Genomic DNA, 56278 nt, shown 5'->3' with positions numbered 1-56278 from the left:
TCGCTTCGTTTCGCAAGGACACCGTGCCGGCGCGAGGCGCCGGCCGCAAAGCTACGCTTAAGCATATGCCGTCGGCGCACCTGAGCATGGTCAAGAGATGCTTTGCGAAGCCGGGTCGTCCGAGACGACATCTCGTTCATGCCTTGGCCTCGCCGCGCTGCCGAGATCGCTGGAGGTCCTGCCGACCTGTACCGACCGGGCGGTTGCCGTCTTGCGCGCGGCCCGATTTGATTTACTCTTACGTCAAGGGAAGCGTTCGTTGGAGGAGGCGGGCGCCGGACCCTTTGCGACATCGGGAGGAACGAACATGACGAAGCGCATTGCCGCGATGGCAGCCGCGGTCGCCTGCATGGCGGCGGGGCCGGCTCTGGCCGATCCCATCGAGGGGTCGTGGAAGATGCCGTCGGGCCATTCGGCCACTATCGCGGCCTGCGGCGACGCCTTCTGCCTCACCTATACGAGCGGTCCGAACAAGGGGAAGACCTTCGGGCGGCTCGCGCCGGAGGGGCGCGGCTATGCCGGTACGGTGACCGACTACACCAAGGGCGGCAAGCAGTATAAGGGCAAGGGCAGCCTGGAGGGGAACACGCTCTCCGTCTCCGGCTGCGTGCTGGGCGGCCTGATCTGCCGTTCGCAGGCGCTGACGCGGCTCTGAGGGCGCTCCCTCCATGAACCGACCCTTCGGGTCGGTTCATGGGATGCTGGATGGCGTTCCAGCGCCGCGCGGGCTGGCGCCGCGCGGCGCAGGCCGAGAAAGATCATTCCAGACGCACGGCGGTGTACGACGTGGCGGAGCCTGTCGGGAACGGCCCTGCCCCCGCCGCAATGTCGGGCGATGGCGGATCGCCCGCCGCGCAAGGATCCGTCCCGCTCATGCTTCGCTCCGTTCGCCTCGCCGCCCTTCTCTCCGCGCTCGCGAGCGCCGTGCCGGCCGTCGCCGCCGAACCGGTGCTCGGCCTGTGGAAGGCGGAGAACGGCGAAACCGTCTCGGTGCGCCCCTGCGCGGCGGGCTTCTGCGGGCGCATCGAGAGCGGACCCTACAAGGGCAGCGCCATCGGCACGGTGGCGGCGCCCGGGCCCGACTACAAGGGCAAGATCAACGATCCGCGCAGCGGCAAGGTCTATACCGGCTCGATGCTGGTGACGGGCGACCGGCTCGACCTCAAGGGCTGCCTCATGGAGGTCTTCTGCAAGACGGTGCAGACCTGGAAGCGCGCCAGACCCTGACCTTCGCGCGGGCGACGCGTCGCTCGCTCAGGCTTCGATGCGGCAGCAGTCCCGGCCGTCGGACTTGGCCGCGTAGAGCGCGCGGTCGGCGCGCGCGTAGACCGTCTGCAGCGTGTCGTCCGGGCGCAGGCTCGCCAGCCCCGCGGAGCAGGTCACCGGCCCCGCGATCCCGGCCGCCAGGGGCCGCGCCTCGCGGATCGTCGCCAGCACCCGCTCCACGACGACGCAGGCCTGCGCCAGCGTCAGTTCCGGCATCACCAGCATGAACTCCTCGCCGCCGATACGCCCGAACCCGTCGCGCAGGCGGATCACCGAGCGCACGGCGCGGGCGAAGGCGATCAGGATCGCGTCGCCGCCCAGATGCCCGTGCCGGTCGTTGATGCGCTTGAAGAAGTCGATGTCGAGGATGCAGACGCAGCCCTGCTGCGTGCGCGAGGCCGTCTGGCCCTCGATGAGGGCTCCCAGCAGGGACATGACATGGCGCCGGTTCGAGACGCCCGTCAGTTCGTCCGTCTGCGAGGCCCTGAGGAACAGGTCGCGGTCGAGCCGGAGGTCGATGTCGGACGTCTGGAGCGCGGTGATCTCGGTGGCGACGAAGAGCATCCAACTGTCCGGCAGCACCGACTCCACGATCCACAGGCGGCGCCCGTCGGTGAGGTCGCTCTCGAAGGCCCGGGAGGCCATCTTGCCGCGCCGCGAGACGACCGAGGCGAGCCAGCCTTCGAGATCGTCCGACTGGATCCGAGACCCGCGCCCGGCCGCGTGGTTGCGCCGCATGATCTCGTCCCAGGTCGGCTCCTCGCCCGCTTCGACGAAGAACGTCTCGCGGAAGGCCGGATTGGCATAGCGCAGCCTGTCCTGCGGATCGTAGCAGGCGACGAGCGCCTGCGTGCCGTCCAGCAGAGGAAGAAGACGGGATGCGATGTCCGACATCGGGCTCCGTGAAGGCTCGGCCTTACCGGCCTTCGGCTCTATAGCCGCCTGCTTAATTCGGCGATAAGTGCGGGTGACATTCCCTGTTAAGAAAGAGAGCGGCGCTGCGCGATCGCGAAGTCGGCACGGTCCGCAACCAAGCTCCGGTGAGAGGGCTTCTTCTTTCCTCGTCTCGAAGAGAGAGCCGTGAAGCTGAAGATCATGGGTCCCTCCGTCGCTCTGGCGGCATTCTCCGTCACGGCGGCGATGGCCGCGGAGCCGATCGTCGGACAATGGCGCGCCCCGGGCGGCGGCATCGTTGAGATCTCCGCCTGCGGCGACAGCTATTGCGCGACGGTCGCCTCGGAGCGCCACAAGGGCAAGGCGGCCGGACGGACGAGCGGGACCGGCGAGAGCTACGGCGGCACGGTGACCGGCCTGCGCGACGAGCGCACCCACCAGGGACGCGCGGTCATCGAGGGATCGACCCTGAAGCTCGCGGGCTGCGCGCTGAAGATCTTCTGCAAGAGCCAGGTCCGGACGCGCGTCTGACCGGCCCACGACCATCCGGCGCCGCCTGACGCCGGATGGTCTCGAAGCGTCGCGTCAGTCCTTGGCGCGCTGGCCGAAGAGCACTTTCTGCGCGTCCTTGTCGTCGGCAAGGTTCGAGCGCCGGTCCTCTCCGAGCGCCATGCCGGCAAGGACGGCGGGCCGTGCCATGACCGTCTCGAACCAGCGCTTGAGATGCGGGAAGTCCTCGATCTCCTGACCCTGGTTCCTGTACGGCTTGATCCAGCCGACGCAGGCCATGTCGGCGATGGAATAGTCCGGCCCCGCGAGATAGGCGTTCTCGGCGAGGCGCTTGTTCATCACCCCGTAGAGGCGGTTCACCTCGTTGGTGTAGCGCTCGATGCCGTAGGGCACCTTTTCCGGCGCGTAGTTGCGGAAGTGGTGGGCCTGGCCGGCCATCGGGCCGAGCCCGCCCATCTGCCAGAACAGCCACTCGTCCACGGCGACGCGGGCGCGCTCCTCGGCGGGATAGAAGGCCCCGGACTTGCGCCCGAGATATTGCAGGATCGCGCCGGACTCGAAGACCGAGATCGGCTCGCCGCCCGGCCCTTGCGGATCGACGATCGCCGGCATGCGGTTGTTCGGGGAGATCTTGAGGAAATCCGGCTTGAACTGATCTCCTGCGCCGATGTTGACGTAGGTGACCTCGTAAGGCAGCTTGAGTTCCTCAAGCATGATCGAGACCTTCCAGCCGTTGGGCGTCGGCCAATAGTAGAGCTGGATCGGCTGGGTCTGTGTCGCCATGGAAGCTCCGTTCGCTCGTTTCGCGTTCGTTCCGGAAGCGAAAGGGTAGTGCGCAGGAGGCGGGCGACAAAGGCCTGCGCATCGAACGGGCTGTTCACGGTCCGGCCGGGAGCCGCCCCGCGGCCTGTCAGCCTGCGTTCAGCATCGCCGCGGCAGGATGGGCGCGAGAGACGAGAGGAGGAATGCCATGACGTCGAAATGGGCCAAGATCTCCATGCTCGTCGCCGGCTTCGGATTCTGCGTCGGCCTCCTCGCCACCGGCCTCGGCGAGCGGCCGGGCGGCGCCTTCGTGGCGGCGGACGGCAGAGGCTGCGACTATACGGCCGGCATCGTCTGCCCGATCGCGCGCGAACCCGGCCGTTTCTGACGATTGTGGTCCGTCCCCGTCTTCTCGCTGCCACCGGCCGCGATTAAAGAGGATCATGACCAAGCCCTTCCAGACCCTCTCCGAGCCGCTTTATCTGACGCCGCCGGCCCCCGAGCCGCGCTATTTCACCGACCCCGCGGAGGCGGTGGCCGCGATCACGGCCCTCTACGAGCGGTCCGTCGGCTTTCTCGGCAGGAGCTTCGAGACCGTGCTCGAAAGCGCCGATGCCACCCGTCGATACCGCGCCTTCTACCCGGAGGTCTCGATCGCGACCGCGAGCCACGCGCGCATCGATTCCCGCCTCGCCTTCGGCCACGTGCCCCGCCCCGGCCGCTATGCCGCGACGATCACCCGGCCGGACCTCTTCTCGCGCTACCTGACCGAGCAGATCGGCCATCTCGTGCGCAATCACGGCCAGCCCGTGCTGGTGGCCGAGTCCCGCACGCCGATCCCGCTGCATTTCGCCTTTCCCGAAGGCTCCTATGTCGACGGCTCGGCGGCCGAGCGGCTCGGCTGCCCCTTGCGCGACATCTTCGACGTGCCCGACCTCGAGGCGACGGACGACCGGATCGTCAACGGCAACTTCACGCCCAAGGCCGACGAGGCCATGCCGCTCGCCCCGTTCACGGCGCAGCGGGTGGACTATTCGCTCCACCGCCTGTCGCACTATTCGGCGACGAGCCCGCAGCACTTCCAGAACTTCGTCCTCTTCACGAACTACCAGTTCTACATCGACGAGTTCTGCATGCTGGCGCGCGAACTCATGGCCGAGGGCGGCGGGGGCTATACCGGCTTCGTGGAGCCGGGCAACGTGGTGACGCGGCCCGGCGAGCGGGCGGCCGAGAGCGGCATGGCGCCGCTGCGACTGCCGCAGATGCCGGCCTACCACCTCAAGCGCGAGGACGGGCACGGCATCACCATGATCAATATCGGCGTCGGCCCCTCCAACGCCAAGACGATCACCGACCATGTCGCGGTGCTGCGGCCCCATGCCTGGCTCATGCTCGGCCATTGCGCGGGCCTGCGCAACACGCAGGAACTCGGCGACTACGTGCTCGCCCACGCCTATGTGCGCGAGGACCACGTGCTCGACGCGGACCTGCCGATCTGGGTTCCCATCCCCGCGCTCGCCGAGGTCCAGGTGGCGCTGGAGCAGGCGGTGGCCGAGATCACCGGCCTGTCCGGCTACGACCTCAAGAAGATCATGCGCACCGGCACGGTGGCCACGATCGACAACCGCAACTGGGAATTGCGCGACCAGACCGAGCCGGCGCAGCGCCTGTCGCAGTCGCGCGCCATCGCGCTCGACATGGAATCGGCGACGATCGCGGCCAACGGCTTCCGCTTCCGCGTGCCCTACGGCACGCTCCTGTGCGTCTCCGACAAGCCGCTGCACGGCGAGCTGAAACTGCCGGGCATGGCGACGGACTTCTACAAGCGGCAGGTGGCGCAGCATCTGCGCATCGGCATCCGCGCGCTGCAGCTGCTGCAGGAGATCCCGAGCGAGCGCATGCATTCGCGCAAGCTGCGCTCCTTCTTCGAGACGGCGTTCCAATAGTCCGATGACCGCAAGGACACGTGCGCCGTCCCGGCGGGGGCCGGCCTTCGGGACGCTCCTCGGCGCGCTCGTCGCCCTGGCGCTCCTCGCGCTCGCCTCGGCGATCCTGGCCGGCTTCTTCGGCCGCGCGGTCTGGGCCTTCGATTCCCTCAGCCATTTCCGGGCGCAGCTGAGCGTCCTGGCGCTCGGCGCGGGCCTGCTCGTGCTCCTTCCGGGGTTCCGGGTCCGGCCGCTCGATGCCGCACGGCTTCCCGCCGCCGCGGCGCTCATCGCCGGCGCGGCGGGGCTCTATACGGTGCTGCCCTTCTACGTCGCCGCGGCGGATGCCGGCGCGCCACCCCTGGAGCGGCCGGTCTACACGCTCCTGCAGATGAACCTTCGCTACGATGCGGCGGACAAGACCCCGGCCCTTTCGCGCATCGCGCAGCTTCGCCCGGACGTCGTGACGGCGCAGGAGGTGACGCCGGACTGGCGCGAGCGGCTGGAGACGCTGATCTCGGCCTATCCCTATCAATATTACTGCGGGACGGCGCCGCAGCCCTACTCGGTCGGCGGCACCGCGATCCTCTCGCGGCGGCCCTTCGCCGACGAGACGGGCCTGTGCCAGGCCGACGACGGCTTCGCGATGCGGCGCATCGACTTCAACGGCGTCGTCGCCTCCATCGTCTCCGAACACCTGCAATGGCCCTGGCCGCATCCGCACTGGTACCAGATCGGGGCGCTGCAAAGCGTGCTGGCGGCCCTGCCGAGCCCGGTTCTGATCGGCGGCGACTTCAACGCCGCGCCCTGGAGCGGGGCGGTCGGCACCTATGCGGAGGCGGTCGGCACGCGTCCCGTGGGCGGCCTCGGCCCGACCTGGCTGCATCGGACCCTGCCGGCCGCGCTGGTCGGCCCGCTCGGCCTGCCGATCGACAACATCCTCGCCTCGCCGCAGATCGGCATCGTCAGCGCTGCCACCGGCGAGGCGACCGCCTCGGACCATCTCCCGGTCGTGGTGCGCTTCGTGCTGCCGGAGCGGCGGGCGAGCCCGCCCGCCGTCGACGTGGTGGCGCGCTGACGGCGCCCGTTCACATCGTCTGGTAGACCGGCCCCTCGCCGCCCTGCGGGGGCTGCCAGTCGATGTTCTGGTTCGGATCCTTGATGTCGCAGGTCTTGCAGTGCACGCAGTTCTGCGCGTTGATGACGTAGCGGTCCGAGCCGTCGCCGTCCTTCACCCATTCGTAGACGCCGGCCGGGCAGTAACGCTGCGAGGGGCCGCCATAGACGCCGAGTTCGGACGCGTGCTGCAGCGCCGGGTCCCGCACCACGAGATGCACCGGCTGGTCCTCCTCGTGATTGGTGTTCGACAGATAGACCGAGGAGACCTTGTCGAAGGTCAGCGTGCCGTCGGGCCGGGGATAGGCGATCGGCTTGTGCTCGGCGGCGGGATCCAGACTCGCATGGTCGGGCTTGCCGTGACCGAGCGTGCCGAAGAGCGAGCGACCGAAGAGCTGGTTGGTCCACATATCGATGCCGCCGAGCGCGATGCCGAGCATCGTGCCGTATTTCGACCAGAGCGGCTTCACGTTGCGCACGGGCTTGAGGTCGCGCCCGATGGGGCTCTCGCGCCACGCCGCTTCGTAGGCGGCGAGCTCGTCATGCGCGCGTCCGGCCCCGATCGCCTCGACGGCGGCTTCCGCCGCCAGCATGCCGGACGTCATCGCGTTGTGCGCGCCCTTGATGCGCGGCACGTTGACGAAGCCGGCCGAGCAGCCGATCAGCGCGCCGCCGGGGAAGACGAGCTTGGGCACCGACTGGTAGCCGCCCTCGGTGATGGCGCGCGCGCCGTAGGCGAGGCGCTTGCCCCCTTCCAGAAGCGCGGCGATGTCGGGATGGGTCTTGAAGCGCTGGAACTCCTCGAAGGGCGAGAGATAGGGGTTCTTGTAGTTCAGGTGCACGACGAAGCCGACGAAGACCTGGTTGCCTCCGAGATGATAGAGGAAGGAGCCGCCGCCGGTGCGCGCGTCGAGCGGCCAGCCGAAGGAATGCTGGACGCGGCCGGGCACGGACTTCTCGGGCGCGATCTCCCACAGCTCCTTGAGGCCGAGACCGAACTTCTGCGGCTCGCGCCCCGCCTGTAGGCCGAACCTGGCCATCAGCTGCTTGGCGAGCGAGCCGCGCACGCCCTCGCCGACGAGGACGTATTTGCCCATCAGCGCCATGCCCCGCTGATGCGCCGGCCCGGGCTCGCCGCTGCGCGTGATGCCCATGTCGCCGGTGGCGACGCCGACCACCGCGCCCGCCTCGTCGAAGAGGAGTTCGGCGGCGGCAAAGCCCGGATAGATCTCGACGCCCAGCGCCTCGGCCTTCTCGGCGAGCCATTTGCAGACGAGGCCGAGCGAGACGACGAAGTTGCCGTGATTGTTCATCAGCCTGGGCATCAGCGCGTTCGGCAGGCGCAGCGAGCCCTGCGGCCCGTAGAAATAGAAGCGGTCGTCGGTCACGGGCGTGCGGATCGGCGTCTCCTCCTGCCGCCACTCCGGCAGGAGCCGGTCGAGCGCCGACGGATCGAGGACGTTGCCCGACAGGATGTGCGCCCCGACCTCGCCGCCCTTCTCCAGGACGACGACCGAGAGGTCGGGATCGAGCTGCTTCAGGCGAATCGCGGCGGCGAGGCCGGCCGGGCCGGCGCCCACGATCACCACGTCGAATTCCATCGCCTCGCGCTCGGGAAGAAGCTCGCTCATCGCTTGGATCGGTCCTTCATGTCGTGGGAAAGCCCGGCCGCGTCCGGGCCGTCGGCGGGGGCTGGGGTCGGCGCCTTGTCTCGACCGGTTCTAAGCAGCTTCCCCCGCAGTTTCAAACCGGACGCCCTCGCGCCTTGCGTCGCGCCCGTCGCCGCGCGCCCGCGAATGCGCTAGAACCGGCGCATGACCGCCCGCCCCCTGTCCGCTGCCGACACCGAGGCCGCCCTCGCCCTCCTCGCCTGGTGGAGCGAGGCCGGGCTCGGCACGATCGTGCAGGAGACGGCGCGCGACAGGCTCGCCGAGACCCGCGCCGAGATCGAGGCACGCCGCGCGCGCCGCGGCGAGGCCGAGACCGCGCGCGAGCCGATGACGGCGCGGCCGGCGCCGCAGCCGCGCGCCGAGCGCCCGGCCGCCGAGCCGCAGCGCGAGAGCGCCGCCCCGCGCGTCGCGGTGCCCGGGGACCTCGCCGTCGCGGACGCGCGGGCGCGGGCGGCGAGCGCGCAAACGCTGGATGAGCTGCGCGCGGCGCTGGAAGCCTTCGACGGCTGCAACCTGCGCATCTCGGCGCGCTCGACCGTCTTCGGCGACGGACCGGACGCGGCGCGCATCATGATCGTCGGCGAGGCGCCCGGCCGCGAGGAAGACCAGGCCGGCATGCCCTTCGTCGGGCGCTCCGGCCGCCTGCTGGACCGGATGCTGGCGGCGATCGGCGTGGACCGGAGCGCGGTGCGCGTGACGAACACGGTCCCCTGGCGTCCGCCCGGCAACCGGCCGCCGACCCCGGCCGAGACGCAGGCCTGCCTGCCCTTCCTCCAGCGCCATATCGAGCTGGTGCGCCCGCAGATCCTCCTGTGCCTCGGCTCGCCCGCGGTGAAGGCCCTGCTCGGCTCGGACGAGGGCATCCTGCGGCTTCGCGGACGCTGGCAGACCTATGCCTTCGACGTCACCTGCGAGGCCTCGGTGGCGGTCATGCCGATGCTGCACCCCGCCTATCTCCTGCGCCAGCCGGCCCAGAAGCGGCTGGCCTGGCGCGACCTGATGGCGGTGAAGGCAAGGCTCGACGAGACGGCGACGGCGGACTGAGCCCGGATCGCCGGACCGGCCGACGGGCCCGGCCGCCATCGCCGTTCTTCTATTTCGGGTTGTCTTCGGTCGAGGCCCGCCGGCTCACAGGCCGAGCCATGCCAGCTTGCCCTGCCATTTCGGGGTCGCGGTGAACGTGCCGCCGTAGCTGTATCGGCAGTCGACCTTGAAGACGCTGTCGTCGCAACTGTTCTTCTCCCGCCCGTTATCCGCGACGAAGCGGATGTCGTAGTCCGGGTTCGCCGCGCGATACGTCTCGAGATAGGGCTGCGCCGCCGCTTCCGCCCCGTGTCCGGGGCCGAAGCCCGACTGCATGTCGGGCAGCTCGCCCAGTGGCGGCGGCGAGCAGAGGCGAAATTGCCGGCAGAGATCCTGGAGGTCGCGCGGCAGCGTCCGCCCCTGGCCGACCCCCGTCGCCACGAGAACGACGCAGGAGACCGCGACGAAGAGCCAGGCATAGAGCTTGCGCCCCGGCGAGCCACCGGGCAGGCGTGACGGGGGTTCGAATCCGGCGGCCATGACATTTCTCTCCTTGGGAAGTTACAACCATGGAGTGTAAATGCTCTTCGCCGCAAGGTGAAGTCGGAACGGCGCGGGCGCGGTGAATTTGCGTCTCCGTTCGGTATCGCCGCGAGCCCGGATGCTCTAGGGCTGGCGCGATCCTGCCCTCGCGATCCCGCCGCGCTGCCCGAAGTCCGTCCGATGCTGCTGCCGATCGTTCCCCTCCTGACCTCGACCTTCTTCCTGATGGCGGGAGCCGGGCTGATGGGCATTCTCCTGCCCGTGCGCGGCACGATCGAGGGTTGGTCGAGCTATCAGGTCGGCCTTTTCGGCACGGGCTACGCGCTCGCCTTCACGCTCGGCTGCCTCGTCGTGCCGCGCATCGTGCGCCAGGTCGGGCATATCCGCACCTTCTCCTGCCTGTCGTCGCTCTTGGCGACGAGCATCCTCCTGTGCGGTCTTCTGGTCGATCCCATCGCCTGGGTCGCCTTCCGGGCGCTGGCGGGCTTCGCGCTGGCGGGCAGCTACATGGTGATCGAGAGCTGGCTGAACGAGCGCGTGACCAACGAGACGCGCGGCACGATCTTCTCGCTCTACATGACGGTGACCATGGCGGCGATGATGGGCGGGCAGTACCTCATGCCGCTCGCCGACCCCGCGCTGCCGGCGCCCTTCATGCTCTGCGCGGCCTTCTTCGCGCTCGCCGTCATCCCGACCGCCATCTCCTCGGCGCAGAGCCCGAGGCCCCTCACGAGCGTGACGCTCGACCTGAAATCGATCTTCCGCAACTCGCCGGCCGCCGCCATCGGCGTCCTCTGCGCGGGGGTCCTGTCGAGTTCCTGGGGCAACATGGCGCCGGTCTTCGCGCAGAAAGTGGGGCTCTCGACGACCCAGACCGCGACGCTGGCGGTCGCCGCCATGGCCGGCGGGGTCGCCTTCCAGATGCCGCTCGGGCGCCTTTCGGACCGTCTGGACCGGCGCAGCGTGATGGTGATCGCCGGGCTCGTCGGCGTGCTCGCCGCCGCCGTCGCCGCGCTCCTGATGCCGCGCGCGGCGGCCGTGCTCTTCGCCCTCGCCTTCGTCCTCGGCGGAATCATCTATCCCGCCTATTCGCTCGCCGTCGCCCATGCCAACGACTTCGCCGGGAAGGAGAACTTCGTCCAGACCTCGAGCGGACTCCTCATCCTCTACGGCTTCGGCACGATGATCGGCCCGGTCTACGCGGCGGCCATGATGGAGAGTTTCGGCCCGCACGCCCTGTTCGAGGCCCTCGGCTCGGCCATGGCGGTCTATGCCGCCTACGCGCTCTGGCGCACCTTCCGGCGCGAGGCGAAGCCCGCCTCCGAACGGCCGGACTTCCGCACCAGCCCGATCGCCCGCGTGAACACGCCCCAGACCTTCGAGCTCGACCCGCGCGCGGCGGGCGAGGGCGAGGACGGTGCGAAGGCTCAGCCGGCCATCGGGTAGACGCCGGGTCCGACGGGCAGGTTCAGGAAATAGAAGATCGCGACCAGCACCTGCCAGACGACGAAGAAGGACAGGGCATAGGGCAGCATCGCCGCCATCAGCGTGCCGAGGCCCGCCTCCGGCACGTAGCGTTTCAGGAAGCCGAGCGCGACGTAGAGATAGGGATTGGTCGGCGAGAGGATGTTGAAGGAGGAATCGGCGACGCGATAGGGCACCTGGATGAAGCCGGGATCGTAGCCGAGCTGCATCATCAAGGGCACGAAGACCGGCGCCTCCAGCGCCCACTTGGCCGAACCGGAGGTGATGAGGAACTCGAGCAGCGCGCTGAGGCAGGAATAGGCCAGAAGCAGGCCGAAGCCGGTGAAGTCGATCGCGATGAGACCCTCCGCGCCGTTGATCGCGAGCCACGTGCCGAGCCGCGACCAGGAGAAGAAGGCGATGAACTGCGCGGCGGCGAAGACGAGGACGATGTAGGGCGCAAGGTCGGCGATCGACTGCGTCATCTTCTGCGCGACGTCGCTCGAGGAGCGGATGGCGCCCGTCGTGATGCCGTAGGCCAGACCCACGGTGACGAAATAGAGGAAGATCACGACGACGATGGAGGAGAGGAACGGCGAGGGCACGAGCCCGCCCTCCGCGTTGCGCAGCGGCGAGCCGGGCCAGAAGAGCGCAGCGAGCACCAGCGCCAGGAAGGCGAGGCTGGCGAGGCCGGCATTGCGCAGCCCCCGCGAGGCGTTCGGCGCCTCCTCGATCGTCTCGATGGCGCCCGACGGCTGCCAGCGCCCGAGGCGGGGCTCGATCACCCGGTCGGTGACGACGGCGCCGACGACGGTGAGGACCAGCGTCGAGACGATGTTGAAATACCAGTTGGCGACCGGGGTGACGCTGGCCTCCGGATCGATGATCTTCGCCGCTTCCGTTGTGAGCCCGGCATAGAGGACGTCGGTTCCCACGACGAGGATGTTGGCGGTGAAGCCCGCACCCGCGCAGGCGAAGCCCGCCACGAAGCCGGCGACGGGATGGCGGCCGATCTCGGAGAAGACGAGGGCGGCGAGCGGCGGCAGGAGGATCATCGCCGCGTCCGAGGCGATGCTCATGTTGATCGCGACGAAGCAGGTGGTGAGCGTGGCGAGCCTCGCCGGTGCCGAGACCATCAGGCGGCGGGCGCAGACCGCGAGGAGCCCGACGCGCTCGGCAAGGCCGATGCCGAGCATGATGGCGAGGACGAGCCCGAGCGGAGCGAAGCCGACGAAATTGTCGATCATCGAATCCAGCATGTAGACGAGCCCCTCGCCGCTCGCGAGGCTGCGCACGGCGAGGATCTCGCCGGTCGTGGGATGGGCGACGCTGGCGCCGAAACTGGCCACGATCGCCGACAGGACGATGACGACGACCGCCAGCACCACGAAGATGACGAACGGGTCCGGCAGCGCGTTGCCGAGGCGCTCGACGCGCGCGTAGAACCGGTCCGAGCGCGTCGGCGTGCCCGAGGAGGCTGCGTTCGTCTCGAGCACCATGGGCCTCTCCTCCTGCGGGTTGCGGGCGTGCGGCGGGGTCAGGCGGCCATGACGGCGATCGGCGGCTCGGTGCCGTCCGGCAGCGGGCTGGCATAGCCCTCGGGGCCGACGCGGCGGGCGAGATCGGCCTTGGCGCGGGCGACGAGGTCGGGGCTGGAGATCGCCTCCACGGCGGTGGCCGCCATGACCTTGGCGGCATGGACCATGCCCTTCCTGGCGGCGGGCGAGCGCCCCTGCGCCACCATCTGCCAGGAATGGAGCGGCGTGCCGATGGCGGCCGTGGCGCCCCAGAGCTGGACGAGCGGCACGACCCAGCTGACATCGGCGACGTCGGTGGAGCCGACCAGCGCGGGCTTGGGCACGTCGGCGGGCACGAGGAAGTCGCAGAGCGGGCGCTCGTCCAGCATCTCGATGCCGAACCGGGCATAGGCGTCGCGGCGGTCGTCCTCGGTCAGCGTCTCGCGGATGGCGGCGGCGAAGGCGCGGTCGGCCGCGTCGAACTCGACCGGCCCGAGACGCCCGAGCTCGGCGCGCATCGCCTCCATCAGGGGCGCGTTGGCGACGAGATTGGAGACGGCCGACAGGACCTGCGGCTCGACGCGCGTCTCCGTCATCATCGCCGCGCCCTCGGCGACCCTGACGACGCGCGCGAGCAGCGCCGTCATGCCGGCAAGCGTCGAGGCGCGGACCGAATAGCGCACCTTCGCATAGGGCTGCACCACGTTGGGCGCGATGCCGCCGCCGTCGATCATGGCGTAATGGACGCGCGCGTCCGGCGGCATGTGCTCGCGCAGATAGTTCACGCCGACATTCGTCAGCTCCACCGCGTCGAGCGCCGAGCGACCGAGATGGGGCGCGGCGGCGGCGTGGGCGGCGCGCCCGTGGAAGGCGAAGTCGATGCGCGTATTGGCGAGCGAGCCGCCGCCCATCACGTCGCAGATCGATTCGGGATGCCAGGAGAGGGCGATGTCGACATCGTCGAAGAGTCCGGCCTTGACCATGAAGGCCTTGGCGCCGCCGCCCTCCTCGGCCGGACAGCCGTAATAGCGCACGCGCCCGGGCGTGCCGGTCTCGGCGAGCCAGTCCTTCACGGCGGCGGCCGCCAGGAGCGCGCCGGCGCCCAGCAGGTTGTGGCCGCAGCCATGGCCGTTGCCGCCGGCCTCCACGGGGCGCGGCTCGGCGATCCCGGCCTCCTGGCTGAGCCCGGGCAGCGCGTCGAACTCGCCGAGAATGGCGACGACCGGCCCGCCCTCGCCCGCCTCTCCGACCATCGCGGTCGGGATTCCGGCGACGCCTTCGCTCAGCCGGAAACCGAGATCGGACAGCATCCCGGCATGAAGCGCGGCCGAGCGGATCTCGCGATAGCAGGTTTCGGGAACGGCCCAGACCGCATCGCTCATCGCCTCCAGAGCGTCGCGGCGGGCTTCGACATGCGACCAGATTCTCGGCGCGTTCTCCATGCCGCTCCCCTCCCCTTGACGATCCCCGGTTGAAACTGCCTCCCTCCGCACCGTCGCCAAGATGTTGGGCAAAGAAAATCTCGTCGCGGGTCGCGGGCGCGAGTTCCGGCGGGACAAGGCTTGCCGATCGGCGCGGCTTCGCCAGTTCGAGCGGCATGACGCCGATCTCCGAAGACACGCTCCTCAAACGCTCCATCGCGGTGACGCTCCTGGTCGGTGCGGCGGGCATCGGCTTCGGCATCCTGTCCGGCTCCCTGTCCATCGCCTTCGACGGCGTGTTCTCGGGCGTCGACGCGGCGATGACGGGCCTGTCGCTTCTCGTGACGCGCCTCATCGCGCGCGAGACGAGCCGGCGCTTCCAGATGGGGTTCTGGCATTTCGAGCCGATGGCGCTCGCCTTCAACGGCGCCCTGCTGACGCTCCTGTCGACCTACGCCTTCGTCAACGCGGTCGCCACGATCCTCGCCGGCGGGCGCCCGCTCACCTTCGACTGGGCCATCCTCTACGCCGCGCTGGTCGCGCTTGTCTGCTTCGCCATGGCCTTCTACGGGCGACGGGCCAACCGGCGGATCGGATCGCAGTTCGTGCGGCTCGACGTCGCCGGCTGGACGATGTCGGGCACGATCACGGCCGCTCTTCTCGTCGCCTTCTCCCTCGCCGCCCTCCTCCAGGGCACGGTTCACGAATGGCTGACGCCCTATGTCGATCCGGCGGTCCTCGCCGTCCTGGCGCTCGTCCTCATCCCGGTGCCGCTGCGCACCGTGGTCTCGGCGGCGAAGGACATCGTGCTCGTGGCCCCGCCCGCCCTCGACGCGACCGTGCGCGCGGCGGCCGAGGCGGCGGTGGCCCGCCACCGGTTCCGGGGCTTCGAGACCTATGTGGCGAAGGCCGGCCGGTCGAACGTCATCGAGATCCATTTCATCGTCGACGAGACGTTCGAGATCGGCACCGTCGCGAGGCTCGACGCGATCCGGGAGGAGGTCGGGGCGGCGATCGGCGGCGCGGGGCGCGACCGCTGGCTGACCATCGCCTTCACCGGCGACCGCGCCTGGGCCAGCTGAAACGCGAAGCGGCGCCCGGAGATCCGGACGCCGCGACATGCGATCTCAGAGAGTGAAGGGCTCAGACGCCGATCTTGCCGCCGCCCTGCCGGGTGACGGCGAGGACGGAGGGGCGCACCGGCATGTCCGGCTTGAAGTCCGGCCAGCGGGTGGAGAGGTCCTCGTAGTAGGAGAGGCGGCCGAAGCCTTCCCAGTCCTCGCCGCCGTCGCCCGGATGCTGCACGGCGACGAAGGCCGTCTGCATGTCCGGCAGGAGCAGCGGCCCGCACATCTCGGCGCCGACCGGCACGCGGAAGAAGAGCTTCGACGTGCCGCGCGCGGCGCCCTCGGTGTCGACGGCGAAGAGACCGTCGGTCCGGCCCGTCGCCTTCGGCGAATTGCCGTCGGTGGAGACCCAGAGGCGCCCCTCGGTGTCGATGGCGCAGTTGTCGGGCATGCCGAACCAGCCGTTCTTGGTCGTCTCCGTCGAGAAGGTGGCGCCGACATCGGCGACGGCCGGGTCGCCGCATTTCAGGAGGATCTCCCAGCGGCCCTTGGTGGCGGCGAAGTCGCCGCCGTCCTCGGCGATCTCGATGATGTGGCCGAAGGCGTTCTTCGCGCGCGGATTGGCGGCGTTCACGCCGTCGTCCTTGCGCTTGGAATTGTTGGTGAGCATCACGTAGACGCGCCCGTTGGCGGCGTCGGGGCCGATATCCTCCGGCCGGTCCATGGGCGTGGCGCCCAGGAGGTCGGCGGCGCGGCGCGTCTCGATGAGGACGTCGGCCTGGCTGGAGAAGCCGTTCTCGGCCGTCAGCTTGCCGGTGCCGAAGGTGAGCGGCAGCCATTCGATCGTGCCGTCCTCCTCGAACTTGGCCGTGTAGAGCGTGCCCTCGTCGAGGAGATCCATGTTGGCCGCGCGGTTGGCGGGATCGAACTTGCCGGCGGTGACGAACTTGTAGACGTAGTCGAAGCGCTCGTCGTCGCCGAGATAGAAGACGACGCGGCCGTCCTTGGAGACGACGTTGTCGGCGCCCTCGTGCTTGAAGCGGCCGAGCGCGGTGCGCTTCTTCGGGATCGAGTTCGGATCCTCGACGTCGACCTCGACGACCCAGCCGAAGCGGTTGGCCTCGTTCGGCTCCTTGGAGACGTCGAAGCGCTCGTGGAACTTGCCCCAGGCATAGGTGCCCTCGGGCAGGCCGAGGCGCTTGTAGTTGTCGGCCTCGCGATGGCCCTCGGGCAGCTCGCCGACGAAATAGCCGTGGATGTTCTCCTCGGCCATGATGTAGGTGCCCCAGGGCGTGACGCCGCCGGCGCAGTTGTTGATCGTGCCGAAGACCTTGCGGCCGGTGGCGTCGGCCGCCGTCTGGAGGCGGGCGTCGCCCGCGGCCGGGCCGGTGAGCTGCATCTCGGTGGCGGCGGTGATGCGGCGGTTCTTGGCGCCCTCGCGCACGACCTGCCACTTGCCGTCCACCTTGCGGATCTCGACGATCGTCCCGCCATGGGCGGCCATCTCGATATCGACCCGCTTCCGGTCGGCATCGGCGACGACGAGTTCGGTCTTCATCTTGCCGGGATTCTTGTCGTCGGCCTTCTCGACCACCTTGACGATCCCCGGGAACATCAGGTGCTCGTTCGTGTACTCGTGATTGACCACGAGATAGCCGTGCTCGCTCGAGCCCTCGATCGGGATAAAGCCGACATAGTCGTTGTTGTAGCCGAACTGGCGCGCCTGCGCTTCGGGGGTCTGGTTGGCCGGGTCGAAGGCCGGGCTGTCGGGGAAGAGCGCGTCGCCCCAGCGCAGGAGGATGTCGGCGTCGTAGCCCTCGGCGACGTGGTGGTTCTCGTCGACGCCGGCCTCGACCTCCTTGAAGGAGAAGCGCGAGGCGCCTTCGGCGGCGCGGGCGTTCTCGGCGGAGATGAGCGCGATCGGGCTCACGGTGGCGGCGATGGCGGTGGCGGCGAGCGCCCCGCGCAGGAAGGAGCGGCGCGAGAAGCGCGCCGCGATGATCTCGCCCATCGTCCGGTTGTCGGTCGGGTTCAGGCCTTCGCCCTCGAACTCCTCGAGCTGACTCGTGCGGAACGCCGCGCGTGCGCTGATATGGTCGTTCATCGTCGGATCCCCGTCGTCAAATCTGGAGGCGTTCCAAACCGGGCGCCTTCGGGGGTCCGCCTATCGGGAGAAGATCACAGGCCCATGACAGGCGCGGCGCGGCGGCGCGCCGCAGGCGGCCTCACCCGCCGGCGGGCGTCGACACCCGCCGCGCCTTGCGCCGCTCGATCCCGAGCCGGTGCTCGCGCCAGATGATGAAGATGCCGGCGGAGATGACGATCGCCGCGCCCGCGAGCGTCGTGAGGCTCGCCGCCTCGCCGAAGACGAAATAGCCGATGCCGATGGCGAACAGCATGGACGTGTATTCGAAGGGCGCGATGGTCGAGGTGTCGGCATAGCGGTAGCAGGCGGTGAGGAGCAATTGCCCCACGCCGCCGCACAGGCCGGACAGGACGAGGAACGAGGCCTGGCGCGCATCGAGCGGCTGCCAGCCGAGGAAGACCGAGAGGAGCGCGATGGCCGAGCAGGTGAGCGAGAAATAGAGGACGATCGTCGTCGTCTTCTCGGTGCGCACGAGGCGACGGATCTGGATCATCGCGATGGCCGCCACGACCGCCGACATCATCGAGGCGGCGATGCCGATCGCCTGCCCCTCGCCGAGGCCCTCGGCGGCCAGCGTGAAGTTCGGCGCGGAGACGACGACGATGCCGAACAGGCCGATCGCCACCGCCGTCCAGCGATAGGCCCGTATCACCTCCTTCAGGAAGATCGCCGCGAAGACGACCGTGAGGAGCGGCGCGCCGTAGGAGATGGTGATCCATTCGGGATAGGGCAGGCGCGTCAGCGCGAAGAAGCCGCAGGCCATGGAGACGACGCCGACGGCGCCGCGCACGAAATGGCCGGTGAGGTCGTTCGTCTGCAGCGCGGTGCTGAGCTCGCCGAGCCAGAGGAGATAGGCGACCACCGGCACGAGCGCGAAGAAGGAGCGGAAGAAGACGATCTGCCCGGCCGGCAGCCCCTCCCCGCCCGCCTTGATCGAGACCTGCATGCCGACGAAGACGACGACCGATATGCATTTCAGTGCGATGCCGAACATGGGATTGCCCGGCTGGGCGCTGGCCCGCTCCGTCATACTGTCCGTCCCTGCCCTTGCCGCTCGCCGCCGGCGAAGGTCCCGGGCCCCGATGCGCGGGGCGGCGCGCCCTGCCGGACGCGGCGCCCTTCGCCTGAAGGCTCTTGTCAGAAGACCGGCGACCGGACGGCCACCGGAATGGGCGGGCCGGACCCGGCCCGTCCCGCGATCGGGCGCCCGCGCGGGCGCCGCGAGAGATCAGCCGGCGCGGGCCGCGTTCATCGCTTCCCAGACCCGCAAGGGGGTCGCGGGCATGTCGATATGCGCGACGCCGACCGGGCGCAGCGCGTCGGCCACCGCGTTCATCACGGCGGGCGCGGCGCCGATCGTGCCGGCCTCGCCCGCACCCTTGATGCCGAGCGCGTTGGTCGTGGAGGGCACGTTGCGCGTCTTGAAGTCGAAGAACGGGAAGTCGCCGGCGCGCGGCATGGCGTAGTCCATGAAGGAGGCGGTCACCAGCTGGCCCTCGCCGTCATAGACCGCGTTCTCGATCAGCGCCTGGCCGATGCCCTGCGCGACGCCACCATGGATCTGGCCGCCGAGGAGGACGGGGTTCACCGTGACGCCGAAGTCGTCGACGATCGTGTAGCGCACGAGATCCACGACGCCCGTGTCCTCGTCGATCTCGACCTCGCAGACATGGGTGCCGTTGGGATAGGTCGCCTCGTCCTGCTTGAACTCGCCGACCGCCCTGCGGTCCTCGTCGGACTTTGCGGCCCGCGCGAGGGCGGCGAAGTCGATGGAGCGGTCGGTGCCGACGATGCGGGCCGAGCCGTCCTCGAGCTCGATGTCGCCGACGGCCGCCTCCAGTTCCTCGGCGGCGAGCTTCTTCACCTTCTCGGCCAGGGTCTGGCTGGCGCGGCGCACCGAGACGGCGCCGAGCGGGATGGAGCGCGAGCCGCCCGTGCCGCCGCCCGTGGGCGTGTCGTCCGTATCGCCCTGGCGCACGTCGATGAGGTCGTAGTCGAGGCGCAGCGCCTCGGCGACGAACTGGGCATAGGCCGTGGCGTGGCCCTGCCCGTTGGACTGGGTGCCGATCTTCAGTTCGATGCGCCCGGACGGCATGAGCTCGACATAGGCGGGCTCGGAGCCCGGGAAGGCGCAGGCCTCGACATAGGTCGCAAGGCCGATGCCGCGCAGCTTGCCCTCGGCCCGGGCGGCCTCGCGGCGCGCCTCGAAGCCGGCCCATTCGGAGCGGCGCAGCGCCTCGTTGAGGTGCCCCTCGAACTCGCCGGTGTCGTAGAGCCGGCCGAGCGGCGTGCGGTAGGGCAGCTGAGCGGGCTTGATGAAGTTCAGCTTGCGGATCGCCTCCCGCGACTGGCCGGTCACGCGCGCGCATTCGTCGACGAGGCGCTCGATGAGATAGGCCGCCTCCGGGCGCCCGGCGCCGCGATAGGCGTCCACCGGCACGGTGTTGGTGAAGTAGAGCGCGCAGGTCACGTCGATGGCCTGGATGTCGTAGAGGCCGGTCGCCATGGACATGCCGAACCAGGGGATCATCGGCCCGTATTGCGAGGAATAGGCGCCGAGATTGGCGTGGAGGTCGATCCTCAGCGCCGTGAAGCGGCCCGCCTCGTCCATCGCCATCTGCGCCGAGACGAGATTGTCGCGGCCATGGGTGTCGGAGACGAAATGATCCGAGCGGTCGGCGGTCCATTTCACGGGCGCGCCGAGGCGCTTGGCGGCGACGAGGACGAGCGCGTGCTCGCGATAGAGGAAGGCCTTGGTGCCGAAGCCGCCGCCGACGTCGCGCGTGACGACGCGCAGCTTCGACTTGTCGATCTTCATCACGTCGCCGGCGAGCATCTTCTGCAGGCCGTGGACGCCCTGGCTGCCCGTGGTCAGGACGTAGCGGTCCTCGTCGGGCAGGAACTCGCCGAGGGAGGAGCGGACCTCCATGTAGTTGCAGACGAGACGGTTCTGGACGAGCCGGATCGAGGCGGTGCTTGCGGCGGCGGCGAACGCCTCGTCGGTGCGGGCCTTGTCGCCCTCGTGCATCGTGCCGGCGAGATTGGTGCCGCGATCGGACCAGACGGTCGCCGCGTCGCCCATCGCGGCGGCGATGTCGGCGACGACGGGGAGCGGCGTGTAGTCGACCTCGACGAGTTCGGCGGCATCGCGCGCCTGCACGGCGGTCTCGGCGACCACGAAGGCGAGCGCGTCGCCGACATGGCGCACGTGGTCGCGGCACAGGACGGGCGTGTTCTGCGGCGTGAAGCGCGAGCCGTCGGCAAGACCCACGAGGGCGCCGCAGGGCAGGTTGCCGAGATCGGCGACGTCGGCATGGGTGAGGATCAGGCGCACGCCGGGTGCGGCGCGCGCGGCTTCCAGATCGGCGATGGTGAAGCTCGCATTGGCATGGGGCGAGCGCAGGACGACGCCGTGCAGCAGGCCCGGACGCGTCTCGTCGTCGGTGTAGCGGCCGGCGCCCCGGATGAAGGCGTCGTCCTCCTTGCGGAGGACGGATGCGCCAAGGCCGAATTTCGGAGTCATCACGGTCATGCTGTCACGGTCCTTCGATCCATCGTCGCGCTGCGCGAGGCATGCCCCGCGCGCCCGGCCGGACGGAGCCGGCCGCAAATCGCCATGCTTACTTAGCGCAGCTTCGGCGATCCGTCGCGGGGGACGCAGCCTTTCCGCGCATCTCCCCCGCCGCAGTCTTGCCGGACAGCGCCCGCGACCCCAGTCTTGAGCGCGAACCAAGACCACGGAGTGCGACGAGATGCGGACCGAAGACGGCAGGACGATCCGGCTGAAGGACTATCGCGCGCCCGACTTTCGCGTGTCCACGGTGGCGCTCGACGTCGTGCTCGAACCGGGGCAGGCCCGCGTTGTCGCGCGCCTTCGCCTGGAGCGCGGCCCCGGCGTCGCGACGGACCGTGCGCTCGTTCTCGACGGCGACGGTCTCGAACTGACGCGTCTCGAACTCGGCGGCGCACCGCTTCCCGCGAGCGCCTACGAGGCGACGCCGGAGCGCCTGACCATCGCGACGGTGCCGGCGACGGGCGCGTTCGAGCTTTCGATCGAGACGCGGCTGAAGCCGGAGGAGAACACCGCCCTTTCCGGCCTCTACCGCTCGAACGGCATCTGGTGCACCCAATGCGAGGCGGAGGGGTTCCGGCGCATCACCTACTTCCCCGACCGGCCGGATGTCCTATCGCTCTACCGGGTGCGGATCGAGGCGGCCAAGGGCGAAGCGCCCGTGCTCCTGTCAAACGGCAACCTCGTGGAGGCCGGCGATCTGGCCGACGGGCGGCATTTCGCCGTCTGGGAGGATCCGTTTCCCAAGCCCTCCTACCTCTTCGCCCTCGTCGCCGGCGATCTGGAGCGGCTCGGCGACACATTCACGACGGCCAGCGGACGCGAGGTGGAGCTCGGCATCTTCACCGAGCGCGGCCGCAGCGCGCCGGCAGGCTACGCGATGGACGCCCTGAAGCGCTCGATGATCTGGGACGAGCGCCGCTTCGGGCGGGAATACGATCTCGACGTCTTCAACATCGTCGCGATCTCCGACTTCAACATGGGGGCGATGGAGAACAAGGGCCTCAACGTCTTCAACCACAAATACGTCCTGCTCGACCCGCAGACGGCGACCGACGCGGACTATGCCGGCGTGGAGACGGTGATCGCGCACGAATATTTCCACAACTGGACCGGCAACCGCATCACCTGCCGCGACTGGTTCCAGCTCTGCCTGAAGGAAGGGCTGACGGTCTATCGCGACCAGGAGTTCACGGCCGACGAGCGCTCGCGCGGCGTGCAGCGCATCGGCGCGGTGCGCCGCCTTACGGCGCTGCAGTTCCCGGAGGACCAGGGGCCGCTGCAGCATCCCGTGCGCCCGCAGCACTACAAGGAGATCAACAACTTCTATACGGCCACCGTCTACGACAAGGGCGCGGAGCTGGTGCGCATGCTGGCGACGCTGCTTGGGGAGGACGCCTTCCGGGCGGGCATGGACCGCTATTTCGAGCGCTTCGACGGAACGGCCGCGACGATGGAGGACTTCCTCGGCGCCTTCGCCGAGACGTCCGGCCGCGACCTCTCGCAGTTCGCCCTCTGGTACGATCAGGCCGGCACGCCCGAGCTCGCCGTGCGCGAGGCTTTCGACGCGCCGAGCGGCACGCTGACGGTGACGCTGACCCAGTCGCTCGCGCGAGGCGCCGCCGGCACGGGCACGGCGCCCTTCCACATGCCGGTGCTCTTCGGCCTCGTCAGCCCGTCCGGCGAGGATCTGACGCCGGCGAACCCGTCCGGCCGGGCGGGACTGGCGGAGGTGACGGCGCCCGAGACGGTGATGCGCTTCGCCGGACTGAAGGAGCGCCCGGTCCTGTCGGTGCTGCGCGACTTCTCGGCCCCGGTGGTGCTGCGCCACGAGCAGAGCGAGGCGGACCGGCTGGTGCTGGCCGCGCGCGACCCGAACCTCTTCAACCGCTGGCGCGCCCTCAACGACCTCGTGGGCGACGAGCTGCGCCGCCTGACGGGTGCCAACAGGGCCGGGCGGACGGCGGAGATCGACGGGCGGATCGCGGCCACGATGATCGACACGGCCGGCGACGAGCGCCTGGAGCCGGCCTTCCGGGCCCTCGCCCTGGCGCTGCCGCCCGAAAGCGAGATCGCCCGCTCGATCGGGCGCGACGTCGACCCGGCCGCGATCCATGCCGCCAGCGAGAGCGCGCGCGTCGCGATCGGCCGGGCGGGCCTTGCGACCTTCGAGCGCCTCGCCGCCGCGCCGGCGGACGGCCCCTTCTCCCCCGATGCCAGAGCCGCCGGCGCGCGCGCCCTCTCGCTCGCCGCGCTCGGCTATCTGAGCGCGGCGACCGGCGACAACGGCCCGGCTGCCCGGCGCTACGAGATGGCGGGCAACATGACGGACCGGTTCGGCGCGCTCGCCATCCTGGTGCAGCGCTTCGCGCCGAGCGCCGCTTGCGAAGCCGCGCTCGCCGACTTCCACCGCCGCTTCGAGGATGACGAGCTCGTCATGGACAAGTGGTTCGCGCTGCAGGCGGCCAGCCCGCGCGAGGAGACGCTGGACCGGGTGAAGGCGCTGACGGAACACCGGCAGTTCAGCCTGAAGAACCCGAACCGCGTGCGCGCGCTGCTCGGCGGGCTCGCCACCAATCCGATCGCCTTCAACCGACCGGACGGGGCCGGATACCGCTTCTACGCGGACCGGCTGGAGGCGCTCGACAAGCTCAATCCGCAAATCGCCGCGCGCCTTGCGACGGCCTTCCGGTCCTGGCGGACGCTCGAGCCGCGCAGACAATCTGCCGTTGAGGAAACTCTGGACGCATTGCTCGCGAAAGCGGCACTTTCCATTGATCTCAAAGATATTTTGGAGAGGACAAGAAGTTAAACCAAATAATCATAAATTACGACGCGACGACCCGACTCAAGCTCTGGACAAGGTGATTCGCCTCTGATTGATTGGCGGCGATTCGGATGTGCGGCGTGCCGAATCGACGATGCGGCTTACGGGGGTCGGGACATGACAGCGGACGCGTCCAGCGCGCCGGCAGAGGGCCTTTTTGCGCGATTCGAGGCCCTTCTCAGCGCACGCGCCGAGATCGCGGGCTATGCCAAGGTCGTCGCCCGCCCTGCCTACGAGAAGCTTCTGCGATCCGAGCGCCTCCTGCGCCGGATCATTCCGGTCCTCATCGTCACCTTCCTCACGATCATCGCCTTCGCCCGCTTCCTGACGATCGCGCAGGAGCGTTTCGACGTGCAGGCCGACGCGATGCGGGACCTGAAGGTGGCGACCGCGCTCGTTCGGGCCCAGAGCCAGGCGCTGGTCGCCGAGCGCACCAGCGTCAGCGACGCCGACGCCCTCCTGACGAGCTACGTGCCGGCCGAACTCCTCGGCAGGGGCAGCTTCGCCTTCGTCAGCGACGACCAGGGCCGCATCGTCGCCGCGGTGCCGGGGTCCGAGTTTCTCGTCGGCCAGAGCCTCTCGCGGCTCCTCGGCGACGCGCAGGCGCTTCTCATGTTCGGCGAGCGGGCCGGCGTCCAGGACACGGCCTTCGACGGACGCGCGGCCTTCGTCGCCAGCGCGACGCTGGCCGGCGACATGGGCACCGTGACCTTCGTGCAGCCGCAGGCCGAACTCTTCTCGGACTGGCGGCACACGGTGTCCGTCAACGTGACCCTCTTCGTCCTGACGAGCATCACCATGCTCGTCGTGCTCTACGCCTATTTCCGTCAGGCGACGCGGGCGCAGGATGCGGACGAACTCTACCTTCGCACGCACCAGCGGGTCGACACCGCCCTCTCGCGCGGCCATTGCGGCCTCTGGGACTGGGACCTGGCGCGCGGGCGCATGTACTGGTCGCGCTCCATGTACGTCATCCTCGGCATGGAGCCGCGCGACGGCATCCTCTCGCTCGGCGAGATTTCCGCCCTCCTCCACCCGGAGGACGGAAGTCTCTTCGAGATCGCGCGCCGCATCGCCGCCGGCGAGATCAACAGTCTCGACCGCAGCTTCCGCATGCGCCGGCGCGACGGCGACTATGTCTGGATGCGCGCGCGCGCCGATGTCAGCCGGACGGCGGACAACGAGATCCATCTCATCGGCGTCGCCGTCGACGTCAGCGAGCAGCACGAGATGGCGCGGCGCACCGACGAGGCGAAGGTGCTGCTCTCCAACGCGGTCGAGAACATCTCCGAGACCTTCGTCCTGTGCGACGCGGAGGAACGGCTCGTCCTGTGCAATTCCAAGTATCGCGAGACCTTCGGCCTCGACGAGAGCGACGTGGCGCGCGGCACGCCGCTCGAGATGGTGCGGGCGAGGGCGCGCAAGCCGATCGGCGGCCATCCCGTGACGAGCCCGACCTTCCGGCCCGGCGAGCGCGCCTCCGAAGTGCTTCTGCCCGACGGGCGCTGGCTGCTCGTCTCGGAGCGTCGAACGGCCGCCGGCGGCATCGTGTCCATCGGCACGGACGTGACGCAGCTGAAGCTCCATCAGGCGCGCCTCTCCGACAGCGAGCAGCGGCTGATGGCCGTCATCGCCGACCTCTCGGCCGCCCGGCGCGACGCGGAGCGCAAGGCGGTGCAGCTGACGGAGCTGAACTCGGGCTTCGCCCTGGAGAAGGACCGCGCCGAAAGCGCCAGCCGCGCCAAGACGACCTTCCTCGCCAATATGAGCCACGAGCTGCGCACGCCGCTCAACGCCATCCTCGGCTTCTCCGAGATCATGCGCTCGGGCACGTTCGGACCGCTCGGCAACCCGAAATACGGCGAGTATGCCGGCGACATCCACCAGAGCGGCCATTATCTCCTGCGTCTCATCGACGACATTCTCGACATGGCCAAGATCGAGGCCGGCCGCCTCGTGCTCTCGCCCGAGGAGATCGATCTCGGCGCCCTCGTGGAGGACGCGGTGAAGATCCTGGAGATCCAGGCCGAGCAGAAGTCGGTGCGGCTCGACATCAGCGTACCGCGCGGCCTCACCATCGTCTCGGACCCGCGCGCGACCAAGCAGATCGTGCTCAACCTCATGTCGAACGCCGTCAAGTTCACCAACACGCCGGGCGCGGTGCGCGCCAAGGCGCGGGTGGAGGGCGGTTTCGTCGTCCTCACCGTGGTCGATACCGGCATCGGCATTCCCAACGAGGCCCTCGCCGTCCTCGGCCGCCCGTTCGAGCAGGTCGAGAACGAGCTGACGCGCACCCACAAGGGCACGGGCCTCGGACTTGCCATCGCACGCTCGCTGACCGAGCTGCATGGCGGCACCTTCCGCATCGCCTCCAAGGTCGGGCTCGGGACGGCCGTCACCGTGCGCCTGCCGATCTCGGACACGCAGGTCCTGCGCTCGAGCGAGACGATCCGCGCCGCCTGACCGCCTCGTATCGCCCCGACCGAACGGGCCGGCCACCCGAGGAACGCGCCAAGGGCGCGGTCTGTTTCGGCGCCTTGCGTCAGGCCGGGACGGCGAAGGGCAGCAGCCGCTCGAAATCGGCACGCACGCGCCTGCACAAGGCGTCGACCTTCTCCTGCGCCTCGTCCAGCGTCCCGGTGCCGAGGGCTTCGGCGACACGGTCCGAGAGGCCCTGCGGCAGGGCTTGCGGCGTCGCCGCCTCCGGCGGCCCGAGCTTTAGGAGCTGGGTCAGGCCGGTGAGATCGGCCATGGCCCGCGCCAGCCCCTCCCCCGCCTGCGGCGCGCCGAGATCGGCCGCGGCCAGCACCTCGGCGGTCGGGCAGCCGATCCATCGCGGCCCAGCCCTTCCCGACAGGATCGCCCATTGGGCGACGAATTCGAGATCGATCAGCCCGCCGGGCCGCAGCTTCAGGTCGAAGACGCCGCGCGGCGGCTTCTCCTCGTCGAGCCGCCGGCGCATCGCCGCGACGTCCCGGCCGATCGCATCCCTGTCGCCACCGCCGCAGACGAGCGCCTGGATTTCGGCGCGCACGCGCTCGGAAAAGCCGGCATCGCCGGCGATCGGACGCGAGCGCGTCAGCGCCATGTGCTCCCAGGTCCGCGCCTCGCCGCGCTGATACTTCACGAAGGCGTCGAAATGCGTGGCGAGCGGCCCCTTGTTGCCGGAGGGGCGCAGGCGGAAATCCACCTCGTAGAGCACGCCCTCGCGCATCGGGGCGGTGAGCGCGGCGATGAGGCGCTGGGTGAGACGGGCGAAATAGACGGTCGGGGCCAGGGGCTTCTCGCCGTCCGACTCTTCGGCGTCCGGCGCATGGTCGTAGAGGAGGATGAGGTCGACATCCGAGCGCGCGGTCATCTCGCGGCTGCCGAGCTTGCCCATGCCAAGAAGCGCCATGCTGGCGCCGGGCACCGTGCCGTGACGCTGCGCGAAGGTGCCGGCGACCGCCTCGAAGGCGGCCGAGAGGACGAGGTCGGCGATCTCCGAGAAGACGCGTCCCGCGGCCTGCGGGTCGATCGTGCCGCTGAGAAGCCGCGTGCCGACGAGGAAGCGCTGTTCGGAGGAGAAGATGCGAAGGCGCGCCAGGACGTCCTCGTAGCCGTCGGCATCGCCGAGGAAGGCGTCGAGGCGCTCGGCCATCACCGCCCGCTCGGGGATCTCGGCATAGAAGGCGGGATCGAGCAGCGCGTCGAAGACATGCGGCCGGGCGCTCAGCGTCTCGCGCAGCGCCGGCGCGGCGGTGATGACGGCCGCCAGGAGATCGAGGATGCGCGGGTTGGAGGCGATGAGGGAGAAGAACTGGATCCCCGCCGGCAGGCCGCCGAGGAACTTGTCGAGCGCGGCGATGGAGGCGTCCGGATCGGGCGCGCGGGCGAAGGCGGCCAGAAGCCGCGGCAGGACGTCCGCCAGCCGGTCGCGCGCGGTCTGCGAGCGTGTCGCGCGGTATCGCCCGTAGCCCCAGCCGCGCACGATGCGCAGGATGTCGCCGGGGCGCGCGAAGCCGTAGCGCTCAAGCTCGGTGTGGAGGTCGGTGCCCTCGTCGCCGGAGAGAAGGCGGACGGCGAGCGAGCGCCCCTCGTCGGCCGCGCCGCCCCGCTCGCGGCCTTCGTTGAAGAGCTGCGAGAAGCGCGCGTCCACCCGGCGCAGCCGTTCCAGAAGCGCCGCGCCGAAGGCGGCGGCATCCGGGAAGCACAGGAGCCGGGCGACGCGCTCGATCCCGTCCGCATCCGCCGGCAGCGTGTGGGTCTGCTCGTCGGCGATCATCTGCACGCCGTGCTCGACGCGGCGCAGGAACCAGTAGTCCTCCACCATCTCCGTCTCGGTCTCGCGCGAGATCCAGCCGCCCTCGGCGAGCGCGGCGAGCGTCTCGTCGGTGCGGCGCGAGCGCAGCGCCGGCGCCCGGCCGCCGGCGATGAGCTGCTGGCCTTGCGCGAAGAACTCCACCTCGCGGATGCCGCCGCGGCCGAGCTTGACGTTGTGGCCGGCGACGGAGACCTCGTCGAAGCCGCGATGGGTGTCGATGCGGTCCTTCATCGACTGGATCTCGGCGATGGCGGCGAAATCGAGATAGCGGCGCCAGACGAAGGGCGAAAGCTCGTCGAGAAAGGCGAGGCCCGCCTCGATGTCGCCGGCCACCGGCCGCGCCTTGATCATGGCGGCGCGTTCCCAGTTGCGCCCGCTGCCCTCGTAGTAGACGAGCGCCGTCGGCACCTCGATGGCGAGCGGCATCGCGCCGGGATCGGGGCGCAGGCGCAGGTCCATGCGGAAGACGTATCCCTCCGCCGTGCGCTCGGCCATGAGGCGGATGAGCCGGCGCACGAGGCGGGAGTGGATCTCGCCCGCGTCGAGCGGATCGCGGCACAGGCCCGCCTGCGGTTCGAAGAGGACGATGAGGTCGATGTCGCTGGAATAGTTCAGCTCGCCGCCGCCGAGCTTGCCCATGCCGAGGACGAAGAGGCCGCAGCCGCGCTCGGGCGCCTCGGGATGGGGCAGCGCGATCTTGCCGGAACCGTGCAGGTCGAGGAGGCAGAAGCGCAGCGCGGCGCGCAGGGCTCCCTCGGCGAGCGCGGAGAGCGCGCGCGTCGTCTGCGCGCAGTCGGCGGCGCCGAAGAGATCGCGCAGGGCCACGAGAAGCGAGATCTCCGCCTTGGCGAGGCGCAGCTCGGCCATCATCGCCTTCTCCCCGGTGCCGGGCCGGGGCAAGGCGTCGAGCGAGGCCGTCAGACGCTCGATCCGCTCTCCCGCCTCCTCGTCGAACAGCGCGTCGAGCCATTCGGGATGGCGCAGCAGGGCGGCGTTGAGATGGGGCGACAGGTCGAGGACGGCGGCAAGGCGCGTGGCGTCCGCGCCCCTGCCCCCCGCGAGCGCGGCCAAGCGCGGCAGGCCGGCGCGCGCGGCGGCCTCGGAAAGATCCGCGAGCCATCGCAGGGCCCGGGTCTCGTCGAGCGGCAGCGGATGCTGAGGGCCGCCGAGGCGCAATGTGTCAGGGTCGTTCGCCATCGTCCGAAATCTTCCCCGCCGCCGGAATCGCCATGGTCACGATAAGGCCCGGCGCGCCGTCCTCAAGATGCAGCGTTCCGCCATGGACGCGCGCGATGGCCTGGACGAGCGAAAGGCCAAGGCCCGAGCCCGGCCGCGACCGGCTCTCGTCGAGACGATAGAAGCGTTCCAGCACGCGGTCGTGCTTGTCGGCGGGAATGCCCCGGCCGTTGTCGGCCACGGAAAGGCGCAGCATCGCGTCGTCACGGCGCAGGGAGACGGTGATGACCGTGCCGCCCGCCTCGTCGACGGCGTATTTCAGCGCGTTGTCGATGAGGTTCGACAGGCCCTGCGCGATCAGTTCGCGGCTGACGGCGGCGCGCGCGGGCTCGGGCGCGTCGATCACCAGCCGCGCCCCGGCATCCTCCGCGAGCGGCTCGTAGAGTTCGCAGACCTCCGCCACGATGGCCGAGACATCGTGCTCGGTCTTCTCGACGGGATGGGAGCCGGCCTCCACGCGCCCGATCATCAGGAGCGCGTCGAAGACGCGGATCATCTGGTCGGCCTCGGCGATCATGCCTTCCAGGACCTGGCGCGGGTCGCTCTCGCCGGGCGGGGCGGCGAGCGCGGCCTCGGCGCGCGAGCGCAGCCGCGTCAGCGGCGTCTTCAGGTCGTGGGCGATATTGTCGGAGACCTGCCGCAGGCCCTCCTGCAGCAGTGCGACGCGGGCGAGTAGCGTGTTGAGATTGGCCGAGAGCCGGTCGAACTCATCGCGCGCGCCGGTCACCGGCAGGCGCTCGGTGAGGTCGCCCGAGAGGATGCGCGCGCTGGAGGCGGCCATGCGGTCGAGCCGCTGCAGCGCGCTGCGGCCGACGAGGAACCAGGCGAAGAGCGCGCCGACGCCCATCAGCGCCAGCGCCAGGATCAGCGCGTTGCGCACGATCTGGCGGAAGCGCTCCTGGTCTGTCTGATCGCGCCCGACGAGGATGCGCATGCCGTTCGGCAGGCTGACGACCTCGGCGACGGCGACGTGGTAGCGGTCGTCGACATCCTCGGCGAAGCGCTCGTAGGCGAAGGACTTCTCGGTGAAGCCCGGCTTGTCGAGGATGCCGGGCTGGAGGTTCTCCACATTGCCGGCGATGATGCGCCCGGTCGCGTCCGTCACGAGATAGAGCGAGGCGCCGGGCTGGCGCGAGCGCCGGTCGAGCGAGCGCACGAGGCCGACGATGCCGGTCTGCTGGTAGACCTGGGCGAGTTCGGCGATCTCCTCGGTGATCGTGGCGCGGCTCTGGCTGCGCAGGACCGAGGAGGCCGTCGCGGTGACATAGACGACGAGGACGACGGCGAAGACGGCGAAGAGCAGGAGATAGACGGCCGAGAGACGGACGGCCGTCAGCCGCATCAGGGCCTTGAGGCGCTCCATCGCCGGCTTATTCGCCGGCGCGCATGATGTAGCCCGAGCCGCGCACCGTGTGGAGCAGCGAGGAGCCGAAGTCGCGCTCGATCTTGGCGCGCAGGCGCGAGATGTGGACGTCGATCACGTTGGTCTGCGGGTCGAAGTGATAGTCCCAGACATTCTCGAGCAGCATGGTGCGCGTCACCACCTGCCCGGCATGCTGCATCAGATATTCCAGCAGGCGGAACTCGCGCGGCTGCAGCACGATCGGCTTGCCCGCCCGCTTTACCTCGTGGGACAGGCGGTCGAGTTCGAGATCGCCGACCTTGTAGGCGGTCTCCACGTCGCGCCCGCCGCGCCGCCGGCCGAGCACCTCGACGCGGGCGAGGAGTTCGGAGAAGGCGAAGGGCTTGGAGAGATAGTCGTCGCCGCCGGCGCGAAGGCCGGTCACCCGGTCGTCCACCTGCCCGAGGGCGGAGAGGATCAGCGCCGGCGTGGTGCGGCCGTTGGCGCGCAGGCCCGCGATGACCGACAGGCCGTCGCGATGCGGCAGCATGCGGTCGACGATGAGGACGTCGTAATCGCGCGTCTCGGCCATGTGGAAGCCCTCCTCGCCGTCGCCGGCGTGCTCGGCCGTGTGGCCGGCCTCGCGCAGCGCCTTGAGAAGATAGGCGGCCGCCTCGCGGTCGTCTTCGATGATGAGGATTCGCATCGGCTCGGACTGGGGCTTGAGAACCGGTTGGGCGGACATCGCGACCTCTCCCATGACGGGTGCGGGGGAAAAAAGCAAAAGGGCGGCGGACCGTCGCGATCCGCCGCCCCGTCTCGTCTCGGCGGGCAAGGCGGCGCGGTTCGAGACCGCGCCGCCGTCTCGTCAGCCCTTGGCGATGGGCAGCGCCACGAAGCGGTTCTGGTCGCCGTTCTTCAGCTGGAACAGCGCCGCCTTGCGCCCGGACTTGGTCGCGTCCGAGATCGCCGTCTGCACCTCGCGCTGCGAGGTCACGGTCTTGCCGTTCACCGCCACGATGATGTCGCCCGGCTGCACGCCCTTGTCGGCGGCCGTGGAGTCCGGATCGACATCGGTGACGACGAGGCCGGACCCGTCCTCGGAAGGGGTCAGCGTCAGCCCGTAACCCGAGAGCGAGGACGGGTTGGCCTGGTTCGGCCGGTCGCCGCCCTGGTTGGCCGAGGAGGCCTCGTCGAGGCTGGAGAGATCGCCGAGGACGATGGTCTTCTGCTGGGCCGTCCCGTCGCGCCAGATCGTCACGTCCACGGAGGTCTTGGGCGCGTAATTGCCGATCTTGCGGGCGAGGTCGCGCGGGCTGTCGACCGTCTGGCCGTTCACGGCGGTGATGACGTCCCCGGTCTCGATGCCGGCCTTGGAGGCGGGCGTCTCGTTCTCGGGCAGGGTGACGATCGCGCCCTTCTCCGAGGAGAGGCCGACGGCGTCGGCGATGTCCTGAGTCACCGGGGCGATCTGCACGCCGAGCCAGCCGCGCGAGACCGTGCCGCCATCGCGCAGCTTGGCCACGACGTCCTTGGCCACCGAGGCGGGGATCGCGAAGGCGATGCCGACATTGCCGCCCGAGGGCGAGAAGATCGCCGTGTTGACGCCGATGACCTTGCCGTCGAGGCCGAAGGCCGGGCCGCCGGAATTGCCGCGGTTCACCGCCGCGTCGATCTGCAGGAAGTCGTCATAGGGACCCGCGCCGATATCGCGGCCGCGCGCCGAGACGATGCCGGCCGTCACCGAGCCGCCGAGGCCGAACGGGTTGCCGACCGCCACGACCCATTCGCCGACGCGCACCTTGGCGTCGTCGCCGAACTCGACATAGGTGAACTTGCGATTGTCCTGGTCGACCTTGAGCAGGGCAAGGTCCGTGCGCGCGTCGGTGCCGATCAGCTTGGCGTCGAACTCCGTGCCGTCGTCCATGACGACCGTGTATTTCGAGCCGCCCTCGACGACGTGGTTGTTGGTGACGAGGTAGCCGTCGTCGGAGATGAAGAAGCCCGAGCCCTGGCCCATGGCCTGGCGACGCTCCTGGCGCTGGCGAAGGCCCGGCGCCTCCGGGCCGCCACGGCCCTGCTGATCGAAGAAGCGGCGCAGCGGATGGTCCTCGGGAAGGCTCTCCAGCGGATTGCCCATGCTCTCGCCGCGCGAGGTCGCGGGCGAGACGTCCTGCGTGACGCGCACGGAGACGACGGCGGGCGAGACCTTCTCGACGACGTCGGCGAAGCCGAAATTCTGCGTCGGCGCCTGGACCTCCACGGGCGCGGCGAAGACCGGAAGCGCATTGCCGACGATGCCGGTGAAGGCAGCGCCCGCAACGCCCGCCGCGAGCGCGGCGGCGACGATGCGGTTGCGCCTGGGATGGCTGTTGGTGATCGACATGATGACCCCTTTCATCGAACCTCGAAGCCCGCCTTCCGCCGCGACGACGCTCGAAGACCGGTGCCTCTCCTGCCGGCGGCGCCCAGTCGCGGCGCCCTTTCGGCTTGATGAGCAATGTAGGTGGCCGCGACTTACAGGAGCCCTTCGGGTGGATGAAATGTTGGTAAGGTCGGCGGTGGTCTCATACCGTGCCGATATTCTCCGGCCAGGTGAACGGATAATCGCCCCAGTCGAGATCGCCGCCGCCGCGCGCCTGCCAGTCGGCGATGATGGCCTCGATGATCTCCTCGCGCTCCGTGCCCCAGCGGGTCGTCGCCTTGAACAAGGGATAGGTCTCGCCCGTCAGATCGACGGCCACCGCGCCCGCATTCAGGAGAGAGCGCATGCAGCGGCGGATGAACTCGATCTTCCACTCACCCTCAAGGCCGAAAGCATGAGCATCGATAATCAGTCCCCAAAGAGACACATGATCGTCATTGATCATGCTACTAATTTCTTCGATCCACCTCTCTGCGTTGTAGTTGTAACTTCGGTGAATGATGTTTGAAAACATATTATTCTCCACGATGGAATTTTGTTTTTTGCTCTATTACACTCCATTCAGAACTTTCAATGAGCTCAAATGTCAGGCCCCAACCGGTGCTGACGCGCACTCCGATCAGCGTCCCGTCGTCGTGGCGGTCGTATAGACCCGGATAGGTCGTGTCCGGCACGATCGGATACCGACCGGAGGTAAGTTCCACCAGAATGCGGTCGAGTGATCGGGCAGGCGAAGACCCGATGCCCGAGCTTTACCGATCGAACGCGGCCTCATACCGCCGCGCTTTTGAAGTGACCCTTTCGGGCCGTTTTCGCGCGGCGGTATCCCGCACGGCGATCGAGCCTCTTCCGGCACAGCATGAGGTGACCCGAGCGGTCAGTTCATAGGCGAGCCGGCCTCACACCGTGCCGATGTTCTCCGGCCAGGTGAACGGATACTCGCCCCAGTCGAGTTCGCCGCCGCCGCGCGCCTGCCAGTCGGCGATGATGGCCTCGATGATCTCCTCGCGCTCCGTGCCCCAGCGGGTCGTCGCCTTGAACAACGGATAGGTCTCGCCCGTTAGATCGACGGCCACCGCGCCCGCGTCCAGAAGAGAGCGCATGCAGCGGCGGATGAACTCGAACCGCTCTTCCTCCGTGAATCCGAACCCCTGCGATATGATATCGAGCTTGAACAGCGAGACATGATCGTCCTCGATCGAAAGAGGGATGTCTTCGATCCACTTCTTCGCCGTTCCGCCCGACAAGTTTTCAACAAGATCCTCTCGCATTCAATCAATCCTTCTATGGAATTTGAGATTCTTTCTAGCAGATCCATTGATTTTGCTTACCATCTCGAACGTCAGGCCCCAACCCGTGCTGATGCGAACTCCGATCAGCGTCCCGTCGTCGTAGCGGTAGTATAGACCCGGATAGGTCGTGTCCGGCACGATCGGATACCGACCGGAGGTAAGTTCCGCCAGAACGCGATCGAATTCCAGGGCGGGCAAGGTTCTGACCTCCGGTCCCGCTCCTCTCGCAACGTAGCCGATCGGCTGGCCATCCCGAACGAGAACCTCGACGGGCGAGAGATTGCCTTTGCGGGGGGCGCCTGGCCGAGCCCCGCTGTTGTGGCCGATGCCGGGTGCGGGGCGAAGCTCTGCCCCGGTCAGATGACGATATCGCGCTTCGGCCTCGAGGAGGACGGCCCGCTGATGGGCGATCGCGCCTTCGATCGTCTCGTAGGCGCTCGGCGTCGGCTTCCAGCGCGGATCGATGCGGCGGAGAAGGACGCCGGCGACCCAGATGTCCTGTCGGGATGCACTCTCCATCCTGCGTTCCGTCGTGCCATTGGACGACACAGGATCGCATCGCGGCGGAAGACAGGGACAGTTTCCTATTCTGTTTCGGGAAAAACAGACGATCTTCGCTGAAAAACGAACGTTAAATTGCGATTGATCGGCTCGGCGATGTGCAGGTCAATCGCGGGACTCCCAGGAAGTCCCGCTTCGAGCGTCAGCCGCCGCGTTCGGAGAGAAGCTTCTCCACGGCGCGTTCCTCGTCCGGCGACAGGCCGGGCGAGGTCTCCGCCGCACGAGTGCGGCGGGAGGCGTACAGGGCGAAGGCGCCGCCGGCCAGAAGCACGCCGAGCGGAGTGGCCCAGAGAAGCGCCGTCTGCCAGTCGAAGCGCGGGCGCAGCAGCACGAACTCGCCGTAGCGCGAGACGAGATAGTCGATCACGGCGTCGTCGCTGTCGCCGGCCGTCAGCCGCTCGCGGACGAGGACGCGCAGGTCCTTGGCGAGTTCGGCGTTGGAATCGTCGATCGACTGGTTCTGGCAGACGAGGCAGCGCAGGCCCGCCGAGAGCGCGCGGGCGCGTCGCTCCAGCGCCGGGTCCGGCAGCACCTCGTCCGGCTGCACGGCGCGAGCGACAGTGCCGAGATCGAGATAGGGGACGAGCGGGGCCGGCGGCGGGCCCATGACCGGCAGGAGCCAGAAACCGAGCGCTATGGCGGCGATCTCGAGAGGCCGCTTCATGCCGGCAGCCCGCCGCCGGCGCGCGCGCCCTTGCGCGCCTTGGCCGGCGCCCCGACGCGCAGGCGCCGGTCGAAGAGCGAGACGAGGCCGCCGGCCGCCATGACGAGGGCCCCCAGCCAGATCAGCGTGACGAGCGGCTTCCACCAGATGCGCACGACCGTCGCCCCGCCATTGGCCGCCTCGTCGCCGAGCGCGATGTAGATCTGCGAGAAGAGATGGGTGCGGATGCCCGCTTCCGTCGTCGGCATCTGCCGGGCCGGGTAGAAGCGGCGGGCGCTCTCCATGGTGCCGGCCGGTCGCCCGTCCCGGAACAGCTCGAAAGTGCCGACCTCCTCGCGATAGTTCGGCCCCCCGCGCGGGCTGAGCCCCTCGAAGCGCACGCTGTAGCCGCCGGCCTCGACGCTTTCGGCGACCCGCATCGTCGTGACGGTCTCCGTCTGGAAGGCGGTGGTCGCCGCGATGCCGAGAACGGTGACGCCGAGGCCGAAATGGGCGAGCGCGGCGCCGAAGGCAGAGAGCGGCAGGCCGGCGAGGCGGCGCGCGCCGGTGGCAAGGCCCGCCTTGGCGAAATTGGCCCGCGCGTAGAGGTCGCAGAGACTGCCCGCCATCAGCCAGACGGCGAGGCCGAAGGCGAGCGAGGCCAGCACCCGCGTTCCCTGCGTGAGCGCGATGCAGACGATGACGGTGAGGAGCGCCGCGCCGACGGCGAAATAGAGCCGCTGCGCCGCCGCCGCCAGGTCGCCGCGCTTCCAGGCGAGCATCGGCCCGAAGGGCACGGCGAGGAGGAGCGGCACCATCAGCGGCCCGAAGGTCAGGTCGAAGAAGGGCGCGCCGACGGAGATCTTCGTGCCGGTGATCGTCTCCAGCACCAGGGGGTAGAGCGTGCCGACGAGGACGGTGGCGGCCGCCGTCGTCAGGAAGAGGTTGTTGAGGACGAGCGCGCCCTCGCGGCTGATCGGGGCGAAGAGGCCGCCCGATTCCAGGCTCGAGGCCCGCGCGGCGAAGAGGGCGAGCGCCCCGCCGATGAAGAGGCACAGGATGGCGAGGATGAAGATGCCGCGCTCGGGATCGACGGCGAAGGCGTGCACCGAGGTGAGGACGCCCGAGCGCACGAGGAAGGTGCCGAGCAGCGACAGCGAGAAGGTGAGGATGGCGAGGAGCACCGTCCAGATCTTCAGCGCCGAGCGCTTCTCCATGACCAGCGCGGAATGGAGCAGCGCGGTGCCGGAGAGCCAGGGCATGAAGGAGGCGTTCTCGACCGGGTCCCAGAACCACCAGCCACCCCAGCCGAGCTCGTAATAGGCCCAGTAGGACCCCATCGCGATGCCCGCCGTCAGCGCGATCCAGGCCGCCAGCGTCCAGGGCCGCACCCAGCGCGCCCAGGCCGCGTCGATGCGCCCGTCGATGAGGGCGGCGACGGCGAAGGAGAAGGCGATCGAGAAGCCGACATAGCCGAGATAGAGCATCGGCGGATGGATCGCGAGGCCGATATCCTGGAGGATCGGGTTGAGGTCCTGCCCCTCCATCGGCGCGGGGTCGAGCCGGGCGAAGGGGTTGGAGGTGATGAGGATGAACAGGAGGAAGGCCGTGGTGATCCAGGCCTGGACGGCGAGCACGTTGGCCTTCAGGCTTGCGGGCAGGTCGCGCCCGAAGAGCGCCACGAGCGCGCCGAAGAAGGCGAGGATCAGCACCCAGAGGAGCATCGAGCCCTCGTGGTTCCCCCACACGCCCGTCACCTTGTAGAGCATCGGCTTCAGGGAATGGGAATTCTCGAAGACGTTGAGGACCGAGAAGTCGGAGACGACATAGGCGGCGGTCAGCGCCGAGAAGGCGATGGCGATGAGGACGAAGCCGCCCGTCGCCGTCGTCGTCGCCGTCTCCATCAGCCGCGCGTCGGACAGGCGGGCGCCGATCGCCGGCACGAAGGACTGGACGAGCGCCAGCGCCAGGGCGAGGACGAGCGCGTAGTGGCCGAGTTCGACGATCAAGAGCCCGCTCCCGTGCTGGCCGCCGGCACGAGGGCGGCATCGCCCGGCTTCTGCGTCGCCACCGGCATGCCCTTGCCCTCCTCCCAGAGCCCCCGCGCCTTCAGGTCGTCGACGACTTCCTTGGGCATGTAGGTCTCGTCGTGCTTGGCCAGCACGTTGTCGGCGGCAAAGACGCGATCGGCGCCGAGCGTGCCTTCGGTGACGACGCCCTGCCCCTCGCGGAAGAGGTCCGGCAGGAGTCCGGTATAGGCGACGGCCACGCTCTCCACGCTGTCGGTGACGCGGAAGGTCACGTGCTGCCCGTCGCGCTTCACGGACCCGGCCTCCACGAGGCCGCCGAGCCGCACGCGCGTGTCCGGCGAGATCGGCCTGGAGGCGAGATCGGTCGGGGACTGGAAGAGCGCGATGGAGTCGGACATCGCCGTCAGCACGAGCCCCATCGCCACCGCGATCACGGCGAAGATCGAGCCGATCGAGGCCAGCCGCTTCTGCTTGCGCGTCATCGCGTCGTCTCCTCCCCGGCCGTCAGACCCATCTCGCGCCCGAGCGCCGCGATCTCCCGCGCTTCGGTGCTGTCCGGCGCGAAGGCCGTGCCGGCGCTCGCGAGCGCCGCGCGCGCCTTGTCCGCCTCGCCGAGCACGCCGTAGGAGCGGATAAGCCGCTTCCAGCCCTCCACGTCGTTCGGGGCGGCTTCAAGGCGCATGGCCAGTTGCGACACCATGCCCTCGATCATCGCGCGCCGCTCCGCCTGCGGCATCGCGGCGGCGGTCGCCACCTGCACGGCGTCCGGGCCGGGCGCCGCCGCGGCCGGCGCCGGTGCCGGTGCCGGAGGGGACGCCGCTTCGGCGGGCCGGCCGAGCTTCCGGCGCGCATCGGCGAGCGCGGCGTCGGCGATGGTCAGCCAGGGCGCGCCGTCCGGGCTCTCGGCGACGAGGCCGGACCAGGCCGACTCGGCGTCCTCGAGACGGTTTTCCTGCGAGGCGTCGAGCGCCAGGAAGAACTTCGCCGGCAGGAAGCCGGGATTGTCGGCGAGCGCGGCCTCGAAGGCGGCCTTCGCCTCGTTCGTCACCTCGCCGCCGGAGAGCTGCGTCAGCGCCTCGCCGAGGCCCGCCTGCCGGGCGGCCGAACTGCCGTTCAGCCGGATCGCGTTGCGGAAGGCCGTCGCCGCATCGCCCGGCCGGTCGAGCCTCAGATAGATCGGCGCCAGCACGTCCCAGCCGCGGCCGTCGTCCGGGTTCTGGCGCAGCTTCTCCTCGGCGCCGGCGACGAGCGTCGCCGCATCGCCCTGGGGCGCGGCGCCCGGCGCCGGCTCTCCGGCGCGGGCGAGAAGCGGCAGATCCGGCATGCCGGCCGCGCCGAAGCCGGAATAGGCGAGGAAGCCGACGGCCGGCACGAGGACGGCGACGGCGATCGCGGCAAGCCGCGGCGCGGCGCCCGCGCTGCGGCCGGATCTTGCCTCGCTCGCCGCGCCTTCGGCGGCCCGCAGCAGGCGCCGGCCGATCTCGGCCCGCGCGGACTGCGCGTCGGCCGGGGTCACCGTTCCACGGTCGAGATCGCCGTCGAGCTCGCGCAGCTGCGCGCGATAGACCTCGACATCGTGCTCGGCGCGCGACGGCGCGGCCGAAACGCGGGAGACGAGGAGCGGCCGAAGGACGGCCAGCGTGACGGCGGCGGTCATGACCGCTGCGATTGCCCAGAATACCATGACACTCATATACGAAGCTTCGCCGGCGGACGGAACCGCCGGCCGCACTCTTCGGGCCACCTGCCGGCTGCTCTACCAAACGGGCGGTGCGGCGCAAGTCACAAGCCGGTCAGGCCCGAGGCGGCCTCGTCAGCCGACGGTCTTCCAGTTGCCGTCCGCGGTGCGGCAGGCGGTGCCGAGCTCGCGGCTCTGGCCCTTGCCGGTGTCGATGGCGTGGGAATAGCCGCGGCAATCCTGCGAGCCGACCCGGTAGAGCTGCGTGGGCACGACCTCCCCGCTCTGGCTCCCCGTGCTCCAGGCCACCGGCACGCCGGCGGCGCCGAACTGCAGCGCCTGGTATTCGGCGAGCACGGCGCGCGAGCGCGCGTCGGATTTCAGCGCCTTGCCGGCGGCGGTCTGGCCCACGAGCCCGCCGCCGAGCGCGGCGGCGCCCGAGGGCAGCGGCGCCACGGCGGCCGGACGAACGCCGCCCGTGAGGCAGCCCGTGAGAGGCGCCGTCAGGAGAAGGAAGCTGAAGACCCTGATCGCGTTGCGCATGAGACCCGTTCGCGGCGGCGGCATCGTTCACCGCATCGCAGCGGCGCTCCCTGCGCAGTTCGTCGCAACGCGAAGCGTTGTCAAGCGCCTTGCGGGCCGGGCGTGCGCGGCAGGGTCACCTGCGCCCTCAGCCCCCCGTCCGGGGAGCGCGAGAGCGACAGCGTGCCATGGTATTCGCCGACGATGTCGGAGACGATCGAAAGGCCGAGCCCGCTGCCCGGCTTGGCCTCGTCGAGCCGCTGGCCGCGGCGCAGCGCCGCCGCGCTCTCCTCGACCGAAAGACCCGGCCCGTCGTCCTCGACCGCCAGCGAGAATCGGTCCGCCGTCTCGGCGGCGCAGGTGAGGCGCACTGTGGAGCGCGCCCACTTGCCCGCGTTCTCCATGAGGTTGCCGACGATCTCCTCCAGATCCTGCCGCTCGCCCGCGAAGACGATCTCGGTGGCGGGGAAGGTGGCGGTCACGTCGAGCGCGGGGTTCAGCTTGGCGACGACGCGCGTCACGCGCTCGGCCGCCGCCTTCACGGGCGTGTGGAACACGACACCCTCGCTCTGCGCGGCCACGCGCGCGCGGTCGAGATAGTGCTGCACCTGCTGGCGCATGCGCTCGCTCTGGTCGGCCACCAGCCGGCCGTGCTCGCCGCCGATCGCGCCCGCCTCGTTGACGAGGACGGCGATGGGCGTCTTCAGCGAATGGGCGAGATTGCCGACCTGCGTGCGCGCCCGCTCGACGATGCGGCGGTTGTTGTCGATCAGCGCGTTCATCTCGGCGGCGAGCGGCCGGATCTCGGTGGGGAACGATCCTTCCAGCCGCTCGGCCCGCCCGTTGCGAACGTTGCCGAGCGCCCGGCGCGCCGCCGTCAGCGGCTTCAGGCCGAAAAGGATCGCCAGCGCGTTGGTGACGACGGAGCCGAGCCCCACGAGGCCGAGATAGAGCGCGAGCGAGCGGTCGAACTGCGCCTTGTCGCCGGCGATCACGCTGGCATTGCCCATCACGCGAAAGCGCGCGGCGTGGTTGTCGGCGTCGAGAACGACCTCCGTCTCCAGGACGAAGAGGTCCTCGCCGTTGAGGCCCGCGGCCTCGTATTGGCGGCGATAGTAGAGATCGAAGGGCACGTCCGCATTGGAGGCGGCCTTCACGTCGAGCGTGCCGAGCGAGGCGGAGGCAAGGCGCCCGCTCGTGTTGTCGGAGGCCGGCAGAACCTCCCAGTACCAGCCCGACAGCGGCCGCGAGTAGCGCAGGTCGCCGAGATCGGGCGCGCCCTGCAACTCGCCCTTGTCGGAGACGCTGACGCTGTTGACGAGGTTGTAGAGCTGCGCCGAGATCAGGTCCTCGAAGCCGCGGTCCGCGGTCCTTGCGTAGAGGGTCGAGATCAGTCCGCCGGCGACGACGAGCGCCAGCACCGCCCAGAGGCTGCTGAACAGGATGACGCGGACGGTGAGCGATTCAAACGCGCCGGTCCGCATCGCGCATCCTGTAGCCCTGGCCGCGCACGGTCTCGATGAGGTCGGAGCCGAGCTTCTTGCGAAGCCGCCCGACGAAGACCTCGATCGTGTTGGAATCGCGGTCGAAGTCCTGGTCGTAGAGATGCTCGATCAGTTCCGTGCGCGAGACCACCTCGTCGCGGTGGTGCATGAGATATTCGAGCAGGCGGTATTCGTGCGAGGTCAGCTTCAGCGGCGCGCCGTCCAGCGTCACGCGCGAAGCGCGCGTGTCGAGCCGCAACGGACCGCAATGGATCTCGGAGGAGGCATGCCCGGCCGCGCGCCGGATGAGCGCGCGCACCCGCGCCAACACCTCCTCCAGATGGAAGGGCTTGGCCACGTAGTCGTCGGCGCCCGCATCGATGCCGGCGACCTTGTCGCTCCAGCGGTCGCGGGCGGTGAGGATGAGGACGGGCATCTTGCGCCCGTCGCGCCGCCAGCGCTCGAGCACGCTGATCCCGTCCATCGCGGGCAGGCCGACATCGAGGATCACGGCGTCGTAGGGCTCGGTATCGCCGAGGAAATGCCCGTCCTCCCCGTCGAACGCCTTGTCCACGACGTAGCCCGCCGTCTCGAGGGCGTCCGCGAGTTGTCGGTTCAGGGCCTGGTCGTCTTCCACAACGAGAATGCGCATCGAAAATCCGTCCGTCCTGCCGCGCCTTGACCGCTCCGCCTCAGGGGCGGATCGTCACCGTCTGGCGCCGCGGACGCCCGCCGTCCTTGCCCGGCACGAGCACGGTGACGACGCAGACCGTCTGGCCGCCCTGCTGGCGCGGCGACACGGACAGGACCTGTCCGCCCGTCTGCGAGGCGGCCTGCGAGGCGGCTCCGGAGCAGTCGGCCGCGGCAAGCCGCACGGGCGCGTCGAAAGCGTCCGAGGCTCCGCCCGCCGTCATGGCCGCCGGCAGCGGCGAGCCGCCGGCCTCGGCCGCTCCGAACGCCATCAGGAGCATCAGGCCGACTGCGGAAACGGGAGCAAAACGGGTCATGTCATGCCTGGCGCCGGAGGGTCTGGATCGGTCTGCACGAAGGCCGATCGTGAAGGAATATCTATCCGCCCGCGGCTGAACGTCGAATGAATGGCGGACCGGCGCTTCCGCCGGCCCGCCCTGCCGTCAGCCGATCGCCTTCTGCGCCCGAATCCGTCCGACGACCGCCAGGATCGCGCCGAGGGCGACGCCGATATCGGCCAGCGCCGAGACCAGGGTCTCCTGTCCCGCCGGATCGATGGCGAGCCCCGCGAGCCCCGCGAGCGAAGCGCCGAGGGCGACGATCGCGCCCCAGATCGTCTTCGACCGGTACCATGCCTTCACGTCGTCCATGCTGCACTCCTCCTGGCTGGCTGGGATGGGGATCAGGATCGCGGCCGGCGCGCCAGAAGCGTGCCGGGGGCCCCCGCGCCCTGGACGAGGCTGAGCTGGCGGACCTCGACCTCGATTTCTTCCGGCGGGATGCCGAATCGGGCGGTCTGCTCGGCGGCCGAGAGCACGAGGGCCGGCGCATCGGTCTCGAAAGTGGCGCTGCTCCCCTTCGCGCGCAGCACCGCCCGGTAGCGCTCGCCCTCCTCGCCGAGCGGCACCTCGACGGCGTCGAATGCGTCTCCACCGATGCGCGTGCGGCGGACCCACCCGAGCGCCATCGTGCCGTCCGCGTCGAAGCGGGCGCGCAGATGGACCGGCGAAAGCGGCAGGAGGCAGCGCCGTCCGATCGGGGCCTCGATCATGATCGCGGCGGGGTCGTCGAGCGGGCGCCCCGAAGGCGAGACGCGCCAGGTCGCGGCGCGCCCGGCCGCGTCGGGCGTCAGGTCGAGCCTTGCCACCGCCTCGTCGAGAAGGACGAACACAGACCCGGCGGCAGAACCCGATGCCGCCGCGTCCTCGGTGCAGCCCTGCCCGCGCAGGAGCGTCGTCAGGCGGAAGACGCCCGGCTCGATCTCCCGCGCATCCGAAAATTGCAGCACCTCGAACGCCCCGCCGCGCGTTGCGACGGCGCAGAGATTGGCGCCGGCGAGCACCGCGCCGACGGGGCTCGAGGACACCGCGCCGGAGCCGAGCGCGACCGTCAGCGCGTTCGCGCGGTCGAAGACGCCGAAGGGCCCGGGCCGCAGATCCTCCACCAGCCGCCCCATCACCGCCGGCGCATGCGCGATCCCGCGCGGCACGAAGGCGCCACCGCCCTGCGAGAGCGCGATCTCGTAGGGCATGAACGGCCGTGCCCGCAGCGCCACCCGCACGCCCGCGAGCCCCGTGCCGCCCTCGGGCATCGGCAGGTCCAGGATCGCGACGAAGGGTCGCGACGCCGGCGCCGGCGCGCCCGGACCCGGCCCGGCGGGCTGGCCGGCGCCGGGGGCCGCCTGCCGCCGCCCGGGCAGGCGCCGCGCCTCGACGCGCCGCCCCTCGGCACTCTCGATGCGCGTGACGAGCCAGCGCCCGCTATGGCCGGCAAGCGTCACGCTGTCGCCGGGTTCGAGATCGAGCCGCGCGGGGGAAAGCGTGAAGCGCGCCGTCTCGCGCGAGCCGAGCGTCTCGGCCAGCATGCCGCGCGCGAAGGCCCCCGCCGCTTCCTCGTCGAGCACGACCGGCAGGTCCACGCGTTCGCGGCGCGGCGTCCCGGCCGTGGCCGCGCTCGCGGCGCGCTCGGCCGGCTGACAGGCCCTGCCCTCGTCGAGATAGGCCAGCGCGATCTCGTCGGGCAGTTCGCCGGCCTCCGCGCGCCGGCGCTCCACCAAGGGCCCCTCCTCCTCGACGAAGGCGTCGAGCGCGAGCGGGCGCCCGAAGGCGGCCGGCGTGGCGAAGACAAGCCGGCCGCCGCTGGCGCGAACGGCGGTGCCCGTCAGGCGCATCAGCCCGTCCAAGGCCTCGCGCGCCGTGCCGGGCCCCGGCAGGACGACGCCGGCAAGGCTCCCTTCGACGCCTTGCGTCGCGGCATCCCTCACACCGTGCCGCTGCAGGATCGCGGCGAACAAGGCGTCGCCGGGCGCCGTCCCGAGCCGGCCCGTCAGCCAATGGCCGAGACGCCAGTTGCCGCCGTCGCTCCAGACGTCGCCGCGCGCGGGAAAGGCCGGATAGGGCCGCGCGTCCCAGGTCCAGACATGGATCGCGTCCGACGCGATCATCCGCTCGCCATAGACGGGCGAGACGGGATTGAGCGCCTCCTCGAAGGCGGCGCTCGCCGGATCGAGACGGCCCAGCTGCACTTCCAGGAACCGGCGCTGCATGAGGTCGTCGCGGCCGCCGGCGGCATGGTGCGGCAGGAGGCTTTCCGAACTCTTCGGATCGACGAAGACGTTCGGCTGGTTGGCCCCGTGATCGACGGCCGGGCAGCCGAGTTCGGTGAACCAGATCGGCTTCGACGCCGGCCGCCAGGGGCTCGGCATCCCGCTCTCCACGCCGCCGCGGCGGTCGAAGTGAGGGTTCTCCCACCAGCTGCGGATGTCCTTGCCCCGGAACACCCAGGGCTTGCCGGCGGCACCGTCGGTGATCGGCGTGCGCCGGCCCGACGCCCGGTCGGCGTCGCTCGCATAGAACCAGTCGTAGTGCTCGCCCCCGTTCATGCCGGCGCGCAGCGCGTCCGGGTCGTGGGGCGAAAGGGCGCCGTCGCGATCCTCGCCGCCTTCGGCGCGGGCATCGGCGAGCGGCAGATAGTTGTCGATGCCGACGACGTCGATCGCCGCCTCGGCCCAGAGCGGGTCGAGATTGTAGAAGACGTCGCCCGAGCCGTCGGGCGGCCGGTGGCCGAAATACTCGCTCCAGTCGGCCGCGTAGGTCAGCACCGCATGCGGCAGGATCGAGCGCACGCCCCGCGCGATCTCGATCAGTGCGTCCACGAAGGGAAACCGCCCGGCCGCGTCCCGCAGCTGGGTGAGGCCGCGCAGTTCCGAGCCGATCAGGAAGGCGTCGGCGCCGCCGAGCGCGGCCAGATGCGCCTGGTGGAAGATCATCCGGCGGTAGGACCAGCCGTCGCGGCCGTGATAGACCACCCTGCCCCCGGCGGTCGTGAACTCGCCGGGCGTCGCCGTGCCAAGGAAGGCCGAGACCTCGGCGCGCACGGCGTCCGTTCCCTGCGCCGATCCCGCCAGCCCCGGCGCGCGGGCGCTGGTGATGCGCCCGCGCCAGGGATAGGCCGCCTGTTCCGCGCCGCCATAGGGGTCTGGCCGGCCGCTGCCCGCCGGCACGTCCATCAGCACGAACGGGTAGTAGGTCACCTTCAGGCCGCGCGCCTTCAGGTCTGCGATGGAGCGCAGCACGCCTGCGTCGCTCGGCGTGCCGCCGAAGGCGGGCCCGCCCGCATGGCGGCTGACGAGATGGGCGCCGCCTCGCCCGACCCCGCCCGCGAACCAGGTCTCGTCCTCGTCGCGCGTGCGCGTCTCGACGCCCGGGCGCAGCCGGCAGGTGCCGGCCCGCAGGTCGTCGCCGAACCAGGAGACGACGAGCGCGGCGCGTTCGAGGCTGGGGCAGAGCGCGCCGAGCTCGTCGATCGAGGCCGTCCAGTCGCTCGCCGCGTGCGCGACGTGACGGTTGGGATGCGCGTCCTCCCCGTCCGCGACGCGCTCGCGCACGGGCCGAGGGTCGAGCCCGTGCTCGCTCGCGCCCGGAATGATCGTCACCGCCCGCACGAGCGTCTCCAGGCGCCCCACCGGGCGCAGCACCTCGGCCGAGATCTGCGGCAGGCGGTTGCCCCAGCGCGCGAGCGGCATGCGTTCGAAGACGAGATAGGCGGTGCCGCGATAGGCGGGCGCGTTGCCCGCGCCCTGCCGCGCCTCGATCAGCGGATCGGGCGCCTGCGTCTCGCCGCCGCGATGCAGGCGATGGACGATCGTCGTGACGTCGATCTCCTCGCCGTCCGCCCAGAGGCGGCGGATGCCGGCGATCGGGCCCTCGCAGAGCGCCACGGCGAAATTGGCGGCATAGGCGTAGCTCGTGGTCTCGCTGCGCGGCGGGCCGCCCTTGCCGCCGCGCCGCGCCGTCTGGCGCGTCTCCTCGAAGCGCGTCGCCCAGATCACCTGGCCCGCCACGCGCGCCGTGCCGTAGACCTGCGCCATGCCGGCGCCCTCGTCCGCGTCCATGATGCGGTTGCCGGCAAGCCTCGCGCCCTCGTTGCGGGTCGTGCCGCCGAAGAGCGCCGCGTCGAGCGAGGCGCCGGCCAGCGCCCCGGCCGCCCGGCCCAGGATCGCGCCGAACGGGCCGCCGAGTGCGCCGCCGACGAGGCCGCCGGCCGCCTGCAGGAGAATGGTCGCCAAGGTCTCTACTCCGGAAAGCGGAAGACGCCGCAGATGCGCCGCGTCCAGGCATTGGGCATCGGCGAGGAGACGACGCTCGCCCCCTCGTAGGCATGGATGAGGCGGCCGCCCTCCTCCAGGACGCCGCAATGGGTGGCCGGCGCGCCCGCGCGCCAGGCGAAGAGGACGACGTCGCCGGGCGCTTGCATCGCCGGGTCGATCTCCTGGAGATGCCGTTCGGCCGCCTGCCGCATCCGGTCGGCGCCCGAACGGATCCACCAGTCCGCGGCGTAGGCGCCCGGCTCCTCCGGCTCCTCGCCGTAGAGCTCGCGCCAGACCCCGCGCAGCAGGCCGAGACAGTCGCAGCCGACGCCCCGAAGGCTGCCCTGGTGGCGATAGGGCGTGCCGAGGAAGCTGCGCGCGGCGCCGAGCGCCGCCTCCCGCCGCAAGCTCACGGCACGAGCGGCGAGCCGTCGTGCAGCCCGTCTTCCTTGGCGGTGGCATAGGCGAGGTCGCCGCCCGGCATGTGCGGAAAGCCGCGGAAGTTCGCCGTGTTGGCGAAGCGGTCGCGGCAGGTCGCGAAGGCGCGGTCGCAGCCTTGGGCGACCTGCACGCGCGTTCCCGGTGCGAGATCGGCCTCGATGGCGACGAGGAGGACGAGCCGCATCGTGTCCGGTCCCGCCGCGCTCGCCGTCGCGATCTCGGCCTCGAGCCCTGCGGCGGCGCCGTCGATCACGCGGAGCCGTCCGCCCACGAAACCGGCCGGTCCCTCGCCGAGCCCGGACAGGACGAGGAAGGCGCCGTCCGCCGAGACCACCGCGCCGGTCCGCGTCCGTCCGCCTCGCGAGAGGTCGATGCCGCAGCGCTCGTCTCCCAGCACCGCGTCGCAGCGGCGCCGGTAGGTTCGGCCATGCACCCGGTCGAGCGCGGCCTCGATGCCCCGCAATTCCGCCTTGAAGCCCGTCTCGCCGCGCGTCAGCTCGCCCAGATGATGGACGTCGAGGAGAAGCCTCGCATCCGGCTCCGTCCAGTCGACGGCGAAGCTCTCGATCCGCGCGCCGTCGTAGCGCCCCGCCGCGATGTCCTCCTCGCGGATCGCCTCGGAGGAGAGCGCCCCATCGACCTCCTGCGTCGAGACCGAGAGGCCGAGCGCGGCCTCCACCTGCCCGCCGGTGAAGCCGGTGGCGGCGCGAAAGCGCGTGCCGTCGAACGCGAGGTCGGCGTCGTGGTCGGTGAAGCCGAGGACGGTGCCGTCGGTGCGCGTCAGGCGCCAGGCCTGCGCGATGGTCGTTACGGGGGCGGACAGCCGGGCCGCCAGCTCCGGTGCGATCGGTCTCACGGGCGGATCTCCACGAGCGGGATGGTCGGGATCTCGCCGGCCTCGAAGGCGGCGAGGCTGATCGAGAGATGATCGATGTCGAAGCGCACGGGCACGTCGAACTCGAAGCCGGCCGTCACCGCCTGTCCGGCGGCGGGCGGCACCGCGAACCGCACGATCCCGCGCGCGGCGTCGAGCGTCGCGCTCCCGCCGAGGGCGACGGGCGCCCCGCCGACGCCGAGGCGCAGGCTCGGCGCCCGCGGCTTCTCGATCGGGCGGCGATAGGCCTCCGCGCCCGTGCCGTAGGTCTTGGCGAGCGCGAAGTCGCGCCGCACCCCGTCGCCGGTGCCGAGCGGCTGGTCGAAGGGCGTCGTCGCGCGCCCCCAGGCGGCCGAGGAATGGTCGAAGGGATCGCGGAAGCGGAACCCCACGAGCCGCCCGCGCCGCGCCTCGAAGAAGGCGAGCACGGCCGCCAGGTCCTCGAGGCTGCGAACGCCGCCGCCGGCGTCATAGCGGCGCAGGGCGTGGGCCTGGCGCTGGTTGCGCGTCTCGAAACCGGTCGAGAGCCGTACGATCTCCGTGCGCCGCTCCGGTCCGCCGCTGGTGCCGAGGGCGAGGCGCGCGGGAAAGCGCTCCTCGCTGAAGGAGGCGATGCCCATCACAGCCCCCGTCGTCCGCGCTGCGCGGCGCGCGCCAGCATCGCCTGGATCTGCGCCTCGGAGCGGCGGAAGCTCGCGGCGTCCGGCGTCGTCACGTTGAAGACGATGCTGCTTGCGCCCCGTCCCGTTCCGCCGGCGACGGAAACGCCGAGCGCGCCGTCCGCGCCGCGCCGCAGCGGCAGAATGGCCTCGGCGCCCGCCTCGCCCATCAGGCCCATCTGGCGCCCGGCCGGAAAGAAGGTGGGCGCCGAGACGACGCCCCCCTTGGCGAAGGGCACGATGCGGGCGCCGGCAACCGCATTCGCCATGCCGAAAGCCTGTCCGACGCCGCCGAGCGCCTGTCCGATCAGGCCGGAGGCGAGCGTGCCGAGCGGCCGTAGCGCCGCGTCGAGGGCGATCGCCGAAAGGCGCCGCCCCAGTCCCTGCAGAATGGCGTCGAGCGAGCGCCCGCCCGTCGCCGCGCCCTTCAGGGCGCCGGTCAGCGCCGTGCCGAAGGCGCCGGCCTTCAGCGTCAGGTCGCCGAGCGCCCGGTCGAGGCCGCTCGTGTCCGCCTCGATGCCGAGGATGATCGTGTCGTCCGGGTCCATCGAACCTCCGTCAGGCCAGGTCGGGAAAACGGCGCATCAGCGCCTCCAGCGCCGCCCGGGGCGGCGGGGCGCTCGCCTTCGCGAAGGGCGAGAGGGCGGCGGCGAACTCGCGCGGCGTCATCGCCCAGAAGGCGGCGGGCGCGAGGCGCAGGAGGCCGAAGGCCGCCGCCATCGCCTCGTCCCAGGGAAATTCCGTGCCGGCGCCGCCCGCCGCCGGCACGGCGCTCAAGGGTCCGGCGAGGCCGCCCCGCCCTCCGGCGTCCCGAACGCCGCCGTCAGGAGCGCGGCCGCCACCGCCGCCGCGCCCGCCGCCCCGCCCTCGATGCGCATGGAGGCCACGGCGGTCTCGTCGGCCGGCGTCCCGGCGCCCCTCAGGCCCGCCGCAAGCACGCGCATGAGATCGCGCGCCGACAGGCGGCCCGAGGAGAAACGGCCCGCGAGCGCCGTCAGATCGTCGGCGCCGAAGGCGTCCTCGAGCTCGGCGAGCGCGCCGAGCGTCAGGCACAGCACCTGCTCGCGCCCGTCGATCGTGGCGGCCACTTCGCCGCGCCTGCGATTCACGGCCATCGTCAGAGCACCTCGAAGGCGAGGGCACCGGCCGATTCCAGCGTCGCCTCGAAGGTCACCTCGCCATTGTGCTCGCCGCCATATTCCAGCGCCGTCACCTGAAACGGGCCCGTCACCGTTCCGAAGTCGGGGATCACCGCCTTGAACGGCGCGATGCGCGCCTCGAAGAACAGGCGCCGGAGCGCCGCGTCCGAAGCCGCGTCCTTGAAGATGCCCGAGCCCGAGAGCGCCGCGCGCTGCACGCCCGCGCCGCCCAGAAGCTCTCGCCAGCGCCCGGCGCTCTCGGCGACGGTCGTGTCCACCGTCTCGGCATTGAAGGCGATGCGGCGGGCGCGCAGGCCCGCCACCGTGTCGAACACGCCGTCGCCGTTCTCGTCCACCTTCAGGAGAAGGTCCTTGCCGCGCTGCGCGCCCATCGCCATCCGTCCTTTTCCGTCGCGGGCCGCTGTCCCCGAGGCGCGGCCAAAGAAAAAGGGCGGCTCCTGAGAGCCGCCCTGCGTTCACGTGTCGAAATGTCCGGGCCGCTGCGGCGGCCCTCGCCTCATGCCAGCGGCTCGGTCACCGCCCTGAACCGCATGATGCCGTGATAGGCAGGCGAATCCGGCTCCTGCCGCGCTTCCGCGAACTGCAGCTGCAGGTTCACCAGCCGGTGCCCGTCGAGCGGCAGGGTGGCGTCCTGAAGGCGGGTCGAGACGCGGTCCATGATCTCGTAGGTCTCGGCCTTGCCGCCGCCCGCCGCCCAGACATGCAGCGTCAGGATGTGCTCGGCCCCGTCCTCGGTGCCCGTCGACCAGTCGACGACGGCGGTGCGGCCGAGCGTGAGATAGGGAAAGTTCGCCCGCTCGGGCCGCCGGTCGAAGACCTTGGGGCCGCCCAGAAGCGCCGTCAGCGCCGCGTCCGACGTCAGCGTCCTGAAGATCGTCGTCTGAAGTTCCGCGCTGGGATGGGTCATCCGTCTGCGTTCTCCGTCTCTCGTGCCCGCCGGGCCGTCCGCCGCATCATCGGCCTTCGCGTCGATGTCTCAAATTAACAATTCGTTATCATGACGCTCTGCCCGCAATGTCCGGCCCGTCCGGCGGTTCCCCACCGGCCTCGTCGCCCCCGAAGCGCCCTGCCCCGGCGCTTCCCAAACCCGAGCTCCGCGGCAATGGCCCGAGCCGCGCGGCGAAGGCCGGCCTCGGCCGCTTCGCCATTCGCTCCGCCAGCCGCCGCCGCAGGAGCCGCGCCAGCGCCGGCCCGATCCCCGTCGTCCCGATCCTCACGCCGCCTCCTCGCAGCGGCAGACGAGATAGCGGCCGGTCTCGTCGGGATCGCTGACGGCGAGGATCGCGAGCCGCCGCTCGCCGAAGCGGAACCGCGCCCCGCGTTGCACCTCGTCGCGCCGCCGGCAGGTCACGCGGTGGGTGATGCGCATCTCGCGCGCCTCGAACCGCTCGCGCGCGGCGACCGTCACCGGCTCGACATGGATCGAGAGTTCGGCGACCTCCACCCATGACACGCGGGCCCCGCCCGCCCCGTCCGAGGTCTCGACCGGCCGCTCCAGTATCGCGCGCCGGCGCAGGAGTCCGGGATCGACGAAGAGCGGCGCCATCACAGCCGCACCCGCCGATGGCGCGCCAGAAGCGCGCGTGCGGCGGCCGGAACGAGCCCCGGCTGCAGCGCCGGGTCGACCACGCCGCGCAATTCGTAGGAGGCGGCGACGACGAGGCGCATCGCGTGGATGATGGTCGCGGGCACCATGCCGGGCGCAAGGCCCGCCGTGACGTCGATCTCGACGCCGTTCGCCGCGCTCGAACGCACCGGGGGCGCGAGGCGGATCGCCTCGACGCCGAGCGCCCGCTCCACGATCGCCTCGTGAAGCGGGATCGCGGCCGGCTGCCCCGCCCCGTCATAGGCCGTCACGGCGTCGATCGAGACCAGCGGCACGCGCGGCACCTCCACCCAGCCGTCCGGCGGCACGGGGTCGAGCGCCAGCCGGAAGCCGCGCCGCACGAGGACGAGGCCCGTCTCGGCCTCCGCCGCCTCGCGCGCCGAGGCGATCAGCTGTGCGATCAGCGCATCCTCGTCGTCGCGTTCGATCCGGCACCAGGCCTTCGCCTCGTCGAGCGTGACGGGCTCGCTCGCGCCGTTCCTGAGGTCGATCACTGTCACCGATGTCTCCTCGCGCCCGCCTCGGGCGAATGTCCTGGAAAAGAAGAAGGCCGGGCGCTCGCACGCCCGGCCTCCCGCCGTCTCGTCCCGCGCCCCGCCGTCAGGCCGCGAAGTTCAGCGCCTTGGCCGCGTCGAAGTCCTGCACGCCGCCGCCCACGCGCTTGGTCGTGTAGAAGAGGACGTAGGGCTTGGCCGAATAGGGATCGCGCAGCACGCGCACACCCTGGCGGTCGACCACGAGATAGAAGCGCGCGAAATCGCCGAAGACGATCGACTTGGAGCCCGGGCTGACGTCGGGCATCTCCTCCGCCTCGACCATCGGGAAGCCGAGAAGCGTGGCGCGCGCGCTGGCGCCCGCCGGCGGCTGCCAGAGATAGTTGCCGTCCGCGTCCTTCAGCTTGCGGACCGCCGCTTGCGTGCGCCGGTTCATCACGAAGGTCGCGTTCTGCCGGTAGCTCGCCTTCAGCGCGTAGACGAGGTCGAACAGCGAGTCCGCCGCCGTGCCGGGCGAAAAGGCGCCGGAGGTTCCGGTCGGGACGGTGCCCACCTTGCCCCAGGTCCAGGCGCTTTCGGCCACGAACGGATAGGTCATGAAGCCCTTCGGCCGCGCCACGCCGTTGCCGTTGACGAAGGCCACGCCCTCCTGGACCGCGAAGGCCTGCTCCACCTCCTCCCCGATCCAGCGGTCGATATCGACGGCCGCGTCGTCGAGGAGCGCGGCGGTCGCCGCCGGCATCGCGTAGAGCTCCATCGTCGGGAAGGTCAGTTCGGAGAGCTGCGGCGCCTCGGTCTGCGGGCGCGCATCGGCCTCGCCCACCCAGCCCGAAGCCGGCCCCGTCAGCGCGAAGGGCTTCTTCAGCACCGAGGAGGAGACGGCGCGCACCGTCGCCAGGCCGCGGATCGGCGAGAGCGACGCCAGGCGCCGCCCGATCTCGCCTTCCGTTTCCGGCGGCACGAGGAAGCCGCCGTCGGCGCCCGTAAGGCCCGACATCGCCTTCTGCTCCAGCCGGCGGATGCCGCCCTCGTCGCCGCCGCGCACATAGGCCTCGAAGGCATGGCGGTGCTCGCTCGGCCCCGCCTGGCCGGCGCCCACGCCCGCCCCGCCGGCGAGCGGCGGGCGCATCTCCTTCAGCATCAGGCGCTCGAGACGCTTCTCCTGGTCGTCGAGCGCGCGGCCGATGCGCTCGACCTTCTCTTCCGAGATCACGTCGGCGCTCATGCGCTTCTCGATCTCGCCGACGCGCCGGTCGTTGGCCTCGCGGAAACTGTCGAAGGCCTGCATCATCTCCGCCATCGCGGCGCGCACCGCGGGGCTGTCGGTCTTGGTCTCGGGCGCGCGCAGGCCGCCCTCCTCGAGGGTCAGATCCATCGGGTTCTCCTTGGCTTGGGGGTGTGGGCACGCGACCGGTCAGTGGACCGGCGCGGCGATCCGTCGTGCGGCGGCGCGAAGCTGCAGCGCGAGAAGGCTCGGGTCGTCGAGGACCGGGGGCCCGAGCGGCGGCGCCGGCAGCACCATGCGCGCGCCCTCCTGCATGGGAAACGTCACGAGCGAGATCTCCCAGAGATCGACGCTGAGGAGGCGCCGGCCCGCCCGCCCCGCCCCGCGCCGGGAGACCTTCGGCCGGAAGCCGATGGAGAGGCCGTCGAGGGCGCCGGCCGCGACGAGCGCGGCCGCCTCGCGCCCGCCCTGCGTCTCCATCGCGAGCCGCCCTTCCACGGCAAGGCCGCGCACGTCCTCGCGGATCCGCGTCCAGATGCCGATCGGTCGGGCCGGATCGTGCTGCCACAGCATCCGCACGCCGCCCGCGCCCCTGGCGAGCAGACTGGCGCGGAAGGCGCCGGCCTCGATCACGTCGCCGGAAAGATCGGTGCGTTCGAAGAGCGCGGCATAGCCCTGGACCCGCGCGGCGTCGGCGTTTCCGGGAATGCCGCTCATCGCGCGTCGCCCTCCCCGCCGGTGCGCCGCCCGACGCCTGCGGCGAGGCGCGACAGGATGCCGAGCGCCCACCAGGCCGAGAGGCTGGCGGCGGCCGATCCCATCACGGAGACCTCGGCCAGCGAGAGCACGCCGTCGATGCCGAAACGCTCGGCCAGCATCAGTCCCGCCGGCGGTCCGAAGACGAGGCCGGTCACCACGCCGATCAGGAACCGCGTCGCCGCCTCCCGCCTCGTATGCGGCAGGAGATAGGCCACCGAGATCGCCGAGCCGGCCGCCGCGCCCGCAAGGCGCGCCGTCCAGAACGCGAGTTCGGACAAGGGCTCGTTGCTCATCGGAACCTCCCGTTGGGGCAAGCGGGCGCATTGACACCGGGCGGTCGGCCCTGCATCTTGCGCGTGTCCTGAAATCATTGGTGTCGCAGTCAATTCGAGGCGGGTCGCTGCTTGGCGGGCCCGCCTTCTTCTTTGGCGGCCGCAAGCCTCGCCGCCGCTGCGCGGTCAGAGCGCGCGCGGACCGTAGCCGACCGCCTCGCGCTTCTCGTCATCCGTCAGGAAACCCGCCGCCCCGATCCGCGACCACAGCGCCTCGCGTTCCGCCGAGAGGCCTTCCACGCGGTCGAGATCGGGCACGAGCTGCAGGTCCGGTGCCTCGAAGAAGGCGCCGAGCCAGTCGCCGAGGGTTCCCAGAAGGCGGTTCGCCAGCGGCAGCGCGGTCGCGCGGTAGAAGGCGCGGTTGGCCTCCTGGTAGTTCGCATAGGTGTTGTCGCCGGGAATGCCGAGCAGCATCGGCGGCACACCGAAGGCGAGCGCGATGTCACGGGCCGCGCCGTTGCGCGCCTCGGCGAAATCCATGTCCTTCGGCGAAAGGCCCATCGCCTTCCAGTCCAGCCCGCCCTCGAGCAGCATCGGCCGCCCGGCCGCCGCCGCACCCGAATAGCCGCTCTCCAGTTCCGCCTTCAGCCGGTCGAACTGGTCGGCCGAGAGGTTCGAGCCGTCGCCCGGCTGGTAGACCAGCGCCCCCGAGGGCCGCGCCGAGTTCTCCAGGAGCGCCCGGTTCCAGCGCCCGGCGGCGTTGTGAAGCTCCAGCGCCCCCTGCGCCGCCCCGAGCGGCGAGAAGCCGGCCCCGTCGCTGAGCGGATGGAACTCGCGAAGGTGCAGCAGCCGCGACGGTCCCCCGTCCTCCGCCTCCTCCGCCGCGATGCGCCGCACGAGGCGGCCGGCGCGATATTCGTAGGCGAGCGGCCAGCCATCGGCGCCGGACACGATCCGCACCCGGTCCGGGCGCAGGAGATGCAGCGCCCGCACCTCTCCGCCCAGCACCGCCGCCTCCACATAGGCGCTCCCCGAGAGGAGGAGATGCCCGCACAGCGTCTCCAGGAAACTCGCCCGGTCCATCGCCGCGTTCGGCCGGCGCAGGAGGTCGAGGATCGCGTGCCCCTCCAGTTCCCGCCCGCCGCGATAGAGCAGCGGCGGCATGGCCGAGACGCTCTGCGCCACCAGCCGCAGGCAGCGATAGACGACCGGGTTCTGCATGAACCCCAGCCGCGCCTGCGCCTCGTAAGAGCGCTCGCTCCAGTCGCTCGCCGAGCCCGGCCCCGGTCCGGAGAACACCAGCGCCCCGCCGTTGAACGCCGGCCCCGCCGCCTTCGCCTCCGGCGCCGCCAGCGCAGCCGTGCGCCGGCCCGCGATGAAGGATCGCAGCCCCATGTGTCTCTCCTCGATGAACGATGACGGATCGCGCTCGGCATCCGCAGGCCGGCGCTCGCCAGCCCGACAAGGGAATGCTGATCGCGACGAACGACTGTGCCTGAAACGAAAACGGCCCCGCTTTCAGGCGGGGCCGTGTCATGGCTGACTCTTGAACGGACGCGTCTTAGCCGGCGCGGGGAACCCTCACCCGGCGGGATGTGAACCCGGGCGCAGTGCTTTCGAAGGCACAGGTCCTGGCGGCCTCGCGAACGATCGGAACGCTCAAGTAGCGATCGACGATCGAAGCGAGACGCGCTTCGGCATCCTTCATGAGACTGATCTGGAGATCTCGATCGATCGGGGGCATTGTCATTTCGAAGGTCCTCTCGACACGCGAGATGGGATAAATCTGGTTCAAACGATCAGATTTTCAACGGCCAGTTCATCGAACCCGTTCCATGATCCAGAAATGACGCCCATGCCATATATCGGTCTTGCCGGCTCGGTAGCCCGCATCCCATAGGCTGGCAGCGATCCGTGTATATTTCGCCAGCGCTTTGTCTGGCAGATACGCTGTGTGCGTGGACATAGTTACAACGAGCGGTTCAACGTCGTCAATCAAGGCCCGTGTCATCTGCTGAACTGCCGCGAAGATCGCGCCGCGATGGGCGATGTCCGGAATTTTACGACGGGTGGCTAGGCCGTCCCATATCTGGTCGAACGTATCGCTCTCGTGATCGTACTCAAGAAGGCAGAAGATCAGTTCCCTGGTCTCGGGACCATGGGCCGGCACGGCTTCCATCGCCACCATCGCCGAAAATCTGGCCCCCGTCTCGACATCGAAGCCGATCGGCAACTGCGCGATGACACTCGATCCGTTCGAGGTGATCGAAAA

The 56278-nt window shown here is 70.5% G+C and carries 52 protein-coding genes (1 of these 52 only partly in view); 11 read left to right on the top strand and 41 right to left on the bottom strand.

All coding sequences use genetic code 11. From position 1 onward, the window contains the following. The first annotated feature begins 307 nt into the window (after nucleotides 1-307). A complete protein-coding gene (locus ASG48_RS02235; protein ID WP_055844512.1) occupies nucleotides 308-655 on the top strand; it encodes a DUF2147 domain-containing protein in 348 nt (115 codons plus the stop codon). Nucleotides 656-873: 218 nt separating this feature from the next. Beyond that, entirely contained in the window at nucleotides 874-1227 is a 354-nt protein-coding gene (locus ASG48_RS02230; RefSeq protein WP_055844510.1) for a DUF2147 domain-containing protein, read from the top strand. Nucleotides 1228-1254: 27 nt separating this feature from the next. Here ASG48_RS02230 and ASG48_RS02225 read toward each other — a convergent pair whose 3' ends face one another. Beyond that, nucleotides 1255-2160, bottom strand: coding sequence for a sensor domain-containing diguanylate cyclase (locus ASG48_RS02225; RefSeq protein WP_055844506.1), 906 nt, complete (start codon nucleotides 2158-2160; stop codon nucleotides 1255-1257). 186 nt (nucleotides 2161-2346) lie between these two features. On the opposite strand from ASG48_RS02225, the gene ASG48_RS02220 reads away from it, so the two are divergent. Further along, nucleotides 2347-2691, top strand: a complete 345-nt coding sequence (locus ASG48_RS02220) for a DUF2147 domain-containing protein (protein WP_244486694.1) — start codon at nucleotides 2347-2349, stop codon at nucleotides 2689-2691. Between the two features lie 54 nt (nucleotides 2692-2745). Here ASG48_RS02220 and ASG48_RS02215 read toward each other — a convergent pair whose 3' ends face one another. After that, nucleotides 2746-3453: a glutathione binding-like protein gene (locus ASG48_RS02215; RefSeq protein ID WP_055844503.1), complete on the bottom strand. Its 708-nt coding sequence runs from the start codon at nucleotides 3451-3453 to the stop codon at nucleotides 2746-2748. A 187-nt stretch (nucleotides 3454-3640) separates the two neighbouring features. Here ASG48_RS02215 and ASG48_RS02210 point away from each other — a divergent pair, with 187 nt between their 5' ends. From ASG48_RS02210 to ASG48_RS02200, 3 genes are read left to right on the top strand one after another with little or no spacing between them, the layout of a single operon-like run. Then, on the top strand, nucleotides 3641-3820 hold the full coding sequence (locus ASG48_RS02210; RefSeq protein ID WP_055844500.1) for a hypothetical protein: 180 nt from the start codon (nucleotides 3641-3643) through the stop codon (nucleotides 3818-3820). Nucleotides 3821-3875: 55 nt separating this feature from the next. Then, complete coding sequence (locus tag ASG48_RS02205) at nucleotides 3876-5378, top strand: AMP nucleosidase (RefSeq protein WP_055844498.1); 1503 nt, start codon at nucleotides 3876-3878, stop codon at nucleotides 5376-5378. A 4-nt stretch (nucleotides 5379-5382) separates the two neighbouring features. Beyond that, nucleotides 5383-6435 carry an endonuclease/exonuclease/phosphatase family protein gene (locus tag ASG48_RS02200; protein ID WP_055844495.1) on the top strand — a complete coding sequence of 351 codons (1053 nt, stop codon included), beginning with the start codon at nucleotides 5383-5385 and terminating at the stop codon, nucleotides 6433-6435. A gap of 10 nt (nucleotides 6436-6445) precedes the next feature. Here ASG48_RS02200 and ASG48_RS02195 read toward each other — a convergent pair whose 3' ends face one another. After that, nucleotides 6446-8104, bottom strand: coding sequence for an electron transfer flavoprotein-ubiquinone oxidoreductase (locus ASG48_RS02195; RefSeq protein WP_055844491.1), 1659 nt, complete (start codon nucleotides 8102-8104; stop codon nucleotides 6446-6448). Between the two features lie 183 nt (nucleotides 8105-8287). On the opposite strand from ASG48_RS02195, the gene ASG48_RS02190 reads away from it, so the two are divergent. Continuing rightward, nucleotides 8288-9187 carry a uracil-DNA glycosylase family protein gene (locus ASG48_RS02190; protein ID WP_055844489.1) on the top strand — a complete coding sequence of 300 codons (900 nt, stop codon included), beginning with the start codon at nucleotides 8288-8290 and terminating at the stop codon, nucleotides 9185-9187. 84 nt (nucleotides 9188-9271) lie between these two features. Here the strand turns inward: ASG48_RS02190 and ASG48_RS02185 are convergent, their stop codons facing one another. Then, a complete protein-coding gene (locus tag ASG48_RS02185) occupies nucleotides 9272-9706 on the bottom strand; it encodes a hypothetical protein (RefSeq protein ID WP_055844486.1) in 435 nt (144 codons plus the stop codon). A 183-nt stretch (nucleotides 9707-9889) separates the two neighbouring features. Here ASG48_RS02185 and ASG48_RS02180 point away from each other — a divergent pair, with 183 nt between their 5' ends. Beyond that, nucleotides 9890-11155, top strand: a complete 1266-nt coding sequence (locus tag ASG48_RS02180) for an MFS transporter (RefSeq protein ID WP_055844482.1) — start codon at nucleotides 9890-9892, stop codon at nucleotides 11153-11155. Here ASG48_RS02180 and ASG48_RS02175 read toward each other — a convergent pair. Together ASG48_RS02175 and ASG48_RS02170 are read right to left on the bottom strand one after the other, a co-directional pair. Then, complete coding sequence (locus ASG48_RS02175; protein ID WP_055844479.1) at nucleotides 11137-12672, bottom strand: AbgT family transporter; 1536 nt, start codon at nucleotides 12670-12672, stop codon at nucleotides 11137-11139. The two genes, ASG48_RS02180 and ASG48_RS02175, sit on opposite strands and share 19 nt — an antisense overlap. Before the next feature lie 38 nt (nucleotides 12673-12710). Continuing rightward, a complete protein-coding gene (locus ASG48_RS02170; RefSeq protein WP_055844476.1) occupies nucleotides 12711-14132 on the bottom strand; it encodes an amidohydrolase in 1422 nt (473 codons plus the stop codon). Nucleotides 14133-14287: 155 nt separating this feature from the next. On the opposite strand from ASG48_RS02170, the gene ASG48_RS02165 reads away from it, so the two are divergent. Next, nucleotides 14288-15193 (top strand): cation transporter, encoded by a 906-nt coding sequence (locus ASG48_RS02165; RefSeq protein ID WP_055844473.1) that lies wholly within the window; start codon nucleotides 14288-14290, stop codon nucleotides 15191-15193. 61 nt (nucleotides 15194-15254) lie between these two features. On the opposite strand, the gene ASG48_RS02160 is transcribed toward ASG48_RS02165, so the two are convergent. From ASG48_RS02160 to ASG48_RS02150, 3 genes are all read right to left on the bottom strand, one after another. Beyond that, nucleotides 15255-17282, bottom strand: coding sequence for a PhoX family phosphatase (locus ASG48_RS02160; RefSeq protein ID WP_055844470.1), 2028 nt, complete (start codon nucleotides 17280-17282; stop codon nucleotides 15255-15257). Between the two features lie 121 nt (nucleotides 17283-17403). Further along, entirely contained in the window at nucleotides 17404-18354 is a 951-nt protein-coding gene (locus ASG48_RS02155) for a DMT family transporter (protein ID WP_055844467.1), read from the bottom strand. Between the two features lie 198 nt (nucleotides 18355-18552). Beyond that, nucleotides 18553-20856, bottom strand: coding sequence for a xanthine dehydrogenase family protein molybdopterin-binding subunit (locus tag ASG48_RS02150; RefSeq protein WP_055844464.1), 2304 nt, complete (start codon nucleotides 20854-20856; stop codon nucleotides 18553-18555). 220 nt (nucleotides 20857-21076) lie between these two features. Here ASG48_RS02150 and pepN point away from each other — a divergent pair, with 220 nt between their 5' ends. Continuing rightward, on the top strand, nucleotides 21077-23707 hold the full coding sequence (gene pepN, locus ASG48_RS02145; RefSeq protein WP_055844461.1) for an aminopeptidase N: 2631 nt from the start codon (nucleotides 21077-21079) through the stop codon (nucleotides 23705-23707). Between the two features lie 132 nt (nucleotides 23708-23839). Next, entirely contained in the window at nucleotides 23840-26185 is a 2346-nt protein-coding gene (locus tag ASG48_RS02140) for an ATP-binding protein (RefSeq protein WP_055844457.1), read from the top strand. A gap of 79 nt (nucleotides 26186-26264) precedes the next feature. Here ASG48_RS02140 and ASG48_RS02135 read toward each other — a convergent pair whose 3' ends face one another. The 32 genes from ASG48_RS02135 to ASG48_RS01980 form a co-directional block, all read right to left on the bottom strand. After that, complete coding sequence (locus ASG48_RS02135) at nucleotides 26265-29222, bottom strand: bifunctional [glutamine synthetase] adenylyltransferase/[glutamine synthetase]-adenylyl-L-tyrosine phosphorylase (protein ID WP_082529171.1); 2958 nt, start codon at nucleotides 29220-29222, stop codon at nucleotides 26265-26267. Further along, nucleotides 29206-30624 carry an ATP-binding protein gene (locus ASG48_RS02130; protein WP_055844454.1) on the bottom strand — a complete coding sequence of 473 codons (1419 nt, stop codon included), beginning with the start codon at nucleotides 30622-30624 and terminating at the stop codon, nucleotides 29206-29208. Before ASG48_RS02130 ends, ASG48_RS02135 begins: the two co-directional genes overlap by 17 nt. Nucleotides 30625-30631: 7 nt before the next feature. Then, entirely contained in the window at nucleotides 30632-31309 is a 678-nt protein-coding gene (locus ASG48_RS02125) for a response regulator transcription factor (protein WP_055845387.1), read from the bottom strand. A gap of 162 nt (nucleotides 31310-31471) precedes the next feature. Beyond that, a complete protein-coding gene (locus tag ASG48_RS02120) occupies nucleotides 31472-32989 on the bottom strand; it encodes a Do family serine endopeptidase (RefSeq protein WP_055844451.1) in 1518 nt (505 codons plus the stop codon). 181 nt (nucleotides 32990-33170) lie between these two features. After that, nucleotides 33171-33473 (bottom strand): hypothetical protein, encoded by a 303-nt coding sequence (locus ASG48_RS02115; RefSeq protein ID WP_156381404.1) that lies wholly within the window; start codon nucleotides 33471-33473, stop codon nucleotides 33171-33173. A gap of 454 nt (nucleotides 33474-33927) precedes the next feature. After that, the gene (locus ASG48_RS02110; protein WP_156381403.1) at nucleotides 33928-34299 is read right to left on the bottom strand and encodes a hypothetical protein; all 372 of its coding nucleotides are present in this window, start codon (nucleotides 34297-34299) and stop codon (nucleotides 33928-33930) included. Then, nucleotides 34300-34839, bottom strand: a complete 540-nt coding sequence (locus ASG48_RS18110; protein ID WP_156381402.1) for a hypothetical protein — start codon at nucleotides 34837-34839, stop codon at nucleotides 34300-34302. A gap of 184 nt (nucleotides 34840-35023) precedes the next feature. Next, a complete protein-coding gene (locus tag ASG48_RS02105) occupies nucleotides 35024-35488 on the bottom strand; it encodes a cytochrome c-type biogenesis protein (RefSeq protein ID WP_055845384.1) in 465 nt (154 codons plus the stop codon). Between the two features lie 53 nt (nucleotides 35489-35541). Next, complete coding sequence (locus tag ASG48_RS02100) at nucleotides 35542-37533, bottom strand: heme lyase CcmF/NrfE family subunit (protein WP_055844440.1); 1992 nt, start codon at nucleotides 37531-37533, stop codon at nucleotides 35542-35544. After that, nucleotides 37530-38036: a cytochrome c maturation protein CcmE gene (ccmE, locus tag ASG48_RS02095; RefSeq protein ID WP_055844437.1), complete on the bottom strand. Its 507-nt coding sequence runs from the start codon at nucleotides 38034-38036 to the stop codon at nucleotides 37530-37532. The genes ASG48_RS02100 and ccmE overlap by 4 nt, the downstream gene beginning before the upstream one ends. After that, nucleotides 38033-39238: a c-type cytochrome biogenesis protein CcmI gene (ccmI, locus tag ASG48_RS02090; protein WP_055844433.1), complete on the bottom strand. Its 1206-nt coding sequence runs from the start codon at nucleotides 39236-39238 to the stop codon at nucleotides 38033-38035. The genes ccmE and ccmI overlap by 4 nt, the downstream gene beginning before the upstream one ends. A gap of 129 nt (nucleotides 39239-39367) precedes the next feature. Beyond that, entirely contained in the window at nucleotides 39368-39775 is a 408-nt protein-coding gene (locus ASG48_RS02085) for a hypothetical protein (RefSeq protein ID WP_055844430.1), read from the bottom strand. A gap of 80 nt (nucleotides 39776-39855) precedes the next feature. After that, nucleotides 39856-41238 (bottom strand): ATP-binding protein, encoded by a 1383-nt coding sequence (locus ASG48_RS02080; RefSeq protein WP_055844426.1) that lies wholly within the window; start codon nucleotides 41236-41238, stop codon nucleotides 39856-39858. Next, nucleotides 41219-41890: a response regulator transcription factor gene (locus tag ASG48_RS02075; RefSeq protein WP_055844424.1), complete on the bottom strand. Its 672-nt coding sequence runs from the start codon at nucleotides 41888-41890 to the stop codon at nucleotides 41219-41221. The genes ASG48_RS02080 and ASG48_RS02075 overlap by 20 nt, the downstream gene beginning before the upstream one ends. 40 nt (nucleotides 41891-41930) lie before the next feature. Continuing rightward, the gene (locus ASG48_RS18655) at nucleotides 41931-42245 is read right to left on the bottom strand and encodes a hypothetical protein (RefSeq protein WP_244486692.1); all 315 of its coding nucleotides are present in this window, start codon (nucleotides 42243-42245) and stop codon (nucleotides 41931-41933) included. 126 nt (nucleotides 42246-42371) lie between these two features. Further along, nucleotides 42372-42578 (bottom strand): hypothetical protein, encoded by a 207-nt coding sequence (locus ASG48_RS02065; protein WP_055844421.1) that lies wholly within the window; start codon nucleotides 42576-42578, stop codon nucleotides 42372-42374. Nucleotides 42579-42610: 32 nt separating this feature from the next. Next, nucleotides 42611-46495, bottom strand: a complete 3885-nt coding sequence (locus tag ASG48_RS02060) for a glycoside hydrolase/phage tail family protein (protein ID WP_055844418.1) — start codon at nucleotides 46493-46495, stop codon at nucleotides 42611-42613. 5 nt (nucleotides 46496-46500) lie between these two features. Beyond that, nucleotides 46501-46929, bottom strand: a complete 429-nt coding sequence (locus ASG48_RS02055) for an NlpC/P60 family protein (RefSeq protein ID WP_055844415.1) — start codon at nucleotides 46927-46929, stop codon at nucleotides 46501-46503. Then, on the bottom strand, nucleotides 46926-47813 hold the full coding sequence (locus ASG48_RS02050) for a DUF2163 domain-containing protein (protein ID WP_055844412.1): 888 nt from the start codon (nucleotides 47811-47813) through the stop codon (nucleotides 46926-46928). Before ASG48_RS02050 ends, ASG48_RS02055 begins: the two co-directional genes overlap by 4 nt. After that, nucleotides 47810-48445, bottom strand: coding sequence for a DUF2460 domain-containing protein (locus tag ASG48_RS02045; protein WP_055845379.1), 636 nt, complete (start codon nucleotides 48443-48445; stop codon nucleotides 47810-47812). The genes ASG48_RS02050 and ASG48_RS02045 overlap by 4 nt, the downstream gene beginning before the upstream one ends. Before the next feature lie 5 nt (nucleotides 48446-48450). Then, a complete protein-coding gene (locus tag ASG48_RS02040) occupies nucleotides 48451-49038 on the bottom strand; it encodes a phage tail tape measure protein (RefSeq protein ID WP_055844409.1) in 588 nt (195 codons plus the stop codon). 10 nt (nucleotides 49039-49048) lie between these two features. Further along, nucleotides 49049-49210, bottom strand: a complete 162-nt coding sequence (locus ASG48_RS02035; protein ID WP_082529207.1) for a rcc01693 family protein — start codon at nucleotides 49208-49210, stop codon at nucleotides 49049-49051. 53 nt (nucleotides 49211-49263) lie between these two features. After that, the gene (locus tag ASG48_RS02030; protein ID WP_055844403.1) at nucleotides 49264-49605 is read right to left on the bottom strand and encodes a gene transfer agent family protein; all 342 of its coding nucleotides are present in this window, start codon (nucleotides 49603-49605) and stop codon (nucleotides 49264-49266) included. A 2-nt stretch (nucleotides 49606-49607) separates the two neighbouring features. Next, complete coding sequence (locus ASG48_RS02025) at nucleotides 49608-50021, bottom strand: phage major tail protein, TP901-1 family (RefSeq protein WP_055845377.1); 414 nt, start codon at nucleotides 50019-50021, stop codon at nucleotides 49608-49610. 125 nt (nucleotides 50022-50146) lie between these two features. Beyond that, on the bottom strand, nucleotides 50147-50557 hold the full coding sequence (locus tag ASG48_RS02020; protein ID WP_055844400.1) for a DUF3168 domain-containing protein: 411 nt from the start codon (nucleotides 50555-50557) through the stop codon (nucleotides 50147-50149). A gap of 306 nt (nucleotides 50558-50863) precedes the next feature. Beyond that, nucleotides 50864-51196 (bottom strand): phage head closure protein, encoded by a 333-nt coding sequence (locus tag ASG48_RS02015; RefSeq protein ID WP_055844397.1) that lies wholly within the window; start codon nucleotides 51194-51196, stop codon nucleotides 50864-50866. Next, nucleotides 51196-51756: a head-tail connector protein gene (locus ASG48_RS02010; RefSeq protein ID WP_082529169.1), complete on the bottom strand. Its 561-nt coding sequence runs from the start codon at nucleotides 51754-51756 to the stop codon at nucleotides 51196-51198. The genes ASG48_RS02015 and ASG48_RS02010 overlap by 1 nt, the downstream gene beginning before the upstream one ends. Before the next feature lie 100 nt (nucleotides 51757-51856). Next, complete coding sequence (locus tag ASG48_RS02005; protein ID WP_244486734.1) at nucleotides 51857-53050, bottom strand: phage major capsid protein; 1194 nt, start codon at nucleotides 53048-53050, stop codon at nucleotides 51857-51859. A 114-nt stretch (nucleotides 53051-53164) separates the two neighbouring features. Further along, on the bottom strand, nucleotides 53165-53692 hold the full coding sequence (locus ASG48_RS02000) for an HK97 family phage prohead protease (protein WP_055844389.1): 528 nt from the start codon (nucleotides 53690-53692) through the stop codon (nucleotides 53165-53167). Beyond that, nucleotides 53689-54027 carry a DUF6107 family protein gene (locus tag ASG48_RS01995; RefSeq protein WP_055844386.1) on the bottom strand — a complete coding sequence of 113 codons (339 nt, stop codon included), beginning with the start codon at nucleotides 54025-54027 and terminating at the stop codon, nucleotides 53689-53691. The genes ASG48_RS02000 and ASG48_RS01995 overlap by 4 nt, the downstream gene beginning before the upstream one ends. Nucleotides 54028-54192: 165 nt before the next feature. Next, nucleotides 54193-55401 carry a phage portal protein gene (locus ASG48_RS01990; RefSeq protein WP_055844383.1) on the bottom strand — a complete coding sequence of 403 codons (1209 nt, stop codon included), beginning with the start codon at nucleotides 55399-55401 and terminating at the stop codon, nucleotides 54193-54195. Between the two features lie 424 nt (nucleotides 55402-55825). Continuing rightward, a protein-coding gene (locus ASG48_RS01980) for a hypothetical protein (protein WP_055844377.1) crosses the window boundary here: on the bottom strand, nucleotides 55826-56278 show its 3' portion. 15 nt of this gene lie beyond the right edge of the window; only the last 453 of its 468 coding nucleotides appear in the window; its start codon lies beyond the right edge, outside the window; its stop codon occupies nucleotides 55826-55828.

This window comes from Aurantimonas sp. Leaf443 (assembly GCF_001425575.1).
Classification (GTDB): domain Bacteria; phylum Pseudomonadota; class Alphaproteobacteria; order Rhizobiales; family Rhizobiaceae; genus Leaf443.
This window is presented reverse-complemented; position numbering and strand designations above follow the sequence as displayed.

Coding starts and splice junctions, on each gene's coding strand:
- ASG48_RS18110 (WP_156381402.1), bottom strand. CDS start 34,839: ATGGAGAGTGCATCCCGACAGGACATCTGGGTCGCCGGCGTCCTTCTC.
- ASG48_RS02185 (WP_055844486.1), bottom strand. CDS start 9,706: ATGGCCGCCGGATTCGAACCCCCGTCACGCCTGCCCGGTGGCTCGCCG.
- ASG48_RS01995 (WP_055844386.1), bottom strand. CDS start 54,027: ATGAGCAACGAGCCCTTGTCCGAACTCGCGTTCTGGACGGCGCGCCTT.
- ASG48_RS02170 (WP_055844476.1), bottom strand. CDS start 14,132: ATGGAGAACGCGCCGAGAATCTGGTCGCATGTCGAAGCCCGCCGCGAC.
- ASG48_RS02230 (WP_055844510.1), top strand. CDS start 874: ATGCTTCGCTCCGTTCGCCTCGCCGCCCTTCTCTCCGCGCTCGCGAGC.
- ASG48_RS02235 (WP_055844512.1), top strand. CDS start 308: ATGACGAAGCGCATTGCCGCGATGGCAGCCGCGGTCGCCTGCATGGCG.
- ASG48_RS02085 (WP_055844430.1), bottom strand. CDS start 39,775: ATGCGCAACGCGATCAGGGTCTTCAGCTTCCTTCTCCTGACGGCGCCT.
- ASG48_RS02115 (WP_156381404.1), bottom strand. CDS start 33,473: ATGATCAATGACGATCATGTGTCTCTTTGGGGACTGATTATCGATGCT.
- ASG48_RS02120 (WP_055844451.1), bottom strand. CDS start 32,989: ATGTCGATCACCAACAGCCATCCCAGGCGCAACCGCATCGTCGCCGCC.
- ccmI (WP_055844433.1), bottom strand. CDS start 39,238: ATGGTATTCTGGGCAATCGCAGCGGTCATGACCGCCGCCGTCACGCTG.
- ASG48_RS02025 (WP_055845377.1), bottom strand. CDS start 50,021: ATGGGCGCGCAGCGCGGCAAGGACCTTCTCCTGAAGGTGGACGAGAAC.
- ASG48_RS02160 (WP_055844470.1), bottom strand. CDS start 17,282: ATGAACGACCATATCAGCGCACGCGCGGCGTTCCGCACGAGTCAGCTC.
- ASG48_RS02205 (WP_055844498.1), top strand. CDS start 3,876: ATGACCAAGCCCTTCCAGACCCTCTCCGAGCCGCTTTATCTGACGCCG.
- ASG48_RS02165 (WP_055844473.1), top strand. CDS start 14,288: ATGACGCCGATCTCCGAAGACACGCTCCTCAAACGCTCCATCGCGGTG.
- ASG48_RS02175 (WP_055844479.1), bottom strand. CDS start 12,672: ATGGTGCTCGAGACGAACGCAGCCTCCTCGGGCACGCCGACGCGCTCG.
- ASG48_RS02105 (WP_055845384.1), bottom strand. CDS start 35,488: ATGGGCCCGCCGCCGGCCCCGCTCGTCCCCTATCTCGATCTCGGCACT.
- ASG48_RS02155 (WP_055844467.1), bottom strand. CDS start 18,354: ATGACGGAGCGGGCCAGCGCCCAGCCGGGCAATCCCATGTTCGGCATC.
- ASG48_RS02000 (WP_055844389.1), bottom strand. CDS start 53,692: ATGAGCGGCATTCCCGGAAACGCCGACGCCGCGCGGGTCCAGGGCTAT.
- ASG48_RS02135 (WP_082529171.1), bottom strand. CDS start 29,222: ATGGCGAACGACCCTGACACATTGCGCCTCGGCGGCCCTCAGCATCCG.
- ASG48_RS02200 (WP_055844495.1), top strand. CDS start 5,383: ATGACCGCAAGGACACGTGCGCCGTCCCGGCGGGGGCCGGCCTTCGGG.
- ASG48_RS02075 (WP_055844424.1), bottom strand. CDS start 41,890: ATGCGCATTCTCGTTGTGGAAGACGACCAGGCCCTGAACCGACAACTC.
- ASG48_RS02130 (WP_055844454.1), bottom strand. CDS start 30,624: ATGGAGCGCCTCAAGGCCCTGATGCGGCTGACGGCCGTCCGTCTCTCG.
- ASG48_RS02110 (WP_156381403.1), bottom strand. CDS start 34,299: ATGCGAGAGGATCTTGTTGAAAACTTGTCGGGCGGAACGGCGAAGAAG.
- ASG48_RS02020 (WP_055844400.1), bottom strand. CDS start 50,557: ATGACCCATCCCAGCGCGGAACTTCAGACGACGATCTTCAGGACGCTG.
- ASG48_RS02035 (WP_082529207.1), bottom strand. CDS start 49,210: ATGGCGGCGGCCTTCGGCCTCCTGCGCCTCGCGCCCGCCGCCTTCTGG.
- ASG48_RS18655 (WP_244486692.1), bottom strand. CDS start 42,245: ATGACCCGTTTTGCTCCCGTTTCCGCAGTCGGCCTGATGCTCCTGATG.
- ASG48_RS02150 (WP_055844464.1), bottom strand. CDS start 20,856: ATGACCGTGATGACTCCGAAATTCGGCCTTGGCGCATCCGTCCTCCGC.
- ASG48_RS02040 (WP_055844409.1), bottom strand. CDS start 49,038: ATGGACCCGGACGACACGATCATCCTCGGCATCGAGGCGGACACGAGC.
- ASG48_RS02140 (WP_055844457.1), top strand. CDS start 23,840: ATGACAGCGGACGCGTCCAGCGCGCCGGCAGAGGGCCTTTTTGCGCGA.
- ASG48_RS02030 (WP_055844403.1), bottom strand. CDS start 49,605: ATGGCCGTGAATCGCAGGCGCGGCGAAGTGGCCGCCACGATCGACGGG.
- ASG48_RS02225 (WP_055844506.1), bottom strand. CDS start 2,160: ATGTCGGACATCGCATCCCGTCTTCTTCCTCTGCTGGACGGCACGCAG.
- ASG48_RS02015 (WP_055844397.1), bottom strand. CDS start 51,196: ATGGCGCCGCTCTTCGTCGATCCCGGACTCCTGCGCCGGCGCGCGATA.
- ASG48_RS01990 (WP_055844383.1), bottom strand. CDS start 55,401: ATGGGGCTGCGATCCTTCATCGCGGGCCGGCGCACGGCTGCGCTGGCG.
- ASG48_RS02080 (WP_055844426.1), bottom strand. CDS start 41,238: ATGCGGACCGGCGCGTTTGAATCGCTCACCGTCCGCGTCATCCTGTTC.
- ASG48_RS02210 (WP_055844500.1), top strand. CDS start 3,641: ATGACGTCGAAATGGGCCAAGATCTCCATGCTCGTCGCCGGCTTCGGA.
- ASG48_RS02125 (WP_055845387.1), bottom strand. CDS start 31,309: ATGCGAATCCTCATCATCGAAGACGACCGCGAGGCGGCCGCCTATCTT.
- ASG48_RS02180 (WP_055844482.1), top strand. CDS start 9,890: ATGCTGCTGCCGATCGTTCCCCTCCTGACCTCGACCTTCTTCCTGATG.
- ASG48_RS02215 (WP_055844503.1), bottom strand. CDS start 3,453: ATGGCGACACAGACCCAGCCGATCCAGCTCTACTATTGGCCGACGCCC.
- ccmE (WP_055844437.1), bottom strand. CDS start 38,036: ATGACGCGCAAGCAGAAGCGGCTGGCCTCGATCGGCTCGATCTTCGCC.
- ASG48_RS02195 (WP_055844491.1), bottom strand. CDS start 8,104: ATGAGCGAGCTTCTTCCCGAGCGCGAGGCGATGGAATTCGACGTGGTG.
- pepN (WP_055844461.1), top strand. CDS start 21,077: ATGCGGACCGAAGACGGCAGGACGATCCGGCTGAAGGACTATCGCGCG.
- ASG48_RS02005 (WP_244486734.1), bottom strand. CDS start 53,050: ATGGCGGAGATGATGCAGGCCTTCGACAGTTTCCGCGAGGCCAACGAC.
- ASG48_RS02190 (WP_055844489.1), top strand. CDS start 8,288: ATGACCGCCCGCCCCCTGTCCGCTGCCGACACCGAGGCCGCCCTCGCC.
- ASG48_RS02065 (WP_055844421.1), bottom strand. CDS start 42,578: ATGGACGACGTGAAGGCATGGTACCGGTCGAAGACGATCTGGGGCGCG.